Below are 51,664 nucleotides of genomic sequence, written 5' to 3' on the forward strand. Positions count from 1 at the left end.
CTCGCCGCCCACACTGGCCTGATCTCGACCTCGTTCGTCAAAACCCTCGGCAAAACCCTTTGCCTCTGCCTCGCCGCCCTCGCGATGGATCTGATCTGGGGCTACGCAGGCATCCTCTCCCTCGGCCACATGGCGTTTTTCGCCCTCGGCGGTTACATGATCGGCATGTGGCTGATGTATGCCCGCACCGAGGAAATCGTCGTCGCTTCCCTGATGAACTCCGGCCTCCCGGCCACACCCGAGGAAATCCAGCAAGGCATCGCCTCCCAAATCTTCGGCGTCGTCGGCGCGTCGGACCTGCCGATGATCTGGAGCTTTGCCCACAGCCTCCCCCTCCAACTGGCCCTAGTAGTAGCTCTCCCCGGCTTGCTCGCGCTGATCTTCGGCTGGCTCGCCTTCCGCTCTCGCGTCACCGGGGTTTACCTCTCGATCCTGACCCAAGCGATGACCCTCGCCCTCGCCCTTTACCTGTTCCAAAACGACTCTGGCCTACGCGGGAACAACGGCCTTTCCGGCCTGCAGAACCTACCCGGCCTCGATGCCGTCAGCCAAGACAGCATCAGCCTGTGGTTCTTCTGGGCCTCCGCCGCCGCCCTAGGGCTTGCCTACCTGACCCTAAGCTGGATCGTCTCCGGCAAATTCGGCTCGGTGATCCGCGCCATCCGCGATGACGAGGCGCGCGTGCGCTTCCTTGGCTACTCGGTCGAAGGCTACAAGCTGTTCGTCTTCACCCTCACCGCCGTCATCGTCGCCTTGGCAGGCGCGCTCTATTACCCACAAGCCGGCATCATCAACCCCGCCGAACTCGCCCCCATCGCCTCAATCTACCTCGCCGTCTGGGTCGCCATCGGCGGACGCGGCCGCCTTTACGGCGCGGTCATCGGGGCGGCCGTCGTCTCGCTGCTGTCAAGCTGGTTCACCGGAGGCCGCGCGCCTTCAATCCCGCTTGGCTTTATGACGATCAACTGGGTCGATTGGTGGCAAGTCCTGCTCGGAGCCGCCTTCGTCTGCGTCACCCTGTTCGCCCCCAAAGGCATCGGCGGCTTGTTCGATCACTTCGCTGGCCTGCACAGCCCCGACCGCAAAGGCGCACCCCTTGGCCCCGACCAAGGTTCGCTGCAAGAGAAAGAGGCCATCGAATGAGCCAACTTCTCGAAGTCTCCGGCGTCACCGTCAGCTTCGATGGCTTCCGCGCCATCAACAACCTGACCTTCTCCATCGGCCCCGCCGAGTTGCGCGCCATTATCGGCCCCAACGGTGCGGGCAAATCCACCTTCATGGACATTGTGACGGGCAAAACCAAACCCGACTCAGGCTCCGTCACCTTCGGAGAAAAATCCACCTCGCTGCTGAAACTCTCCGAAGCCAAAATCGCCCGCGCAGGCGTTGGTCGCAAATTCCAACGCCCCACGGTGTTTGAAGATCAAACCGTCACCGAAAACCTCACCCTCGCCCTGAAAGCCGCCCGCAGCCCGTGGCGCGTCTTAGGTTGGCGCAGCAAACCCGCCGACCATACCCGCATCGAGGCTCTCGCCGCCCAAGTCGGTCTGTCAGATCACCTGCCGCGCAAGGCAGGCGAACTCAGCCACGGCCAAAAGCAATGGCTGGAAATAGCCATGCTCTTGGCGCAAGAACCCCGCCTGCTGCTGGTCGATGAACCCGCCGCAGGCATGACGCTGGCCGAGCGGGAAAAGACCACCGAACTGCTGGTGGATATCGCCAAAACCCGCGCCGTGGTGGTGGTCGAACACGATATGGAATTCGTCCGCCGCCTGAATTGCCGGGTGACGGTGCTGCACGAAGGCTCGGTTCTGGCCGAAGGCTCGCTCGACCATGTGACGAAAAACCAAGACGTGATCGACGTTTATTTAGGGCGCGGATGATGATCAAAACCCAAGGCCTGACCCTGCACTACGGCGGATCGCAAATCCTGCACGGCATTGATTTCGCAGCCAAAGCAGGCGAAGTCACCTGCATCATGGGCACCAATGGCGTCGGTAAGACATCATTCCTGAAAGCCCTCGCAGGCACCCATATGCGCTCCGCGGGCAGCGTCGAACTTGACGGCGAAATCTTGGGCAAACTCCGCCCACAAGAAATGGCCCAGCGCGGCCTCGCCGTCGTCCCGCAAGGCCGGATGATGTTCCCGCTGCTCACCGTCAAAGAGAATCTGGAGACCGCCTTCGCCCTGCTGCCCAAACCCGAGCATAAAATCCCACAGGAAATCTACGACCTATTCCCGGTGCTGAAAGACATGACCGCCCGCCGCGGTGGCGACCTCTCCGGCGGCCAGCAACAACAACTCGCCATCGCCCGCGCCATGATCATGCGCCCGAAAGTCCTGCTGCTGGACGAGCCGACCGAAGGCATCCAGCCCAACATCATCCAGCAAATTGGCCGCGTCATCGAATATCTGAAAGGCAAAGGCGACATGGCGATCATCTTGGTCGAGCAATACTTCGACTTCGCCTACACCCTCGCCGACCATTTCTATGTCCTGCGCCGCGGGGCCGTCGCCAAATCCGGCGCCCGGGCCGATTTCAGCCGTGAAGACTTGCGCGCCGAAGTTTCGGTCTAACCGGGAACCAATCCCGCCCGCAATCGTTCCCCCAACAGGCTTGACAACATGCCCGCCAGCCGCCCCTCTGGGCTTGGCCAATTCTGTGCAAAGGGGCACATATGTCTGGGGCTGATCTGACGCCACTTCCCTCCCATGCCGGCAGTGCCGCGCGCATCACCATCGGCCAGTTGACCGCCGTCGTGGGCGTCGCTGCGGTGCTGTTCGTCGCCCAAGATGTGTTCGTGCCGCTCGCCATCGCCATGCTGATCACCTTCGCGCTCTCGCCCCTCGTCACCGCGCTGCGCCGTCGCGGCCTGCCGCTGCTGTGGACGGTGCTGCTGGTCGTCGCCTTAGCCTTCAGCCTGATCGCGGTATTCTCCTTCGTCGTGGCCAGCCAACTGGCGCAACTGGCGCAAAATCTGCCAATCTTTCAGGCCAACATCATCCATAAAGTCGAGGGTTTGAAAGCCACGGGCGGCGAGCATGGCCTCGCCTCGCGCCTGTCCGACATGATCACCGCGATCAACACCGAAATCGGCGCAGCCCTGCCCACGGGCGTCGATAAACCTCTGCCGGTCGAGGTCATCCAATCCTCCAACGCCTTGGCGTTTCTCGAAAATCTGGTCATCCCGCTGATTAGCCCCATCGCCACCATCGGCCTTGTCATCGTCGTGGTGATCTTCATGCTGCTGGAACGCGAAGACCTGCGCGACCGCTTCATCCGCTTGGTCGGCACCAACGACCTGTATCGGACCACCCAAGTGCTGGAGGAGGCAGGCGGCCGTGTCGCCAACTACCTGCTGGTGCAACTTCTGGTCAACGTGATCTACGCCATTCCCATCGGTGTCGGCCTGTATTTCATCGGCGTCCCCAACGCCGCCCTCTGGGGCATGCTGACGCTGATCCTGCGCTTCGTGCCCTACATCGGCTCCGTCCTCGCCGCCGCCTTCCCGCTATTTCTCGCCTTCGCCGTATCCCCCGACTGGTCCGCCGTGCTGTGGACGGGTGCGCTGTTCACATCGGTCGAGTTGATCACCTCCAACGTGATCGAGCCTTGGCTTTACGGCTCGCGCACCGGGGTCAGCCCGCTGGCCATCATCGTCGCGGCGATCTTCTGGACCTTCCTCTGGGGCCCGCTCGGCCTGATCCTCTCCACCCCGCTCACCGTCTGCCTTGTCGTGCTAGGTCGCCACATCCCCCAATTTGCCCTCTTTGACATCCTGTTCGGCGATGAGCCCGTGCTCGCCCCCCATGCCAAACTCTACCAACGCATGTTGGCAGGCGATGCGATGGAGGCCACCTTTGGCGCGACCGAAGCCCTCGAAGAACTGGACGTGGTCGATTACCACCAAACCACGATGATCCCCGCCCTGCTGCTGGCGCAAGACGACAGCGAACGTGGCGTTTTGACCGCCGAACAGCAAGATCGCCTCGCCACCGTCGCGCTAGAGGTCGTCGCAGACCTGCAAGCCGAGATGGAGGCCGAGCGCGACGCCCCATCAGACACCGCCCTGCCCGGTCTGGGCCTGCGCTTGCGGGTGATCGGCGGGCGGTCCCCGCTGGATAATGTCGCGGCCGCCGTGCTGGCGCAGGTGCTGCAAACCGAAGGCGCGGCGGCGCAGTTCTCGCCGCATCTTGATCTTGCGCCCTCGCGGCTGGCGGCTTTGGACACCGCCAACGCCGATTGCCTGCTGCTGTGCTATCTTGATCCGCGCCCGGCCCGCGCTTCGCTGCTGCACATCCGCCGCATCAAACGCGCCGCCCCGCATCTGCGCGTCGGGGTGGTGATCCTGCAAATGCCCGCCGATCTGGCCGACAGCGCCTCGGGATTGCGGCATCTGAACGCGGTATCGCCAGCAAAGCTAGTCGAGGCCGAAGACATCGGTGCCGATTTCGCCGTCACCAATCTTGAGGATGCGATGGATGCCGTCTGGCAGCGCGGCACACCCAAACCAGTGCCCGATGCTACAAAGCCCACGCCGCGTGTCGTCGCCCGCCGCCGCAGCCAAACCACAGCCTAAGGAGGACGCAATGTCAAACCCCGATACCGATCAAGACCTTGCCCGGCTCGAATCCCAAATTGCCGCGCTGCGCGACGACATCGCGCATATCGTGACGACCTTGGGCGATCTCAGCCAGACCAGCGCCGAGACCCTGCGTGCCAGCCTCGCCGCCCGCGCCGAGGCGCTGCGGCAAGACGGTGCGGCACGGCTGGCCGATGTGGGGCAGTCCGCCGAGGCGAAACTGGCAGACCTCACCGACCACGCCCGCCGCAATCCGTGGCAAGCTTTGGCGCTGGCAGGCGGTATCGGCCTGCTGCTGGGCCTGCTCTGGGGGCGGCGCTAATGCTGGGCCTGCTCAGCCTCGCCGCGCGGTTGGCGCTGGCCCACGCCGCAAGGCGGATGGCGCAAGCCTCTGCCCTGTTCGCCGCTGCGGGGGTGTTTGCGATCATCGCGCTGATTGGCTTTGCCGCAGCCCTCTGGATATGGCTGGCCCACCTGCTTGGCCCAATAGGCGCGGCCCTGCTGGTCGGTGGTGTAGCCCTTGTGCTGGCGCTGATCTTCGGCCTGCTGGCCCGCGCCAAACTGCGCACCGCCAGCCCGCTGCAATCGCCCGCAGCCCAAGCCCTGCTGGCCGAGTTGAAAGCCCACAACGCCGAGGCCAGCCTGTTCACCCTGCTCGGGCCAGCTTTGGGTGCCGCGCTGCTGGGGATGTTTCTGGGCGGGAAGCCGAAAGAGTAAACGACTTGGCAGAGGACCCCGAACCGAAAACAAACTCTGCGGGGCAGAGTTTGTCGGTTCGTTGCTCATATGGCTGAACGCCGTTGAGCAAGCGGATTCATGCAGCAGACCATGATTATGGAAATCGGGGCGCGCCGGTCTGGGCTGGCGCGGAAACGCGCCTGCCGAGGGCAGGCAAGCGCGGCCCGATTTGTTTTCGAACAAAGCGGGCAAGCCCCCGCTTAAACCGCCACCGAAATCTTGCCCATCGGGTTGGAACAACACGCCAGAATATAGCCGTCGGCAATATCCTCATCGGAAATCCCGCCATTGTGCACCATATGCACATCGCCCGACAGCTTCTTGACCTTACAGGTCCCGCACAGCCCAAAGGTGCAACCGGACGGAATATTCAGCCCCGACCGTTTCGCCACCGCCAACACGGTGTCGGTCTCGCCACAAGCTGCCACCACGCCGCTGTCCGCAAAGGTGATCTCCGCCACCGCCCCATCAACCGGCGAGACATCATCCAGCACTGGCGCTTCAGCCTCGGTCGACACCGCCAGCCCAAAGCTTTCCTGATGATAGTGCGCCATGTCATAGCCAAGGCTCTGCAACATCTCGCGCACCGCCTGCATGAACGGCTCGGGGCCACAGCAGAACACCTCGCGATCCAGATAATCCGGGGCCATCAGGCCTAGCATGATCTGGCTCAAGCGCCCCCGGAACCCCGGCCATGCCCGGAACGGATCGCTTTCTTCCACGGTAAAGCGCAACTGCAACCCCGGCACGCGATTGGAAAACTGCTCCAACCGCTCGCGGAAAATGATCTCAGACGGGCGCTTGGCGGCATGGACGAACACAATGTCCGGCATCTGCCCCGAATCCCACGCCCATGTCGTCATCGACATCATCGGCGTGATGCCCGATCCTGCCGAGATCATCAGATATTTCTGCGCCGGATGGCGGTGAAAGCTGAAAATCCCCGCAGGCCCAAACGCCTTGATCTGCATCCCCGGCTTCAGATGATCCAGCATCCAGCGTGTGCCAATCGAGGTGCTCTGCGCCTTGACCGTGATCGAAATCGACAGGGGGCGCGAAGGCGAAGACGAGATCGTATAGGTCCGCTGCACGTTGCCCTTGGCCCCCTTCTTCGGGTCCACAGGCAGGTCCAACGTGATGAACTGCCCCGGCTGGTAATCAAACCAAGCCCCGTTCGGCGCGCGAAAGGTGAAACTGGCAGTGTCGTCATTCTCGGGCACCACCATGGCGCATTCCAGCATCTGGCTGTCATTCCACGGTGCTGCTTCCCAGTTCAGGCTTTTCTTTGCCATGATCTACTCCGCCGCCATCGCAGGTTTAGGGGCCGTCCGCGCGGTCATCGTGTTGCAATACCAATCAACAAACTGGATCACGCCTTCTTCCTGAATCGTCGAATACGGACCGGGCTCGTAGGCAGGCGAAAGAATACCCTTCTGGTTCTCCTCCACGACCTGACGATCCTCGTCATTGGTGTGCATCCACACATCGGTCAGGCGTTCCAGATCATAATCCACGCCCTCGACCGCATCCTTATGGACCAGCCAAGTCGTCGTCACCTGAGTCTCAGTGGCCGAGATCGGCAGCACCCGGAACGTGATCGCATGATCGCCCAGGAAGTGATTCCAGGTGTTCGGATAGTGGTAAAACAGCAAGCTGCCCGCATCATTGAACGGCATCGTGCCCAAGCGCTTGGCCACAGCCGCCTTGGTGTCCATCGTGTAGCTTTCGGCGTTGTTCAACAACGGCACCCGCGCCAAGCGCCACTGCATCGCTTTGTCGTGGGTAAAGCGCGACGGCAACCCTGCAGCCTCACACCGCGTCCAATGCGCGAGGATCTCATCGCTCGCCTCATTCGGCCCATTCATCGCCCCGATTTTCGGATTGTCCGAGAACGTCCGGCACAAAGACGGATGCGCGCCGCCACAATGATAGCACTCGCGATTGTTCTCAATCACCAGCTTCCAGTTGCCGTTCTCCACAATCGTCGAAGAAAACGCCACCTTGGTATCCTTCAACCCCGACGGGGCCAGATAGGTCATCGCCGTCTTCGCCAGTTCCGCAATCGGCGGCGGCACTTGGGCCAAGCAGATAAACACCATCCCGCCCAGATCGACGCAATGCACCTTCTTCAGACCATGCGCGCTGGGGTCAAACCCCTCCTGCATGTCGCGCGCATATTGCAGCTTGCCGTCGAGATCATAGGTCCACTGGTGATACGGACAGACCAGCTTCGGCCCCGAACCCGTCTCCTTGGCGCACAACCTTTGCCCGCGATGCCGACACACGTTATGAAACGCCCGGATCATCCCGTCATTGCCGCGCGTCAACACCACCGGATAAGCACCAACCTGCAGGGTCAGAAACGCCCCGGCCTTCGGCATCGCAGCAGCAGGCGCCGCAAACAGCCACTCACGGTAAAAGATCTGCGCGAGATCGGCGTTATACACGCCCTCATCGCAATAAAGCGCATGGCTCAGCGCATAATCCTTGCGGCGCGCGCCCAATTCAGCGTGGATTTCGGCGGGGTTCAACATCTGGCACCTCGTAGGTCCACGCCTCCCGCGGGGACAGTTGCATTGGCGGACCGGAGCATTCCGGCCGGGCTGGTCGTCTCAGTGCAAGGCTGGTTTCCGGGCTGCAAAACCGGGCCAAACCGCCCCCGTGTGACACCTTCCCAGAGTATAAACCCCAGTGGCCTCCTGTCACACGTTAAGTTTCATCACCGTTGCGGGGGCAGCGCCGGCACTGCACCGGCTTCCCAATTCTCCATGTTTGCGAATGGCACCTTGCCGCTTCAATAAACACGGCTTCCTGAGTCGCGATAGATCATTTGCGACCAATGCCGATACGCCAAAGACGCCGCCGCTTTTCCCTGCAAATCAAAGCCCACGCGCCCGATTCGCAAGCGCTCAAAACATCACCAAAACCCGGAAATGACAAAGGCCCAACCGTTTCCGGTCGGGCCTTTAGTTGTGGTGGTGAGCCGGACGGGACTCGAACCTGTGACCCGCTGATTAAAAGTCAGCTGCTCTACCAACTGAGCTACCGGCCCACAACTGTGGCGCTGATTAGGGTGCGGGCCGGATAGGGTCAAGAGACAAAACGCGCGCCTCTGGCAAAAAGCTGCGCTGCGGCGTATATGCAGGCGATGGAAAACGCCGCAAACGCCCCGAAAACCCCAAGCGCCATTGCCTTTATGAAGATGCATGGCGCCGGAAATGATTTTGTCATCATCGACTCGCGGGGCCGCGAGGCTATTGTCACGGCCAAACTGGCGCAAGCCTTGGGCGACCGCCACCGCGGCACCGGCTTTGACCAACTGGCCGAGATTCGCGATTCGCAAACCGCCGATTTCGCGTTGGATTTCTGGAACAGCGATGGCAGCCGCGCTGGCGCGTGTGGCAACGCCACCCGCTGCGTGTCCGATTACATGATGCAGGAACTCGGCCGCGACACGCTGACCCTGACCACTGAGCGCGGCCAACTCCACGCCCTCCGCCTGCCCAATGGCCGCATCTCGGTCAACATGGGGCAACCGCAACTGGATTGGTCCGAAATCCCGCTGTCCCACGCAGTTGATACCCTGCACCTCCCTCTCCCTGGCAACCCGGCCGCCATCGGCATGGGCAACCCGCATTGCGTGTTCTTTGTCGCCGATGCCGAGGCGGTCAACCTGACCATCGAAGGCCCGGGCACCGAGCATCACAACCTGTTCCCCCAGCGCACCAATGTCGAATTTGCCAGCGTCATCGCCCCCGACCATCTGCGGATGCGGGTGTGGGAACGTGGCGCAGGCGTCACCCTCGCCTGCGGTTCCGGCACCTGCGCCACCGTAGTTGCCGCCCATCTGCGCGGCCTGACAGGGCGCTCTGTGACGGTCGAGGCTGACGGCGGCACCCTGCACGTCGATTGGCGCGAGGATGGCGTCTGGCTGACCGGCCCCACCACGCATATCTTCAACGGCACCCTTACCCCCGCGTTTCTGGCCGCACTATGAACGCCCCAATCTTCGCCACCCTCGGCTGCCGCCTGAACGCCTATGAGACCGAGGCGATGAAAGAACTCGCCGCCGCCGCAGGCGTGGAAGGTGCGGTAGTGGTCAACACCTGCGCCGTCACCGCCGAAGCCGTCCGCAAGGCCAAACAAGAAATCCGCAAACTCGCCCGCGAAAACCCCGGCGCACAGATCATCGTCACCGGATGCGCCGCACAAACCGAGCCCGAAACCTTCGCCGCCATGGCCGAAGTCACCAAGGTGATCGGCAACACCGAGAAAATGCAGGCCGCCACTTGGGCCAACTTGAAAGCCCCCGACCTGATCGGCATCACCGAAAAGGTCCAAGTCGACGACATCATGTCGGTCAAGGAAACAGCAGGCCACCTAATCGACGGCTTCGGCCGCCACCGCGCCTATGTGCAGGTGCAAAACGGCTGCGACCACCGCTGCACCTTCTGCATCATCCCCTACGGGCGCGGCAATTCCCGGTCCGTCCCCGCCGGGGTCGTCATCGAACAGATCAAACGCCTCGTGGGCAATGGCTTCAACGAGGTCGTACTTACCGGTGTTGATCTCACCTCATGGGGCGCAGACCTCCCCGCCACCCCACGCTTGGGCGATCTGGTGATGCGTATCCTGCGCCTTGTGCCCGACCTGCCCCGCCTGCGGATCTCGTCCATCGACTCCATCGAGGCCGACGATGCCCTGATGGGGGCCATCGCCACCGAGCCCCGCCTGATGCCCCACCTGCACCTGTCGCTGCAAGCAGGCGATGACATGATCCTGAAACGCATGAAACGCCGCCACCTGCGCGACGACGCCGTCCGCTTCTGCGAAGATGCCAAAAAACTCCGCCCCGACATGATCTTCGGTGCTGACATCATCGCAGGCTTCCCCACTGAGTCCGAGGCCATGTTCGAAAACAGCCTGAAACTGGTGACAGACTGCAACCTCACCTTCCTGCACGTCTTCCCGTTCAGCCCCCGCAAAGGCACCCCCGCCGCCCGGATGCCGCAACTGCAAGGCCCTGAGATCAAATCCCGCGCCGCCCGCCTGCGCGCCGCAGGCGATCTGGCCCTATCCCGCCACCTGACCGCCCAGCTTGGCCAGTCCCACCGCATCCTGCTCGAAGGCCCCCGCATGGGCCGCACCGAGCAATTCACCGAAGTCAGCTTCGAGAAAGACCACCCCGAAGGCCAAATCCTCACCGCCACCATCCGTGGGGTGACGGGGGAGCGTTTGTTGGCCTAAGCGCACGGTGGGTTGAAAACCCACCCTACGCCCTTCCTGACAGCTTGCATTGCTTTACGTAGGTCGATGCCTCCGGCGGGGATATTTGAGCACAGAGGATGACCAAGAGCGGAGCCTCTCATGATTTCACATTGGCCTAAGTACTCCCGCCGGAGGCTTCCCCAACCGCCGCAAACGCAGCGCAAAAAGGTAAACGCAAGGTAAACAACCCCCATATAACCCTTTGATTTCATATAAACATACCCTCTGTCCACGTGTGGACACCCTTCAAACCCGAAACCCGTCCGGAATCATATCTCGCCCCTCCAACACCAAATCCACCATTACCTCGGCCACTTTCGGCGCCATCCCGAAGCCAATCTTAAACCCCCCATTGGCCACAAAATGCCCCGCCCGCCCCGGCCAAGCCCCCAGCAACGGGGCGCGAGACTTGGCCCGAGGCCGCACCCCGGCCCATCTCTCCACCACCTCCGCTCCCGCCAGCACCGGCAAAGCCGCCACCGCCCGCGCGTGCAACGCCTCCACCTGATGATCCAGGCCCAAATCCGTCCAGACCGTCTCAGACGTAGACCCCACTGCCACCGTCCCGTCGACATGCGGCACCACATGCAGCCCATCCACAAACAGTTGCGGCACCCCCTCGCCCGGATAGCGCAGCGAAATCGCCTGCCCCTTCACCCCACCGCCAACCACCCGCCCCAAATCCAAACCCAGCGCCTCCAGCCCCGCCACCCCCGTCGCCCAAACCACCGGCCCCACCTCCTCGGCCTCACCCACGACAACCTCGCCCCCCGCAGCCACAATCGCCGCCACCAAAGCCGCACAGCCCATCCGAGGATGCAGCCGCGCGCTCAAGTTATCCTCCACCAGCCACCCCGACGGGCTCCACGGTTCCCACGCGGCCCCGGTCGCAGTCACAACCCGCCAAACCGCCTCGCCCCGCCACAGCCCTTCCGCTGACACACCCCGCGCCCGCGCCAATTCCACTGCAGCCGAATCCGCCAAAGGCTGCAACCGCCCAACCCTTCCATAGCCCGACACCAACCCCGACGCCGCTTCCACCCCGGCCCACCAGCCCGCAGCCATCAGCAAACTGTCCAACTGAAACGCCTTCTTCACATTCCAGCTTTCCGGCACATGCGGGCTCAACGCCCCAACCACCCCGCCCGAAGACCCCGCCCCCACCGCAACCGCCTCAATCACCCGCACCTTCGCGCCCCGACGCGTAGCTTCCCATGCCACCGACAGGCCAAAGATTCCCGCCCCCCGCACCGTCAGATCAACCCTTGCCATTCTGTCCCGCCTTGCCCATGGTCCGCCCGACCAAGGGCATATGACAATGACCACCTCCTCACAATCGGCCCTAAGCTGGCAAGACGGCGTGATCCCTGTCTCGACCCGCTTCGATGACCCGTATTTCTCCAAAAACGATGGCCTGTCCGAAACTCGCCACGTCTTTCTGAGCGGCAACGACCTGCCCGCACGCCTAATCCCCGGCTTTCACGTAGCCGAACTCGGCTTTGGCACCGGGCTGAACCTGCTGGCCCTGTCGCTGATCACCGAAACCCCCACCCGCTTCACCAGCTTTGAGGCCTTTCCGCTGCCCGCCGCCGACATTGCCCGCGCGCTGGACCACTTCCCGCAAGCCCGCGCCGTGGCTGACCCATTTCTGGCGGCATGGAGCCAAGGCCAAACCAAATTCCAGCTCGGCCCCATCGCCGTCGAAATCATACTGGGTGACGCCCGCGACACCCTCACGGCATGGCCCCACAAAGCCGACGCATGGTTCCTCGACGGCTTTTCCCCCGCGAAAAACCCCGAACTCTGGTCGCCCGACATCCTGACCGAAGTCGCCCGCCACACCGCACCCAATGGCAGCTTCGCCACCTACACCGCCGCTGGCCATGTCCGCCGCGCGTTGCAAGACGCGGGCTTTGAAGTCACCCGCCGCCCCGGCCATGGCCGTAAAAAACACATGTCCGCAGGAACCCTTGCATGAACAACCGCAAAGGCATCCTGTTGATGATCGCCGCCATCGCGGCCTTCGCGGTGCAAGACGCTTTATCCCGCCTGCTCGCTGGCAACTACAACACGCTGATGGTGGTGATGATCCGCTATTGGGTGTTTGCAGCTTTCGTGATCACCCTTGCGCTGCGCCGCCCCGAGGGCATCCGCGTCGCGCTGCGCTCTCGCCGCCCCATAGCCCAAGCCCTGCGCGCCACCCTGCTGGTGGTGGAAATCTGCGTCATGGTCTATGCCTATACCCTGATCGGCCTGATCAACGCCCATGCGGTATTCGCCGTCTGCCCGCTGATCGTCGTCGCGCTCTCCGGCCCGATCTTGGGCGAACGCCTCACCTGGCAACGCTGGGCCACCGTCGGCGTTGGCCTGATCGGCGTGCTGATCATCCTGCGCCCCGGCCAAGGCGTGTTCAGCTGGGCCGCCCTGCTGCCGCTGATCACCGCGCTGTTCTTCGCCGCCTACAGCGTGCTGACCCGCCTCACCGCGCGAGACGAGGCGTTTTTCCCCAGCTTTTTCTGGCCCGCCTTTTTGGGGGCCATCATGATGACCGTCCTCGGCCTGCCGCAATGGCAACCGATCCAACCGCAAGACTGGCCGATCTTCGCCACCTATGCCACCATCTCAATTCTGTCGAACTGGCTGTTGCAAAAAACCTATGAGGTGGCCGAGGCCTCTGCCGTCCAGCCCTTCGCCTATCTGCATTTCGTGTTCATCGCGATCTTGGGGCTGACCTTCTTTGACGAGGAACTTGCGCTTCCCGTTATCCTCGGTGCCGCCCTGATCATCGCCGCAGGCATCTATTCGCTGTGGCAAACCCGCGCTGCCCCCAAGGTATCCCCATGAAAACCGAACAAAACCTGAAACTCGGCATCTGGCTGATGGTCGCCAGCACCGTGGTGTTCGCGCTGCAAGACGGCATCTCGCGGCACTTGGGCAGCAATTATAATGTCTACATGGTCGTGATGATCCGGTTCTGGGTGTTCGCCGCTTTCGTGATCACCCTCGCCGCCCGCAGTCCCGGCGGCATCCGCGCCGCCACCCGCACCCGCTTTGCCCCCCAGCAAATCACCCGCGGCGTAATCTTGGTGGCCGAGGTCTGCGCCATGGTCTTCGCCTTCATCAATCTGGGTCTGATCCAAAGCCACGCCGTATTCGCCTGCTATCCCCTGCTGGTAGCCGCCTTGTCCGGCCCGGTGTTGGGCGAGAAAGTCGGCTGGCGGCGCTGGACCGCCATCGCCATCGGCTTTGTCGGCGTGCTGATCATCCTAGAGCCCGGCTTTGCCGTGTTCTCGCCTTGGGCGCTGATCCCGTTCATCAGCGCCTTCATGTTCGCGGTCTACGGCCTGCTCACCCGCTTTGTCGCCCGCAAAGACCCGGCCTCGGTGTCGTTTTTCTGGACAGGCGTGGTCGGTGCCGCCGCGATGACCCCGATTGGCCTGTGGTATTGGCAACCGATGCTGCCCAGCGATTGGCTCTGGATGAGCGCTCTGTGCTGCACCGCGATCATCGGCCACTGGCTGCTGATCAAAGCCTATGCCGTGGCCGAGGCCTCCGCGGTGCAACCCTTCGCCTATCTGCAACTGATGTTCATCGCCCTGCTCGGCGTGTTCCTGTTCGGCGAAACCCTCCGCCCCAACGTCGCCATAGGAGCCTGCGTCGTCGTCGCCGCCGGCCTGTTCACCCTCTGGCGCCAACGCGTGAAACACCAAGAACCGCCGCAGATTTGAAATGCGCAACACAGGGCCGCGCCCTTGATTCCGGGCAAAGGGGGGCGAGGGTTAACGTCTGGCTTGGACCAAATGCAAAGATGTGCTGGAATGGCGGCTGAGCGGACTAAGCCGATGAAATCGGCGTTGATCAGGACAGGTGCGATGAATGGAAAATATACTTAGACATGGAAAAATACTCACAATACTCATGTTTTCGTTTCCCCTGTCTGGCTGTGATTATGGTGTTTATTGGGAAGATGATACTTACATTTCCGCTTGGTTATACACGGGTCAAAATGTCATGGTTTACCGAAAGCTTAGTGATGGCGCTTCAATAGCGCGTATTGCACCTGAAGTTGTGGCTGTTGCCTCTAATACTAGATACCTTACAGCACGGGTTCGCCCGATTGGTACGACCGTTGATGTGTACTACTATCTGGTGAAATCCTTGGACAAGGATTTTCTCAATGGCGATCAAATAGCAACAGGGCCACTAAACGAAATGGAATTTAAATCAAAGAGAGCAGCCCTGAATTTACCAGAACCGATAGATTTTTTGCAATGCGCAATCACGGTTAAGTCGGCTCGACAACATGCTAAAAGCTGCCCGCTCACAAAATGCCCCCACGGCCTGTAAGTGCTGCCAAGCGATGAATGTATCAAAGTATCACTCCCACCACCCCAACAATATGGCCCCATCCCATACCAAAATGGCCGCTTTCTAGGTCATTACCCTTTCGTAAATCAGCCAATGAACAGAGCGTTCTCCAGCACTTAAGACTCCTCCTCACCGCCCCGTCAATTCCGCAGAAATCCGCACCGGCCCCGCCACGCCTTTCAGTTTGGCGCGGTAGATCACCACCCCTTCCGCCACCCGCATCACATAGGTGCGGGTTTCCGAGAACGGGATCATCTCAACCCAATCCACCACATCGACGCTATCCTTGCGCGGGTCGCCAAACTGCTCGATCCACTTACCCGGCCGCCCCGGCCCGGCGTTATAGCCCGACGCGATCAGCGCCACAGAAGGCCCAAATTTCTCAATCATATGGCTCAGATAGATCGACCCCATCCGCACATTGAACGGTGGATCGGAAATCAACCGCCCCGCGCTGGAAGTCTCGCCCAACCCCTTCGCCACATGCTCGGCGGTCGCTGGCATTACCTGCATCAACCCACGCGCCCCGGCTTTACTCTGCGCCGCAGGGTCAAATTCACTCTCCCGCCGCGAAATCGACAAGGCCAAAGCCCGGCTGACCGCCAGCCCATCCGGCACCATCGCAGGCACCGGATAATAAGCGCGCGGCAAGATCACCCCGCGCTCCGCCGCGTGCTTGGCCACCAGCAAAGCAATATACGGCTCATTCATCCGCAGCGCCAAATCTGCCAACTGCTCCAGCCCCTTGGCATCCAAGCCCTCTGCCACCTGCAAGAAAAACCGCTTCGCCAAAGTCCGGTCGCCAGCCTCCACCAACGCCATCCCCGCCGCCAGAACCGAACTTCCCGCAAACCCCGCATTGCGCCACGCGGGCGTAGGTTCCCCCACATTCACCAAGGCTGGATCAAGCGGCAGCCCGATCTTCTCGCTGGCCAGCATCCCATAATACGCCGTCTGATTGCGCGCCGCCCGCGCATAGGCCGCATCCGCCCCCGCCTTGTCGCCCTTGGCCTCCAGCGCCCGACCCATCCAATATTCGGCCCGCGCGACGGAAATCGGAGTCGCCACCGCTTCCTTCAAATGCTTGAAATGCTTGATCGCCACATCCGGCTCGCCCAATTTGCGCAAAGCGATAAACCCGGCCAGAAACTCCAGATCGACATAGTCATTGCCCTTGGTCATCTGATGGTTCGCCGCGACCCGGAACGCCAGCTTCGGCTCGCCCTGCCGCAGCAAAACCCGCGCCAAATCCGCCCGCCGCTTGCCCCAAGCCTCGGGGTCGCCTAGACTGGCCACCGACTTGCTGCGCTCAAGGATCAGCGTCGCTGCATCATCATAGCGATCCGCCCGCATCCGGTAGGTGAAGCGCTCATAGGCCAGCCCCGGATCACCCAGCATGGATTTCGGCACCGCGTCGACCAAATCCACCGCAGCCGCACTATCCGCCCGCAACGCCATCCGCGCCATCGCCAAGGTCCGCCAATCCTTTGAGACCCGCGGCAGCATCCGCTCGGCCTCGGCCTTACGCCCACCCTCCCACAGAATCCGATCCAGCCGCACCTCATGCGCCACCGACAGCGGCGCGCCCATGATGCCCAGCATCGCGACCTCATCAGCCGCCTCAAACTTCAGCGTGGTCCAGGCCCGAAACGCCTCGGCTTCGGCATCCCCCGACCGCCCCAAAGCCACCAAAGCAGAAACCAAGGCCACCGCCCCCGCCCCAGTCTTCGGCTTATCCTTTCCGAAATACGCCACCACCCGCGCAGGGTCGATCGAGCGCGCCACCGCGACCTCGCCCTTTTCGCGCAGCAAAGCCAACCCCGGCCAATCCGGCCTGCGGGCGATAAAGCCTTCGTAGTCGCCCAAGCGGCCCTGACCGTCGCGCAGCCATTGCCATAAGATCACATCGCCGCCGATGGCCCCCGCCCCCTGCGCCGCCGTCAACGCCGCAGGCCAATCCTTGGCCTCCGCCGCTTTCAACGCGACCGAAAACGACGCGGCCTGATCGGCCCGCGCCATAGGAGACACCACCAGTGAAACGCCGAGTATGACCGCTTTTGCGATCTTGCTTATTCTGCTCATCCCCGGATTCTGCCCTACCCCCCGGTTTCCCACAACCCAAAACCCCGTGAACCCGGCAATTCGCCGCCCATACTTGGCAAAACGCCGATCCCCGGTTAGGTAGGCAGCGCTGACATCACGGCGATTCCAGATCGCCCCACAGAGGAGACGCGCACCATGATCACAGGGTCCATTCCCGCACTGGTTACGCCGTTCAAGAACGGTGAACTCGATCTGGTGACGCTGAAGAAACTGGTCGAGTGGCACATCGCCGAAGGCTCGACGGGTCTTGTCCCAGTCGGCACCACCGGCGAAAGCCCGACGCTTTCCCACGAGGAACACCAGAAAGTCATCGAAGTGGTGGTGGAAACCGCCGCTGGCCGGGTGCCGGTGATCGCCGGGGCTGGGTCGAACAACACGTCGGAAGGCATCAGCCTGATCCGCTTTGCCGAGAAGGTCGGCGCCGATGCGGCACTTGTGGTGACGCCCTATTACAACCGCCCGACCCAAGCCGGGCTGGTGGCGCATTTCACCGCCCTGCACGACTGCTGCAATCTGCCGATCATTATCTACAACATCCCGGGCCGCTCGGTGGTGGATATGTTGCCCGACACGATGGGCACCTTGGCGAAACTGCCGCGCATCATCGGGGTGAAAGACGCCACCGGCAAGATTGAGCGCGTCTCGATGCAGCGCGCTACCTGCGGCGCGGATTTCATCCAACTGTCCGGCGAAGACGCCACCGCTCTGGGCTTTAACGCCCACGGCGGTGTTGGCTGTATCTCGGTGACGGCCAACGTAGCGCCGCGCCTGTGTGCCGAGTTCCAAGCCGCCACCCTCGCAGGCGACTACACCAAGGCCCTCGCATACCAAGACAAACTGATGTCGCTGCACGAGGCGATCTTCCTCGAGCCGGGTCTGGTCGGCGCCAAATACGGCCTGTCGCTGCTCGGACTCTGCGCCGAAGACGTCCGCCTGCCGCTGGTCGGCCTGACCGATCCCACCAAAGCCCGCATCAAGGCAGCGATGCAGCACGCGGGCCTGATCTAAGCTTTCATCTTGGCCTAAATATCCCCGCCGGAGGCTCTTTTTGCCAGCCAACGGAGCCTCCGGCGGGAGTATTTCGAAAAGAGCAATTCGGCAGAAAGTCCCGATGACCCCCAACCTGCGCGGCAGCCTTTTCATGACCGCCTCGATGGCGGGCTTTGCGGCAGAGGATGCTTTCCTGAAAGCCGCCAGCCAAGCCATCCCGGTCGGCGAGGCGATTTTGATCATGGGGCTGATCGGCATCGCGGTGTTCGCAGCCCTTGCGATGCGCGCAGGCGATCCGCCGATTCCGCGCGCGATGTTCACTGGCACGATGGCGCTGCGCTCGGGCTTTGAGATCACCGGGCGGCTGTTCTATGCCCTCGCCATTGCGCTGACCCCTATTTCCGTCGCCTCGGCGATCCTGCAAGCCACGCCCTTGGTGGTGGTTCTGGGCGCGGCTGTGATCTTTGGTGAAACCGTCGGGCTGAAACGCTGGCTGCTGATCCTGCTGGGCTTCGTCGGCGTGCTGATCATCCTGCGCCCCGGCCTTGACGGCTTCTCAGCCTTGTCGCTTCTTGCCTTGATCGCCATGCTCGGCTTCGCGGGCCGCGATCTTGCCACCCGTGCCGCGCCCCCGGCGTTGTCGAACGCACAACTCGGCGTCACAGGCTTCATCATGCTGGCACTGTCTGGCATGATTATCACTGTTGTCACCGGAAAAACCGCCCCGCCCAACCCGCAAACCCTTGGCCTGATCGCCGGAGCCGCCACCTTCGGCATCGCCGCCTATGCCGCGCTGACCACCGCGATGCGCAGCGGCGAGATCGCCGTGGTCACCCCATTCCGCTACACCCGCCTGCTGTTTGCCATGATCCTCGGCGTCACCGTGTTCCACGAGCGCCCTGACGCCGCAACCCTGCTGGGCGCTGCGATCATCGTCGCCTGTGGCGTGATCATCCTCGGCCAGAACCGCCGCCGCCGCTAAACACCGCCATCGGCCTTCTGCCCCGCCCTCCGCGTCAGCCGCCCCGCTTCAGCCGATGCTCGATTTGACCCAACCGCACCTGCCGCAGCCCTTCGATCAACAGCGCCGTCAGCAGACCGAAGTTCAAAAGCCCGTTCGCCGCCTCCATGCCCGCCAGCAAACGCCATTCAGCCGCTGGCACCAGATCGCCCAGACCCAGTGTGGAATACGCCACCAGACTGAAATAAACCGCTTCCTCCAAGGTCTTGAACGCCCCCAGCTGTTGATAGGCCAGCGCCCAGACCCAGACGCCCACCGTGACCACGCCCAACACCCAAAGCGAGACGCCGACGAGCAGCAGCACCAACTTGGGCCGATGCGGCGGGCGCAGCAACCAGTGATGCGCCCGCACCAACAATCCTTCCAGCAACATCGCGGCCACCGCCGCCAGCGTGATATTGACCAGCAATAGGCCGGTGCCGATGGCAATCTGAACGAACATCTCAGCCCCGCTTCTGGACTCTGCCGCGCGCAACGCCTATCTCGGGCGCATCATGGCAGAGAAATCCGACCCCAATTCCAAACTGATCGCCGAAAACCGGCGCGCCCGTTTCGATTACCATATAGAATGGGATCTGGAAGCAGGCATCATGCTGCATGGCTCGGAAGTGAAATCCTTGCGCAAGGGCGGCTCGAACATTGCCGAAAGCTATGCGAATGTTGAGGGTGGCGAGCTGTGGTTGATCAACGGCTATATTGCGCCCTATCTGCAAGCCGTGATGTTCCCGCACGATGAGCGCCGCCGCCGTAAGCTACTGGTAAACAAGAAGGAACTGTCTCGCCTGTGGAACGCGGTGGGGCGTGAAGGCATGACCATCGTTCCGTTGAAAATGTATTTCAACGAGCGCGGCATGGTGAAACTGAAGCTCGGCGTCGCCAAAGGTAAAAAACTGGCCGACAAGCGCGCGACCTCGGCCAAGCGCGATTGGGATCGGCAAAAATCACGCATTATGAAAGAAGGCATGAAGGCTAAGCTTTAGCACTCTGCTGAAAACATTGCCTAAATGCCTAGATTCTGGCATAATTCCCCCTATCCGGTCCTAGACCTCCGGGTCCAGAAATGGCCGGGAAATGTCACGCCACAACGGCGGGCATCATGTAGGGAAGGAATGAGTATCATGGATATGAACTTTATCATCCAGCTGATCGCAGGCGCTCTGGGTGGCAACGCGGCAGGTGCGGTGCTGAAAAACCTGAACCTCGGCACTTTGGGCAACTCGATCGTCGGGATTCTCGGCGGCGGTCTGGGCGGCCAGATCCTTGCCATGGTGGGCGGCGCAGGGGCAACTGCGGCGGCCACTGGTGCCACCGATATGACCTCGATCATCACTTCGGTGCTTTCTGGCGGCGTCGGTGGCGGTGTGCTGATGGCGCTTGTCGGCGCGATCAAGAACGCGATGGCGAAAAGCTAATATTCTTGCGCGGGCGTGCCATTGCGCGCCCGCGCTCTCTTGTCTGACAGCGTCCTTGGGTTTAACTGCATCGGCATCCCCGCCGATTTTCGCAGCCCGAGGCCCCAGATGACCCCATCCCCCGCCGATGATCCGAAAACCCTGGTCAGCACCGCTTGGCTCGCCGCGCACCGCGCCGACCCCGATCTGCGGCTGATCGACGCCAGCTGGTATCTGCCCGACACCGGCCGCAACGCAAAGGCCGAGTATCTATCCGCCCATATACCCGGCGCGCGGTTTTTCGACATTGACGAGATCACCGACCAGCGCTCTGCCCTGCCCCACATGGCCCCTCCGCCCGAGAAATTCATCTCGCGTCTGCGCGCCATGGGCATCGGCGATGGGCATCAGGTGGTGATCTATGACGGCTCTGGCCTGTTCTCTGCCGCCCGCGTCTGGTGGACCTTCCGGCTGATGGGCAAGACCGATGTCGCCGTACTGGATGGCGGGCTGCCGAAATGGCGCGCTGAAGGACGAGAGATCGAAGATATGCCCCCCATCGTGCGCGACCGCCACATGACGGTGTCGCGCCAGAACCATCTGGTAAAAGACGTGACGCAAGTCGCCCATGCTGCCAAACTGGGTGAGGCCGAGATTATCGATGCCCGTGGCGCACCCCGCTTCAAGGGTGAGGTGCCAGAGCCCCGCCCCGGCCTGCGCTCCGGCCATATTCCGGGGGCAAAAAACGTGCCCTACAGCACGCTTCTAAATCCCGATGGCACGATGAAATCCCCCGATGCCCTGCGCAGCCTGTTTGAGGCCGCAGGCGTGAACCTGTCAAAACCCGCGATCACCTCTTGCGGCTCGGGCGTGACGGCGGCGATCCTCAGCCTTGCGCTGGAACGCATCGGCCACCGCAACCATGCGCTCTACGATGGCTCTTGGGCCGAATGGGGCATGTATGACGACCTCGCGGTCGAAAAAGGATAAGGTATGCTTGAGACACTGAACCCGCAGCCGCAGGACAAAATCCTGCAACTGATCCAGATGTATAAAGACGATCCGCGCGATAACAAAATCGACCTCGGCGTCGGCGTCTACAAAGACGCCACTGGCCTGACCCCGGTGATGCGCGCCGTGAAAGCCGCCGAGAAAAAGCTGTGGGAGGTGGAAACCACCAAGACCTACACCGGCCTTGCGGGCGAGCCCGCCTATAACGCCGCGATGGTCAAGATGATCCTCGGCGAGGGCTACACCGACCGCGCCGCTTCCGTCGCCACCCCCGGCGGCACGGGCGCGATCCGGCAGGCGCTGGAGCTGATCAAACTGGCCGCACCCAACGCGACCGTCTGGCTCTCCAATCCCACTTGGCCGAACCACCCCTCGATCATCAAATACCTCGGCATGAACATGGCCGACTATCGCTATTTCGACGCTGAAACCCGTGGCATCGACTTTGCTGGGCTGATGGAAGACCTCGCCGGGGTCAAAGCAGGCGATGCCGTTCTGCTGCACGGCTGCTGCCACAACCCCACGGGCGCGAACCTGAACGCTGATCAGTGGGCGCAGGTGGCGAAACTGCTGCTGGCCAAGGGTGCGATCCCCTTCGTTGACCTCGCCTATCAAGGCTTTGGCGATGGGCTGGAACAAGACGCCGCCGCCACAAGGATGATCGCCCAAACCTTCCCCGAAGTCCTCATCGCCGCCTCTTGCAGCAAAAACTTCGGCATCTACCGCGAGCGTACCGGAATCCTGATCGCCCTCGGCGACCCAGCCCGCCGCGCCGTCACCCAAGGCAACCTCGCCTTCCTGAACCGTCAAAACTACAGCTTCCCGCCCGATCACGGCGCACGTCTTGTGACGATGATTCTGGAAGATGACGCCCTGCGCACCGACTGGAAGGCAGAGCTTGAAGAAGTCCGCCTCAACATGCTGACCCTGCGGCAAAGCCTTGCAGATGAATTGCGCCGCGCCACCAACTCGGATCGGTTTGATTTCGTCGCCTTCCATCGCGGCATGTTCAGCCGCCTTGGGCTGACCGAAGCGCAGGTCAACATCCTGCGAGAACAGCACGGCATCTATATGGTCGGCGACAGCCGGATCAACATCGCGGGCCTGAACGCCAAAACCGTGCCAATCCTCGCCAAAGCCATCGCCCAACTCACCGCGTAACCGGAAAATTCAAAATTTTCCGGCACGATTTTCTACTCAGAAAATCGGCTTCAAAATAGAAACGGCCCGCAGGGGGAGGATCCTGCGGGCCGTTCGCTTGTCAACACCCGACGGGGAGGACCACCGGGTGTTGACGTTATCAGCCATGATACGCCGCTTCACCATGCGAAGCCAGATCAAGGCCCTGACGCTCGGTATCCGCATCCACGCGCAGCCCGATGGTCATGTCGATCAGCTTGTAGATGATGAACGAGATCACGCCCGACCACACCAAGGTGATCGCAACCGCTTCGATCTGGATCCAGACCTGTGCGCCGATGGAGTAATCATCGCCTTTGACGCCACCCAGCGAACCCGCCGAGAACACCCCGGTCAGCACTGCACCGATGATCCCGCCGACGCCGTGGATGCCGAACACATCAAGGCTGTCGTCATACTGGAACTTGTTCTTCACCACGGTGACAAAGAAGTAGCAGCCCAGCACCGCAATCACGCCCAGTGCAATCGCACCCATCGGGCCCACTGTGCCACAAGCCGGGGTGATTGCGACCAGACCGGCCACCATACCCGAAGCCGCACCCAGCATCGACGCTTTGCCGCGCTGGATGCCTTCCAACAGCGACCAAGCCAAAGTTGCCGCAGCGGTGGCGACGAAGGTGTTGATCATCGCCAGCGTCGCGCCGCCATTGGCTTCCAAGTTCGAGCCGACGTTGAAGCCAAACCAGCCGAACCACAGCATCGACGCGCCGATCATCGTCATCACCATCGAATGCGGCGCCATGTTTTCTTTGCCATAGCCAACCCGCTTGCCGATCACGAGGCAACCAACCAAAGCCGCGATGCCTGCGTTGATATGCACAACCGTGCCGCCTGCAAAGTCAATCGCACCCATCACGAACAGCAGGCCCGATGCATCCCAAACCATATGCGCGATCGGGAAGTAGACAAACGTCACCCACAAAGCGCAGAACGCCAGAACGGCGGTGAATTTCACACGCTCGGCAAAGGCACCGATGATCAGGCCGGGGGTGATCGCGGCAAAGGTCATCTGGAAGGCGATGAACACGTATTCCGGGATGACATACCCCGCCGAGAACGTCGCCGACATGCTATCCGCCGTCACACCCGACAAGAACAGCTTGCCGAAGCCGCCCCAATAGGGCGAAGTGCCGCCGCCGAAGGTCACCGAATAGCCGTACAGCACCCAGATCACCATCACCATGCAGGCGATCAAAGTGGTCTGCATCAGGATCGACAGCATGTTCTTGCTGCGCACCAAGCCGCCGTAAAACAGCGCAAGGCCGGGGATCGTCATGAACAGCACCAGCGCGGTCGAGGTCATCATCCACGCCACATCGCCCTTGTCCATCACCGGAGCCGCAGCCTCAACCACCGGAGCGGTGGCATCCGTCGCGGTCTGCGCCAAAGCGGGCAAGGCCGCCATGATCGCCGCTGCGCTCAGTCCTAATTTCTTCAGCATGTTCTGTCCCCTCTCACAGCGCATCGTCATCGACATCGCCGGTGCGCACCCGCAGGGCGCTTTCCACATTCAATACGAAAATCTTGCCGTCGCCGATCTTGCCGGTGCGGGCAGTCTTGGTGATCGCCTCCACCACCGCGTCGGCCAGCGCATCGGTGACGACGATCTCCAGCCGCATTTTCGGCACGAAATTCACCGCATATTCTGCACCGCGGTAGATTTCGGTATGGCCCGACTGCATGCCGAAACCCTTGATTTCTGTCACCATCATCCCCTGCACGCCGATCGCGGTCAGCGCTTCGCGGACCTCGTCCAGCTTGTAGGGCTTGATGGCAGCTATGATCATTTTCACGATGCACCCCTTTGTTTCCCAAGGCCCTTGACGACCCCCACTCGTGATCAGGCGGCCTTCGCACCTGCAGCACAAGTTTCAGATGGCGTAAAAATTGGGCGCAGGGGGTCATTGCCCAATATTTAATCACTGCTTCACGCCTGCGATGCAAATTTAAGCGGCAAGGAACCGCGAATCGCCCGCACCGCCGCTTCGCATTTCCCGGTGAACCGAGTAGAGTGGTAAAAACCGCTTAAAAGGGCAAAAACAGGCATGGCGACATCGGGCAAAGGCGGCAAATCGCTGGTGGCAGACCGGCGGTATATCGCGCAAAAAGCGGCTACCACAGGCGGGCGCGGCACCCCGCCGCCGCGTACACCCGCGCCGCGCAAGGCAGCGCCGCGTCGGTCAGGCAATCTGCTCACCCGCTTCATCTCGGGCATCTGGCGGATCATCTGGGGCACGTTCTGGCGCGTTGGCGCGGTGTGCGGCATGGTGCTGGCGGGCATCGTGTTCTATTTCTACCAGCAACTACCCCCAGTGAACGCGCTGCTCGACGGCCGCGCCAAAGGCTCGGTCACCCTCTTAGACCGCAACGACACCGTCTTCGCTTGGCGGGGTGAAACCTTCGGCGGACAGATCACCGCCGACACCGTCTCGCCCTACCTGCTGCACGCCGTCATCGCGACCGAAGACAAACGCTTCTACCAACACTTCGGCGTCAGCCCCCGCGGCATCGCCTCGGCGATCAGCATCAACTTGGCCGCAGGGCGCGGCCCGCTCGAAGGCAACGGCGGCTCGACCATCACCCAACAGGTCGCGAAACTGCTGTGCCTCGGCGTGCCCTATGACCCGAAACAGTGGAAGTCAGAGGCTGATTATGAAGCCGACTGTCGCGGAGGCGGCGTCAAGCGCAAGCTGAAAGAGATCCCCTATGCCATTGCGATGGAAGCGAAATACACCAAGGAAGAAATCCTGACGATCTACTTCAACCGCGCCTATCTCGGTGCCGGTGCGCGCGGGTTTGAAGCCGCAGCCCAGCGCTATTTCGGCACCTCCGCCAATGACCTGACCCCGGCTCAAGCCGCGATGCTGGCAGGCCTGTTGAAAGCCCCGTCGAAATACGCCCCCACCAACAGCCTGAAACGCGCACAAGACCGCGCCGATGTGATCATCGATCTGATGTTGGAACAGGGTTATCTCACCGCCGAAGAAGCCGCCAACGCCCATGCGCATCCGGCCCAGCTGTCCGAAGCCGCGCAAACCAAATCCGGCGGCTTCTTCGCTGACTGGGTGATGGAAACCGCGCCGGATTTCCTGACCTCGACCACAACCGAAGACGTGATCATGCGCACCACGCTGGATCAGAAACTGCAAAAGGATGCTGAAGACGCCCTCGCGTGGGTGTTTGACAACAAGGTCGCCAAAGGCTCGAAAGCCCAAGCCGCGATTGTGGTGATGAGCGCCGACGGCGCCGTGCGTGCCATGGTCGGCGGGCGCAAAACCGAAAACGCGGGCGCGTTCAACCGCGCGACGCAAGCGCTGCGCCAGACCGGATCCTCGTTCAAACCCTTCGTCTACGCCGCAGCGCTAGATCTCGGCTGGTCGCCTTCGGATTATGTCGAGGATGTGCCGCTCACCCTGCATATTCCCGGCTCTGGCGCTTGGACACCGGACAACTACGACAAAAAATTCAAAGGCTTGATCACCCTGACCCAAGCCTTGGAAGAAAGCCGCAACATCCCCGCCGTCCGCGTCTCGGAAGCGGTCGGGCGTGAAGCCGTTGCAAAGGTCGCCAAAGGCTTCGGCATCCTGAACGACATCGCTCCCGGCCCGGCGCTGGCACTCGGGGCCTCGGAATCCACCCTGATTGAGATGACCGGGGCCTATGCCGGCATCCTGAACGGCGGCTCTGCGGTGACGCCCTACGGGCTGGTTGAACTCAAACTCAAGGGCGAGGAAGAAAGCCTGATGGGCGCGGGCGGCGGTATTGGCGAGCGCGTGATTTCAGAAAACGCTGCCAAACTGCTCACATTCATGATGTCCAAGGTTGTTGAGAGTGGCACCGGCACGCGCGCCCGCCTTGATGGCCGCCCGGCTGCAGGCAAAACCGGCACCACAAGTGCGGCGCGCGATGCCTGGTTCATCGGCTTCACCGCCGATTACGTCACCGGCGTCTGGATTGGCTATGATGACAATACGCCGCTAAAAGGTGTCACCGGCGGCGGCCTGCCCGCCGAGATTTGGCACGAGGTGATGACCCGCGTTGAAGACGGCGTGCCTGTCAGCGAACTGCCGTTGATCGTGCCGGAATACCGCGCGCCGCCAAACGCGGGCAATGCGTCAAACCAGCCGATTGATCCGAACGCCGAATTTCCACAAGATCCAGCCTTTCAAGACCCTGCTTATCAGCAACAGCCCGCAGAACCCTCTGTGCCGCTGATGAACCCCAGCGATGATCAGGTTGAGGCTTTGCTGAAAGACATCCTGAAAAGCGGCAACTGAGAGATGGACGCACGGGCTTGATCCCGCGCGCCAAGCTGGCTTATCCTGCCCCTGTCTGAAACAGGTTAGGCGCGGGAAGGTTGGCCCGCCCCCCGGCGACAGCCGGGTCCTTCCGTCACAAACGTGACGGCCCAAGACTATCAAGGCGCGCGCATCCTGCGCGTGCCGATAGGAAGGGTATGAACATGAAACCACGCATTTCCGTTGTCACACTGGGCGTTGCCGATCTTGAACGCGCGCTACGCTTTTATCGCGATGGCCTTGGCCTTTCCACCGAAGGCATCATCGGCCGCGAGTTTGAGCATGGCGCGGTGGCGTTCTTCGATCTGTCTGGCGGGCTGAAACTGGCGATCTGGGCGCAAGACGACATTGCTCATGATACTGGATTACCAAAGCATCCGATCAACCCCACCGCCTTCACCCTTGGTCACAACGTCCTGCAGCGCGAGGAAGTTGACGCAATCCTCGCCGCGGCGCAGCGCGCAGGTGCCGAACTCGTCAAGCCCGCGCAAGATACGTTCTACGGCGGCTATGCTGGTTATTTTCGCGACCCGGACGGACATCTATGGGAAATCGTTTGGAACCCCGAGATGCTGCCGCAAGACTAAGCCAGCGCGAGACGCTCCAACAAAAAAGGCGCATCCCTCACGGGATGCGCCTGATTTTTAGCAGAAAAAGCCCGGCTCAGGCGGTTTTCAAATCGACGATCAGCTTGTCGATATTACCACCGCGCTTGTCCAGCATCGCGCCGATTTCGGTGCGCTCGGACGCCAGCATATTCACGCCTTCAATGATGATGTTGAAGAACAAGTTGCGGCCAGATTTATCCGACACATGCCAGCGCAGATCGAACGGCGCTTGGCCCTTCAGATGCGCCACCGAGATCACCTCGTAATAGCTCTTGATCGGGCGGGCATCGGTGACTTCAATCGAGCCGCCAATAAACTCGCGGAACCGCGCACCATATTTGCGGCTGATATAGCCCTGAAAAGCCTTGGTAAAGCTGGCCATCTGCGCAGAAGACGCCTTCTTGGCAGCAACCCCCAAGGCCGAGCGCGCAATCGTCGGTACATCGGCGTAGCGGCTGAAAATCCGCTCAAAATCGACATACATCGCCGTTTGGCTTTTACCGCTGGCAATCGTGGTGTTGATCTCAGCCACCGCCTTGCCGATCATGTCCTTGGCATCATCCACCGTCAAAGCCAGCGACGGCAGCGGCAAAGCCAGCGCCACCGAGCCCAAAGCAAAGCCAGCCGCAAAGCGGCGACGTGACATCATGGAATGGTTATTGTGCATAGGGGTCCTCAAAGCTTGCATCCGATGGGGCTTCGCCCAGCGTATAGTGTCGGTTTTGCAGATACAGCAGGCGGGCCTGCGCATAGGGGTCTGCGCTATCATATAGGATCGAATCCACCGTATCGCTATGGCGCGCGCGTGATCCAACCTTATCAATCACCTTCGCGCCGGTCACATAGTCACTTTCCGGTGATTTGATCAGGAAACGCAGCGGATTGATCGCATAATCCACCGCGATGCCCACCGTGTCACGCTCGGTCGACGGGCCAAGGATCGGCAACATCTGATAGTTGCCCTCCCCCACGCCCCAGACGTACAGCGTCTCGCCAAAGTCAGTTTCCTGCGCAGGCAACCCCAAAGCGGTCGAGGGGTCAAATAACCCACCGATCCCCGCCGTGGTGTTCACGCCAAAGCGTAGGGTATTGCGCGCCGCGCGCATCAACCGCCCCTGCAACACGTTGTTCACAATATCGCCGGGGGTATCCAAGTTCGCCGCAAAGTTATGCACCCCCGTCAAAATCGGCCCCCGCCCACTGCCCGCCACGCCCGACACCGGCTGCAAAACCGCCTTGTCGACCGCGACGTTGAACGCGAACACTTTGCGGTTAAACCCCTCCGCCGGATCGTTCACCGCATCTGAAACCGGCGCTTTGGCACAACCTGCCACCGCCAGCATTAATGCAATCCCAACACAACCAATGCTAAATCGGCTTATTGTTTCAGAAAGAGATGGAATCACTTGCGCCATACTTCTACATTCCCGCCGAGGTTTACGCGCCTAACATAGATTTTGTCTGTGAAAGACAAGCGATAAGCGGCGCAGCGATCTAAGACAACGGCCAAACGTGGCCAAGGGGTGACGCTGGATGTTTTCCGCCGATCCTTTTGGCTGTAAAAATGGGCTGCGGGACAAAAACAGGCTGCAAAGTGAAGCAGGCTGCGGGCAGGAACGGAGATGGCGATGAGCCAAACAGACAACCGTCGCGGGGAAGCAGAGCTTCGCGCGGCACGGGCCGATCAACGCGGCCTCTTGTGGGCCGTCGCTTTGTTCTCGGTCTTCGCCAACGCCTTGCAACTCACCGGCTCGCTCTACATGCTGCAGGTCTACGACCGCGTGCTGGGTTCGCGCTCCGTGGCCACCCTCGTCGCGCTGTCGGTGCTGGTGACCTTCCTGTTCCTCGCCCTAGGCATCCTCGACAACGTCCGCGCCCGCGTCATGGCCCGCATCGGTGCCAAAATGCAGGATCGCTTGGATCGCCGGGTGTTCTCCGCCGCGATGCGCCGTCTGACCCTGCAACCGAATGAGCCCACCGCCATCGCCGCCCAACGCGACCTTGAAGCGATCCAGCGGCTTTGGGCCTCGCCTGTCCTCCTGGCCCTGTTCGACCTGCCGTTCATGCCGCTGTTCTTCATCGCGATCTACATCTTCCACCCCTATCTGTTCCTGCTCTCGCTCGTCGGCGGCATCATCTTGGTGATCGTCACCATCCTGAACCAACGCCTCACCCTCGCGCCCCTGACCCGCACCAACAACCTTACCCTCGGGGCCGAGCGGATGTCCGACCTGATCAAGGGCGAATCCGAAACCGTGCAGGCCCTCGGCATGACCACCGCCACCTTTGATCGCTGGCAAAAAGCCCGCGGCGCGGCGCTCGCCGCCAGCATCAAGGCGGGCGACCTTGCAGGCAGCTTCGGCGGCATCAGCAAAACCTTCCGCGTCTTCCTGCAATCGGCCATGCTTGGCCTTGGCGCTTACCTTGTGCTGCAAGGCCAACTCTCCTCGGGTGCTATGATCGCAGGCTCCATCCTGATGGGCCGCGCTTTGTCGCCGATCGAGCAAGTCATCGGCCAATGGGCGGTGATAACCCGCGCGCAGGAAGCCAACCGCCGCCTGTCCGACCTGCTGACCAAAATGCCAGAGGAACCGCCCCGCACCGCGCTGCCGCACCCTAAGGCAATTCTCGAAGCACAAAACCTCACCGTCATTCCGCCCGGTGAACAGCAAGCCGTCTTGCGCGCCATCAACTTCCGGCTAGAGCCCGGCCAAGCCCTCGGCGTGATCGGGCCGTCAGGCGCTGGCAAATCCACCCTCGCCCGCGCGCTGATCGGCGTGTGGAAACCCGCAGGCGGCAAAGTCCGCCTCGATGGCGCGACGCTGGATCAATACGACCCCGACATCCTCGGCAGCTATGTCGGCTACCTGCCGCAGCGCATCACTCTGTTCGACGGCACGATTGCCGAGAACATCGCCCGCCTGCAAGACCACGCCGATGCCACCAAGATCGTCGATGCCGCCAAACGCGCCGCCGCGCATGAGATGATCATCAAACTGCCCGAAGGCTACGACACCCGCATCAGCCAGATCGGCGGTCGGCTGTCTGGTGGCCAAATCCAGCGCATCGGCCTCGCCCGTGCCCTCTACAACAACCCGGTGATCCTTGTGCTGGACGAGCCGAACTCCAACCTCGACAATGACGGCACCATTGCGCTGAACACCGCGATCCGCACCACCAAAGAGGCAGGCGGTGCGGTGCTGATCATGGCGCACCGCCCCGCCGCCATTCAGGAATGTGAACTGCTGCTGGTGCTGGAAGACGGCATGCGCCGCGCCTTCGGCCCCCGCGATGCCGTGCTGCGTGAGATGGTGAAAAACCACAGCCAGATCACCCAAGCGACAGCACCCGGAGGCGTATCATGACCCACCTTCCCGCTGAACGCCCGCATGGCACAGAACTGCAAAAAATAGCCGCGAAAAACCCGCCCTCCACCCTTGCCCCGGCTTGGTCGGCCCGCCGCCCAGTGATCATCGGCCTGACCACCGTAGCGCTTCTGGTGTTCGGCTTCGGCGGCTGGTCGCTGACCACCGAAATCGACGGTGCCATCGTCGCCAATGGCCAGCTTGAGGTCGAGCAGAACAAGCAGATCGTCAACCACCCCGATGGCGGCGTTGTCGCCGAAATCGCGGTGAAAGAGGCCCAAGCCGTGAAAGCAGGCGATCTTCTGATCCGCCTCGACGGCAGCCTGCTGCAATCGGAACTCGCCATCGTCGAAGGCCAGTTGTTTGAAATGCTCGCCCGCAAAGCCCGTCTGGAAGCCGAGCGTGACGACAAAGACGCGCCCAGCTTTACGGGTGAAATCTTCGAACTTGCCAAAACCCGCCCCGATGTTGCCGAACAGATTGAAGGCCAGCGCAAGCTGTTCTTCGCCCGCAAGGAAAGCCTCGCGCGGCAAGGCGATCAACTCGTCAAACGCGGCGGCCAAATCGCCTCGCAGATCGAGGGCATCAACGCCCAGATTGACGCGCTGAAACAACAGCTTGCCCTGATCGAACAAGAACTGATCGCGCAGCAAACCCTGCTCGATAAGGGCCTCGCGCAATCCAGCCGCGTATTGGAGCTAGAGCGCAACAAGGCCTCCCTGCAAGGCAGCATGGGTGAGTTGATCGCCTCCAAAGCCCAAGCCGAAGGCCGTGGCACCGAGATTGATCTGGAAGTGTTGCGCCTTGCCGCCGTGCGTCGCGAAGAAGCCAACACTCAGCTGCGCGATCTTGGTCCGCAAGCCTTGGAACTGGTCGAACGCCGCCGCGCTTTGATCGAACGCATCGCCCGGCTGGACATCCGCGCCCCAGTTTCGGGCCTTGTGCTGGGCCTGCAAGTCACCTCGCCGCGCTCGGTTCTGCGCGCAGCGGAACCGGTGCTGTATATCATCCCGCAAGACCGCCCCTTGGTGATCACCGCCCAAATCCAGCCTATCCACATCGACGAAGTCCATGTCGGCCAACGCGTCCGCCTCGCCTTCCCGGCGTTTTCGGCCCGCACCACGCCGGAAATCTTTGGCCATGTCGCCACGATCTCCGCCGATGCTTTGGTCGATCAGCGCACCCAAGCCAGCTATTTCCGCGCCGAGATCCTGCTGGATGATGGCGAGTTGGCCAAACTGAAAACCCAAACCCTGCTGCCCGGTATGCCGGTGGAAGCCTTTATCGAAACCGGCGCGCGCTCACCGATGAGCTACCTTTTGAAGCCGTTCACCGATTACTTCAAACTGGCGTTCCGCGAGGGGTGATTTCTTGCGAGCTGGCGCTCTGCTTGGCCAAAGCCGGGGGTTTCACACCCCCGGACCCCCGTGGGATATTTGCGCACAGAGGATGACCAGAAGAACAGGTTTGTTCTGAATACTGGGTAAATCGTTAAAAATCTCTTAACGGTCATATATCAACACCTTGATAATAAAGACTATAAAAAGGTCCCGAGTTGGGACCAAGCAAGCCTTGCCCCCAGCCTTTGCGCCGGATAGCCTGCCGCCAAACCTGATCAGGAGCCGAAAATGTCCAGCATCGAATCCCGCCTCGCCGAGCTTAACGTCACCCTCCCCGACGCCCCCGCCCCGGCCGCCAATTACGTCCCCTTCGTGCAGGTCGGAAACCTCGTCCACATCTCTGGCCAGATCAGCCAAACCTCCGCTGGCCTGATCAAAGGCAAACTCGGCGCCGATGTGACGGTTGAGGCCGGGGCCGAAGCCGCGAAAGCCTGCGCGATCTCTCTGCTGGCGCAGCTGAAGAAAGCCTGCGGCGGCGATCTCTCCCGCGTGGTCCGCGCCGTCAAACTGGTCGGCTTCGTCAACTCCACCGCCGATTTCACCGACCAACCCAAAGTCATCAACGGCGCGTCAGATTTCCTCGTCGCAGCCCTCGGCGACGCAGGCCGCCACGCCCGCTCCGCCGTCTCCGCCGCCTCGCTCCCCTTCGGCGTCGCGGTGGAAATCGAAGGCATCTTCGAGATCAACTGATGCGCGTCCCCTTGCCTGCGGCGTTCCTAAACGCCCCCCTCGCCCACCGCGCCTATCATGATCGTAGTTTGGGTCGCCCCGAAAACTCTCGGGGGGCGATTACGGCTGCGATTACGGCAGGCTACGGCATCGAGATTGATCTGCAACTGTCCAGCGATGGGGTTGCGATGGTGTTCCATGATGAGGCGCTCGATCGTCTCACCACCCACACCGGCCTGATCAAACACCACACCGCCACAGCCCTCGCCCAGATCAAACTGCGCGACAGCGAGGAAACCATCCCGACCCTAGCCGAAATCCTCACTCTCGTCGCAGGCCGCACCCCGCTGCTGATCGAGATCAAAGACCAGACCGACACCATGTCCGACACCGATGGCCCTCTTGACGCTGCAACCGCCGCGCAGCTGGCAAGCTACCAAGGCCCGGTCGCCGTGATGTCGTTCAACCCGCATTCTATCGCCCACATCGCCCGTCTCGCCCCGCAAATCCCGCGCGGCCTCACCACCTCGGCCTATGACCCCGCCGACTGGGCCCCCCTCTCCCCCACAACCTGCGACCGCCTGCGCGCCATCCCCGATTACGACCGCACCCTCTCCAGCTTCATCAGCCACGAAGCCGCCGACCTCAGCCGCCCCCGCGTGGCTGATCTGAAATGCCAAGGCGCCGCAATTTTGTGCTGGACGATCCGCAGCCCTGCGGCTGAAGCCGAAGCCCGCAAAATTGCGCAGAATATCACCTTTGAAGCCTACGCCGCCGCGCTGCCCGATTGACGAAATCCGCTGCCAACCTATCTTCTCAGCGGCAGCAATACTCTCGGGGGTCTGGGGGCCAAACGGCCCCCAGCCTTACCGCAAACACAGGCGGATGATGCAAGCAGAGCTTCTCAACGGCATGTCTGACCTGACGGCGGCAGAGTGGGATGCGCTCGCCTGCCCCGAACCGGGCCGCCCACTTGACCCCTTCACCACGCATCGGTTTTTATCCGCGCTGGACCGCTCGCATTCCACCGGGAAAGGCACCGGCTGGCAGCCGCACCCGCTGATCCTGCGCGATGAAACCCCCGTCGCCGCCCTGCCGCTTTACGTCAAATCCCACAGTCAGGGCGAGTATATCTTTGACCACGGTTGGGCGCAGGCGTTGGAGCGCGCTGGCGGCAGCTACTACCCGAAACTGCAAGTGGCCGTGCCGTTCACGCCAGCGTCCGGGCGGCGGTTTCTGGGTGATCGCGCCCTACGGGAGACCCTGCTGGAGGCCGCCATTGGCCTCACCGATCAGAACAACCTATCCTCGCTGCACATCACCTTCTGCACCGAAGATGAAGCGGACTCACTGGCGGGCAAGCACGGGTTGCTGCACCGCATAACCCAACAATTTCATTGGGAAAATCGCAGCTACGCGGCGTTTGATGATTTCCTTGCTGACCTCTCCAGCCGCAAACGCAAAATGATCCGTAAGGAGCGCGAAACCGCCCGCGCCTCTGGCCTCACCATCCGCACCCTGACCGGAGATCAAATCGAAGCCGCGCATTGGGATGCGTTCTGGATTTTCTATCAAGACACCGGCAGCCGCAAATGGGGCACACCCTATCTGACCCGCGCCTTCTTCGATGAAATCCAATCCACGATGCGCGACGATGTGCTGCTGGTGCTGGCGTTCAATGGCGAGACCCCGGTGGCGGGCGCGCTGAATTTCATCGGCCGCGACACGCTTTATGGCCGCTATTGGGGCTGCATCGAGGATCACCCCTGCCTGCATTTTGAACTCTGCTACTATCAGGCCATCGACTGGGCGATCAGCCACGGCCTGTCGCGGGTTGAAGCGGGTGCGCAGGGTGAACACAAACTCGCGCGCGGCTATCTGCCGATGCCGGTGCATTCGCTGCACTATGTTGCAGATCGGTCTTTCCGTAACGCCGTGGCGCGGTATCTTGTGGAAGAACGCCGCACGGTGGACGAAGAAATTGAAGTGCTGACCGCTTACGGCCCGTTCCGCCGGGTAGACTCGGAAGATTGAAAGGAAGAACCATGGCTGAGCTGTTAAGCACCGAAGACCGCGCCGCTTTGCCCGCTTTGGGCGAAACCGGATGGGGGGCCGTTCCAGACCGCGATGCGATCCGCAAAGTTTGGAAATTCAAGAATTTTTCCGAAGCCTGGGGCTTTATGGCCCGCGCGGCTTTGGCGGCAGAAAAGCTGAACCATCACCCGGAATGGTCGAACAAATTCAATATCGTCGATGTCACGCTGGTCACCCATGACTGCAAGGGCCTATCGGCCTTGGACATCAGCTTGGCCAAACAAATGGACAAAATCGCAGGCAGCGCCGAGGTAATCCACAACCACTCCGAGCCGATTTCCTGCCTGTGTGAAACCCGCGCAAACCGGATCGCCTAAGATTTGTGACTCTGCATTCACATAGGCATGAATGCAGAGTCGCATTGGTGTCAGATCGCCGCCAGCATCGCTTCGCCACCGGAAATCTCGCAACCGCCACCCGGCAGTTCGACATGCAGTACCTTGACCACACCATCCACAGCATAAAGCGCATAGCGTTTCGAGCGGTCAAAGAACCCAACCGCCGGGGCGGAAAACGCCATACCCACCGCTTTGGTGAAGCTGGCATCGACGTCCGCCGCCATGGTGATCCCGGCCGCATTGGCCCCGGTCGAATCGCCCCAAGCTTTCATCACAAACGCGTCGTTGACCGAAAGACAGATCACCTCATCCACGCCTTTGGCTGCCAATTTTTCGCGGGTGCGGATGAAACTGGGCACATGGGCCGTGGTGCAGGTGCTGGTATACGCGCCGGGAAGCCCGAAGATCACCACGTTGCGCCCGGCGAGCCTTGACGCCAGTGACACCGCCTCCGGCCCATTTCCGCCCATAACCTGCACAGATGCATCCGGCAGTTTGGCCCCAACAGAAATCGTCATAATCTATCCCTCTCGCGTTGCGTTACCTGTCCTGCGGGATATAGGGTCCGCGCAAACATTCGACCAGAGGGAGTGCGCATGACGGACGTGGTTGTAATCGGGGCCGGGCAGGCCGGGGCCGCATTGGTGGCAAAATTGCGCGCATTGGGGCATCAGGGCAGCATCACTTTGATCGGGGAGGAAACCGCACCGCCCTATCAGCGCCCGCCTTTGTCCAAGGCCTATCTGCTGGGCGAGATGGAGGAAGAACGGCTGTGGCTGCGCGGCCCGGATTTCTACACCGAGCACGATATCACCTTGAAACTGGGGCATAAAGTCTCGGCGATTGAACCGATCACCCGCAAGGTGATGATCGGCAATGACGTTATCCCCTATGACGAGCTGGTGCTGACCACTGGATCGTATCCCCGGCGCTTGCCCAGCAATATCGGCGGCGATCTGGCCGGAATTTACACCGTGCGCAGTCTGGCCGACGTGGATGCGATGAAGCCCGAATTCGCAGCCGGACGGCGTTTGGTGGTGATTGGCGGCGGCTATATTGGGCTTGAGGCGGCAGCGGTTGGCGCCAAACTTGGCCTCGATGTAATGGTGGTCGAGATGGCACCGCGAATCCTGCAACGGGTGGCGGCACCTGAAACCAGCGATTATTTCCGCGCCTTGCATACAGCACACGGGGTGAAAATCCTCGAATCGACGGGGCTTGAGAAGATCTTGGGCGAGGGCCGCGTCTCGGGCGTGCGTCTGACCGATGGCACGGAACTGCCCGCCGATTTCATCATCGCGGGTGTTGGGATTTTGCCCGGCACCGGGCTGGCTGAGGCGGCCGGTTTGACGATTGAGAACGGTATCAAAACCGACGAATACGGCCGCACCTCGGACCCGCATATCTGGTCGGCAGGCGATTGCGCCAGCTTTCCTCACAAGGGTGGGCGTTGGCGGCTGGAATCGGTCGGCAATGCGATTGATCAGGCCGAAATCGTTGCCGAAAACATCATGGGCGCGGGCAAGATCTATGAGGCAGCACCGTGGTTCTGGTCGGATCAATACGACTGCAAACTGCAAATCGCCGGGCTGAATGTGGGCTATGATAACATCGTCACGCGCGGCCCCGATGGCGACAGTGTCAGCTTCTGGTATTTCCAGGGAGATACCCTGCTCGCCGTCGATGCGATGAATGATCCGCGCGCCTATATGGTGGGCAAGCGGTTGATTGAAAACGGAAAATCTCCGTCTAAAGCCGCTTTGAAAGACCCCGCGACCGAGATGAAATCGCTGCTGAAAGCATGAGGATCATCGGCGGTAGCGCCCGGGGCCTGCATCTGACCCCGGTGGGGATCGGCGACGCGCAAGCGCATCTGCGCCCCACCTCGGATCGCGTGCGCGAGTCGATTTTCAACCTGCTGATCAACGGCGGTTATGGCAATCCGCTGCGCGATGCCCGCGTGCTCGATGTGTTCGCGGGCACGGGGGCACTGGGTTTGGAGGCTTTGTCGCGGGGGGCATCCTCGGCGGTGTTTCTCGAAAACGGCGTGGCGGCAACCGCCCTGCTAAAGCGCAATATCGCGCTGATGCGGGCGGAAACGCGTGCGGAAATCCTGCGCCGCGATGCAACCAAGCCGGGGCTCAATCCGGGTGCAGCCTTCGAGGTGATTTTCCTCGACCCACCCTATGGCAAAGCGATGGGAGAGGCGGCCTTGCTGGCCTTAGCCCCATGGCTGGCCCCAGAAGCTCTTGTTATCTGGGAGGAAAGCACAAAGCCAATCCCCCCCGCCGGATTTGAACCCCTTGATCAACGCAAATACGGCGACACACTTGTCACCCTGCTGAAAGCGCCTGCATGACTCCCAAAGCTGTGATTTTCGACTGTGATGGCGTGGTCGTCGACAGTGAACCGATGCTGTTTGATCTGCTGGCTGCCGATCTTACGCAGCATGGCCTGCCGATGGCAGTGGAGAGCCTGCACCACATCTTCCTTGGCATGACCCTGCAAGGCCTACGCGACAAAGCCAACACGATGGGCGCGCGCTTGCCCGCCGATTGGTGCGATGATTTCTACGCCCGGCTTTATGCCAAACTGACGCTGGGCACGCCGCTGGTGCCGGGGATTTTGGCCGTGTTGGATGCGCTGGACGCGGCGAGGATTCCCTATGCGATGGGCTCGAACGGTTCGGCGGAAAAGATGCAGATCACCTTGGGGCAGCACGGATTGATCGCGCGCTTTAAGGGGCTTTTTTCAGGGCAAACTTTGGGAAAACCCAAGCCTGCACCCGACCTATACCTGCACGCGGCGGCGGCTTTGGGCGTTGATCCCAGCGACTGCATTGTGATCGAAGACAGCCCAACTGGCGCGCGCGCAGCCCAAGCCGCAGGGATGCGCTGTATGGGCTATGCACCGCAGGGCAGCGCGACACTGGCGGCTGAGGGTGCGGTTCTTTTCAGCGATATGAAAGACTTACCAACGCTGTTGGGGCTTTAGCCCGGCGATCAACCCCAAGTCGGATGGAACTTGCCTGCTGGGGACAAAGTGAAAATCTCGCACCCCGTCGCCGTCACCCCGACCGAATGCTCAAACTGCGCTGACAGCGATTTATCGCGCGTCACCGCCGTCCAGTCATCGGCCAGCACTTTGGTTTCGGGACGGCCCAGATTAACCATCGGCTCGATGGTGAAAATCATGCCTTCCTCCAGAACCGCCCCAGTGCCCGGACGTCCATAATGCAGCACATTCGGCGGCGCGTGGAATACCCGGCCAAGCCCGTGACCGCAGAAATCGCGCACCACTGACATGCGGTTGGCTTCGACATAGCTTTGAATGGCATAGCCAATATCGCCAAAGGTATTGCCCGGCTTCACCGCGGCAATCCCGCGCATCAGCGACTCGTGCGTCACTTCAATCAACCGCTCGGCCTTGCGCGGCACAGCGCCCGCCACATACATCCGCGAGGTATCGCCGAACCAACCGTCGACGATCACCGTGACATCGACGTTCAAAATATCGCCATCCGCCAAGATCTTAGCGCCGGGAATACCGTGGCAGACCACATGGTTGACGCTGATACACGAAGCGTGTTGATAGCCCTTGTAGCCGATCGTCGCCGAAACCACGCCACGCCGCTCAATCTCCTCACGGATGAAATCGTCAATCACTGCTGTGGTCACGCCCGGCTTGATATATTCTGCAACCATATCAAGGATTTCCGCAGCGCATCGCCCGGCCGCGTGCATGCCTGCGAAATCCGCATCTTCATAGATGCGGATGCCATTCTTGGTGACGCGGCCACGGATATCTTCCACGGGTAATCCTCCGGTTTGGCCTTAAATAAGCGATGCGCAGCGGCTTTGCCAGAGGTGGAGTGCGCTGCGATCACGCGAGTGTCTCATCTGTGAAGGTCCCCAATCTGTGAAGACAGCCCTCTGGCCTGTTGCCCCGGCTTTGCCCTATGCTTGGCCGCAAGAGAAGGAGCGTCCAAATGCCCAACCCCACAGCCGCGATGCTGGTAATCGGCGATGAAATCCTGTCGGGCCGCACCCGCGATTCAAACCTGCATTACATTGCCTGTGAGTTGACCAAGCACGGCATCACTTTGGCCGAGGCGCGGGTGGTGGCGGATGATCATGCCGAGATCATAGCTGCGGTGCAGGCTTTGTCGGCCAAGTATGATCACCTGTTCACCTCTGGCGGCATTGGCCCGACACATGACGATATTACCGCTGATGCCATAGCCGCCGCGTTTCAGACCCCGATCACCCACCGCGCCGATGCGATGGCGCTGATGAGCGCGCACTACGAACGCCAAGGCCTGCCGTTCAACGAGGCGCGGCAACGCATGGCGCGGATACCCGATGGCGCGGTGCTGATCGAAAATCCGGTGTCGATTGCGCCGGGGTTTACGCTGGAGAATGTGCATGTGATGGCCGGGGTGCCGAAGATATTCGAGGCGATGCTGGCCTCAGTGCTGCCCACCCTGACAGGCGGTCCGCCACTGCTCAGCCAGAACCTGAGGGTCTTGCGGGGAGAGGGCGAAATTGCCGCCGATTTTGGCGCACTGGCCGCCGAATTTCCCAATCTGTCGATGGGGTCTTATCCGTTCACCCAAAACGGCGCGTATGGCACCAATCTGGTGATCAGGGGCATCGATCCGGGGCAGGTCAGTGCGGCGATGCTGCGGCTGACGGAGTTGTTTGGATGACGCCAGAACAGCTTTTGTCGGTGATGGAAGCCACTTGGGGCCCAGCCTCTGCCACGCGGCAGGGGCCTTGGACCATTCGCAATGGCTTGGGCGGCGGCAAACGTGTGTCAGCAACAACTGCCGAGGGCGATTGGCAAGACACCGATATTCCGCAGGCCGAGGCCGCGATGGTGGCGCTAAATCAGCCCGCGCTGTTTTTAATCCGCGCAGGTGATGGCTTGCTTGATCAGGCCCTGATGGCGCGCGGCTATCGCATTGTTGATCCGGTGGTGGCCTATGCCGCCCCGCTTGCGACACTGCCGCAGGCACCCGATCCTATGACCACTTTCCCGCATTGGCCACCGATGGCGATTGCCGCCGATCTGTGGGCCGAGGGCGGTATCGACCCGGCGCGACTTGTGGTGATGGACCGGGTACAGGGGCCAAAAACCGTCATACTTGGGCGCGCGCAGGACCGTGCGGCGGGCACAGCGTTTGTCGCGATCCATCAAAACATCGCCATGCTACACGCGTTAGAGGTCACACCCAGCCAGCGTCGGCAGGGTTCCGCGCACAATATCTTGCGTGCAGCGGCGGCTTGGGCGCAAGCCAATGGGGCAGATACGCTGTCTTTGGTGGTGACTGTCGCCAATGATCCGGCGCGCAGGCTTTATGCTTCCTTGGGGATGCAGGCTGTGGGACAATATCACTATCGACAGAAATGAGCCCAGCAGAGGCCAGACCCTTGAAAACTTGCCCGTTCCGAGTGGCTACTTACCTCGCAGCCTTCCTGTCAGCCGCTTCTGCACAGGCGGCACCGCAGTTGAAACTGCAATTCCCCAGCCCATCCGAAACAACCTTGCAACGCAGCGAAGCCCTAGCCTCGTTTCGCCTTGCCGTCGGCCCCTACAAGAGTGGTGAGATTGCCACCGAACTGACCGAAGGGGCTTTGGTTCAAACCGCGTGGCGTATCGCGATGCCGGGGTCTTCGACGCTGGAGATGATCCAGACTCTGCGGGCACAAATTGCAGCAGCTGGCTTCAAGGTGATCTTTGAATGTGAGACCGAAGCCTGCGGCGGCTATGATTTTCGCTATGGCACCGAGGTGGTGGCCGAACCCGATATGCATGTCGATCTGGGCGATTTTCGCTATCTGGCGGCAGAACGCATCGGGCCAGACGGCAAAGAATATCTCGGTCTGATGGTCAGCAAATCGCCCGAAAATGGCTTTGTGCAACTGACCCGGATTGGCGGTGCGGCGGCGATGCAACTGGTGGCTTCGACCAAATCGACCGAACCACCGAAGCCTGCCACCTTCGCGCTGAAGCCGACCTCCCCCGTGACTACGCCCGAAGCCAGCACCGATCTGGACAAAACCCTTGATCTTGGTCAGTCGCTGGTGCTGGAAGATCTTGTGTTTGGCTCGGGCTCCTCGGCGCTCAGCGACGGCACTTATGCGTCGCTTACCGCGCTGGCGGGCTGGTTGCAGGCCAATCCGACCAAAGCGGTCACGCTGGTCGGCCATACCGATGGCTCGGGCGGGCTTTCGAGCAACATCGCGCTGTCGAAAAAACGCGCGGACAGCGTGCGGCAAAACCTGATTGCGCAATATGGCGTGACGGCGGGCCAAGTCAGCGCCAATGGCGTCGGCCCGCTCGCACCGCGGTCCAGCAATCTGACCCCCGACGGCCAGCAGCAAAACCGAAGAGTCGAGGTGGTACTCACCTCGACCCCAGAGTAATCATCGCACCATTTACAAACCTGTGTTGGCGCTAAGGGTCTGATCTCACCAGGTATCCGGGCCTTTATCCAGATAGCGGCGCGCCAGGAAGTCGATGAAGGCACGCACTTTCGGCTGAGTGAAACGCCCCGGCGGATAGACCGCATAGATGCCAAGAGTTTCGACTGGCAGGCCGGGAATGGCCTCTTCGACCTGACCGCTTTTCATCGCATCAGCATAAAGGAAGCTGGGCAGATAGGCGATGCCTAGCCCGGAAATCGCCGCATTCAGCAGGCTTTGACCGTCGTTCACCGTCAACCATCCCGCCGTGCGCACTTGCCGCTTTTCGCCCGAAGGGGCCGAGACTTTCCACACATTGCCGTTGGCTTGGTTGGAATAATGCAGCAGCTTGTGATCGTTCAGATCGTCAATTTTCAATGGCCGGCCATATTTCTGGAAATACGACGGGCTGCCGATCATCCGCTTGGTGGTGTCGGTCAGCTTGCGGGCGCGCAGACTGCTGTCCTCTAGGTCGCCAACCCGAATGGCCATATCAAAGCCCTCAGAAATCAGCTCCACATAACGGTTGTTCAGCACCATATTGACGGTGATGTCAGGGTATTCCAGCAGGAAATCCCCCAAGATCGGCGACAGAAGGTTCACCCCAAAATCCGTGGCAACCGAGATCCGCAGCAGGCCCGAAGGCGCCGATTGCATCGAGGTCACCAAGGCATCCGCCTCGCCCGCATCGTTCAAGACCCGCCGGGCGCGGTCGTAATAAGCAAGGCCGATCTCGGTTGGAGAGACGCGGCGGGTGGTGCGGTTCAGAAGCCTCGCACCAAGGCGAGCCTCCAGCGCGGAGACATGTTTCGAAACGGCAGATTTCGAAATCCCCATCTTCTTCGCAGCATCTGTAAAGCCGCCTTGGTCTACGACCGTGGCAAAGGCTTCCATTTCAGTAAGTCGGTCCATTGTTTTCCCCAAGCGAGCAGAGTGGGCAGATGTGACCTTATTGATCGCCAAATCGGGCAGGATCGGGGCGCGCTTGCGTTCTATGCGGGGTATTACTGCGCATCGTTGATGGCACGGAAACACCGGAACAAGGGATTAGCTGCGCGAACCTGCCTTAATTCTCAAACTGCAGTCGCGAAATCGCCCCGCCATCGGGCGCATTGAACAGACTCAACTTGCCCGAAAGCTGCAAGGCAAACTGCCGCGCAATGCTGATCCCTAGGCTTTTCGAGGTTCCCACATCAAAGTCCTCGGGCACACCTTTGCCAGAATCATGCACATCCAGCGTCACCAGATGCCCGCCACCCTCACGCGGCTCCTGCGACAATGAGATCGTGATCACCACCGCAGCGGCTTCCGGGCCCGCGCTGTGCTCGACCGCGTTCATCAGCAATTCGCTGACGATCAGCCCGAGGGGGATCGCCTTTTCATGCGCCACCTGCACCGGGTTCAGCTGAAACTTCAGCGTTACATTGACCCCAGCGCCCGCCGCGTCGATGGTATCCGCTGCCATATCCTGAATGAAATCCGCCACCACGACTGATTGGAGATTCGGCGAGTGCAACCGACGTTGCAGCCGCGAAATTGTGTCAATCCGCACCTGCGCCACCTTTAGCACCTGCTTGGCCTCGGCATCCTTGGTCTGCCCCGCCTGAAGGCGCAAAAGCGCCGCCACGGTCGCCAGATTGTTTGACACCCGATGCTGCAATTCTGAAAACATCAGCGCACTGGATGACGCCAGATCATCACTGCGCTGTTGCGCCGCCCTCAGCCGCAGCAAGGCTTGCTTCACCGCGCTGATCAGCAAAATCTCAGTCAGCACAACCAAGGTGTAAAACCCCATTGCCACCGCAGAAGCGCCGTTCAGGCTAAGGCTTTCCATCGGCGCGATGAAGAAATAGCGCGCGGCCAAACCGCTGGCCACCGCCACCACCACCCCGGCCCGCACCGAAGCGAACGCCGAGGTCAGCAGTACCGCCGGAAAGAATGTCAAAAATGGAAACCCCGGTGGCAGAATAGGGTCACAGAGGAAGCGCGCATACAAAGCCAGCGCGAATCCACTGGCCGCAAAAGCAACCTCATACCACAGGCTCCGTTTGGCCAATGTCATCTCGGTGACCCGCGCCAACATACCCTGCGGCGCATCGCCTTGAGTCGGCCAAACCTGTGAGGGGGTTTCGATCCCGTCCATTGCCCGATTACCTTGTATCTAAAGGCGCTTCACATGCGCGTCCTGCCGCATAAATGGGACAAATCTTGCAACTTGCAAATAACCTACATCTGTTTTTGAAACGGCGCAGATCAACTGTTGGCGGAGTTATGTGCGTAAGCCACACTTCGCTGAAATAGTCTGAAATATCGCAAAAAAAGACCGCAGGGCGAACCTGCGGTCTGAGGTAGCCTTCAGGGAGAAGAAGGCAGGGAAGATCAGAAACCCGGTCAGAGTCGCGATTTGCCGTTCAACAGCCGCGCGATCAGCGAAATCACGAACAGAGCAAGGAAGATGAAGAACAGGATCTTGGCGATGCCGGCAGAGGTGCCGGCGATACCGCCAAAGCCCAAAGCGGCGGCGATCAATGCGATGACAAGGAAGGTCAGGGCCCAGCTCAGCATGGTGTTTCTCCTGTAATATTTGACGGCGGGTTGCGTTGGCTGCCGTGGATATGATGCTGAACTAACCCGCGCCGCAGGCTCTGGTTCCCGGCTATTTTGCAGTCCTGCAAAATGGACAAAGTGCGGAATGTTCATCTGGCCCGATTTTTTCGGGAACCTTCGGGAACCAATTCAAAGCCGACTGCGTTGTTCTGGCAGAGATGCGATGACGGCACAGCTATGGGTTTCGCGCCCAGACTTGAGCCAAGCCGTGTCCCGGTGGCAGGGCTTGGCTTTGCTGCTGACGTTTCAAACCGGATCTGCTGCCTGATCGTCTGGGGCCTCTCCAGACGCCTGGCCGCGCTATGAGACAAAGGACAGATGATGAACGCGAACAGCTTCAAAGACAACGCAACTGACGCAAAGACTGCAGCTGACAATGCCATTGATGATGCGGTGGATAAAGTGGCTCAAATGGGTCGCAAGACGCGCGAAGGTGCCGCCGACGCGTTGGATGACGCGAAAGACATGGGCCAAACCGCCGCGCGCAAGCTGAAAGCGCAGGCCGCCGAGGCTGCCGCTGCTGCCGAAGATCGTCTCGATGATCTGAGCGATGCGGCGCAATCGGGCTTCCGTTCGGCCAAATCCAAGCTTGCGGATGGCAGTGATCGTCTGGCCAAAGCGCTGCATGATGCGGCGGATGGCACGCGGGCGGCTTCGGGCCGGGTGGTTGAGGCTGTGTCGGACGTGGCAGATCATCTGCGCGCAGACTCACTCAGCGATCTTGTCACCAGCACCAAAGCTTATGCGCGCCGTCACCCCGGCACCGTCGCCGCGGGTGCCGCTGTACTTGGGTTTGCCTTTGCGCATTTGATCCAATCGCAGGCCCGCAACCGCAACCGTCGCGGATAAGCCCGCACAGAATAGGCCCAACGAAATAGGAGAGCCTGATGCGAATGGACAATCTTGAACCCGATCTGATCGAGCGCCAGCTCCAGAAAGATCGTGCGGCGCTGAAAGCCTCGCTTACAGCCCTTGGCGACCGTTTTACCCTGCAAGGCCTTGGCGGCGATCTGCTAAGCCATGCTCAAACGCTTGGTAACGTCGCCCGCGCCAATCCGGTGCTGGTCTCGGTGGCAGGGGCCGGTCTGGCGTGGTATCTGCTGCGCCGCAACGCTGCCGCCCCCGAGACCGATGGCCTCAGCGGCACGGCTTACGAGGCACAGGCGCGCTGGGAAGACGAAGGCGGCCCGACGCAACCGCTCGAAGACGATGATTTCGACTGGATCGCAGAGGCCGAAGCCCTACGGGCGCAAGCCAATGCCAGCCTGCACAAGCTAGAGGCGCTGGCGCTGGACGGCCTTGAATACGCCAAACAGCGCGCGGCCGTGTTGGCCGATCTGGCCCGCGATGTGCGCAAAGCCATGCGCCGGGGCTTGGATCAGCTTTCCACCGCCGCACAGGATCGTATTCTGGCGGCGCGCGAAGCGGCCTATGAGGCGCAGCTTTCCTTGCGCGCTTCGACCGCCAAGGCGATCAATGATCACCCGGTTGCCATCACCGGCGCTGCTTTGGCGTTGGGGGCTGCGGTTTCGGCGGCTTTGCTGCGCCGCCCCGCGCATGACCGCAAACTGGCGCAAGAACGTGACCGTTTGCTAGAGGAAACCCGGCGTCTGCTCGCGCATGAACGCCGCCGCGCCAATGAGGCGATGGACATTCTGGCCGGAAGCCGCAGCCTGCGTAACTCCTCGTAGCGCAGACTGCCGGATTTCAGGCCCGGAAAGGCGTCGCTGTCGCAAGACAGCGACGTTGCTTTTTGTCTGCCCCTAGCTCAACGCGGTCTAAGGCTCAAAGCCTTCGCGGATCGGGAAATCCACCGTCACATCCACCGCTTCGGGCGTGTTGGCGACACTGACCGCGCCGCCGATCTGCTGGGCAAAACCGCGCACCAACTGGGTGCCAATCGCAGTAGGCGTCGGTTGATCCGAAGCCGCCGTGCCCAAACTCGCCGGACCTTTGATATGCAGCCGCGCCTTTTGCTGCCCCTCCAACAGCCGCAGCGACACCTCAACCTGCCCCATCTGTGCTTCACTCGCAGGCATCCCCGCCAGCAGTTCAGTCAACAACAGTGCAAGCGGCACCGCCTGATCCGGGATCAGTTGAATCGGCTCAAAATCCGTGGCGATCGGCGTTCTTTTGCTGGTCGGCTTGCCCATGCCGCTGATCTGCCGGATCACCCCCGAAAACAGTGCGTCCATCTTAACGTCTTTCTGCCCCGCGGTCTCATAGAGCCCCATATGCACCGTCGCCAAGGCCATCACCCGATCATGCAGCCCCTCTAGGATATTGCGCACTGCGATTGTTTTTTCCTGCCGGATGTGAATCCGCATGATCGACGCAATCAGCTGCAAGCTGTTGCCGGTGCGGTGATGCACCTCGCGCAAAAGGATTTCTTTTTGTCGCACGATGTTCTCGAGCTCGGCTTCTTCGTGCAGGATGGTCTCTGTCAAAACCGCATAGGACCGCCCGAGTTCGATGATCTCCGCCGGGCTGCCCTTCAGATCCAGCACCACCCGCTTGCGATCCCCGCCGGCAAATGCGGTCATTGCACTGCCCAAATGCCGCATGTGGCGCGCCACCAATGTCTCGGCCCCCAGCAGCGCCACGCACATCGCGGCCAGCCACATCAACAGCGGAAACAGATAGGGGCTGATGTTATAGCCCAGCACAATCACGCTGTCGGCCCGGCTCCATGACCCCAGCACGAATAACCCGTCAGCCATAGGCACCAGCGAGAAAATCCGCTGCTCGCCGCCCACAGTCCGAGCCAGGAATGTCTGCGCCCCGCCTGCGGCCAGATCCTGCAGCGATTTGTCAATCGGCACGCTGAACGGTGCATTCCCCAGACCGACGGAGGAGGTCAGCACCGTGCCGTCGCCATCAAAGGTCAGTAAAGCCAAAGGGTCGCGCGGGCTGGCATCGGCCACAACGATGCCAACATCCTCAAGCGCCTTATGCGGCATCGACGCCGAAATAAACCCGATCCGCGCGCCAGTGGCATCATAGACCGGATGCGACACCCCCAACACCGACACCCCCGAAACCGGCCCCTTCGGGTTGACCGAAAAGCCGGGGTGATCCAGCGTGGCCACCCTCGGAAACAGCGGATTGGTGGAAAAATCAAAGTCTTTCCCGGTCGAGGCGCAGGTCATTTTGCCCGACAGCGGCACAAAAGCGACCAAGGACAGCGCAGGCTCTTGTGCCGCCACCGCCGCCATCAAACGCCGACAGGCGGCAGTATCGGCCAAAACCGGCCCCACGCTCTGCGCCAAAGTCGCTACCATCACCTGCGCCGATTGGATCAACCGGATTTCTGGCGCCGCCGCCCGGGTGGTTTCATCCATGATCGCTAGGTTGGCCCGTTGATCGGATTCGCTGTTGGCGGCTTGCGTTTGCACCAGACCCAGAAACCCCAGCGGCAGCATCGCGACCGCCGCCATCAATGCCAAACGCGCGCCAAGCCGTTGGTAAAACGGCGGGCGCGCATCAGAGAACGGCCGGGGTGGGGCCGGTTCTGTCATCCCATCGCGGCCGCAGCCCGCCCGATCACCGCATCGGTGACGGCATCGACGCCCGAGAACATGCCCTCGCCCTCTGCCAGACCCAGCAGATGCGCCAACCGCTTGCGCGCCCGCGACGCCCGGCTTTTCACCGTGCCCGCCGCCACACCCATCATCGCGGCGGCTTCTTCGGTGGTAAACCCCGAGGCCCCGACAAGAATCAACACCTCGCGGTGTTCATCCGACAAGGTATCAAAAGCGCGCAGAAAATCGGTGAAGGCCATACGCCCGTCGTGATCGGGCTTTACACTCAGGGTGGCGGCATGGGCACCATCCGGGTCGGCAACTTCGCGACGGGATTTGCGCAAGGACGAATAATAGGTGTTGCGCAGAATGGTGAACAACCAGGCCTGCAAATTGCTGCCGCGCTGGAATTTGTCGATACCGGCCCAAGCCTTCAGAATGGTTTCCTGCACCAAATCATCCGCCGCCGTGACATTGCGCGTCAGGCTGATCGCAAAAGCGCGCAGCGGGCGCAGATGCTCGACCAACTGGTCGCGCGGATCAATATCCGAAGCCGCAGCGAGGTTCATTTCTGCACCCCGTTCTGCTGCGCCTCTTTGTCTTTCAACTGCTGCAACAACAGCTTAAAGCGGTCTGGCACCTCCTCGACCAGCGCCGACTGGTACACCCGCTTGAGGTTTTCTTCGATTTGAGCCTTGATCTGATCCGCTTGACCATCCTGCTCCGGTTTCGATCCCTGATTATGCATTTTCACAATTTCCCGTCCTACTCAGGGAACCAAACGCACGCCCATGCGTTTGGTTCCCAAGAAAATCTATGAGGGAGTAAAAAAATGAGCAATGACGCTACCGCAAATCTTTCCGATCTGGTCGCCCTGCATTTGCCCAGCCTGCGCCGTTATGCGCGCGCTTTAACAGGCAATCAAACCAGCGGCGATCAGTATGCGCTGGCCGCTTTGGAAACGGTTTTGGCGGATCCTGCGTTGATTGCGGATGCAAGCGATGCCAAAGTGGCGCTGTTCAACGTGTTCCACATGGTTTGGGCCAGTTCTGGCGCCCCTGTAGCGCAAGCCGACAGCCGCCTGTCTGCCGCGGCCCAAGCACATATGGCCGAATTGACCCCGAACAGCCGCGAGGCGTTGTTGCTGCATTTCATTGAAGGCTTCAGCTTGGACCAAATCAGCGCGATCATGCAGATCGACACCGAAGAAGCCCAAGGCCTGATCACGCGCGCCCTACATGAGATGACCGGCACCGTCAGTGGCCGCGTCATGGTGATCGAGGATGAAGCCATTATCGCAATGGACATCATCGCCATCGTTGAGGCCATGGGTCACCAGATCACCGGCGTCGCCCGCACGCGCAAAGAAGCGGTGGCGCTGGCCAAGGCGGATATGCCCGATCTGATTTTGGCCGATATTCATCTGGCCGATGCCTCCTCTGGCATCGACGCGGTGAACGAAATCCTTGGTGGCTTTGAGCAGATCCCAGTGATCTTCATCACCGCTTTCCCCGAACGCCTGCTGACCGGGCACCGTCCCGAGCCTGCCTTCCTGATCAACAAGCCCTACACCGAAGAACAGGTGCGCTCGTCGGTCAGTCAGGCGATGTTCTTCGCCTCGACCGAAACCCTGATGACCAAAGAAAACGCCTGATCCTCAACAACTTAATGGCCGCCGCGCATCGTCGTGGCGGCCTTATGGCTACGCCAATGGTCCCAGCAACACATTGCGGTTCATCTTGAAGGACCGCCCCTCGACCAGCACGCCGTAACCCTGCCCCGCCGCCCAAGCCATCAGCGCGTCACTGTTCTTGTGATCGACCTCAAGGAAGATCGGTGGCCGTGACGCCGCGATGCTCTGCTCAAAGCCGCGCAACACCTCCAACTCCATCCCCTCGACATCCACCTTCAGAAAATCAATCGGCGCGCCATCCAGCAGCGCATCGCCCGAGCCCATGCTGATCTGCCCCTCGTCCGAGGCCACCAGCCGCGTCGCCCCCAGATTTTTCTCGCGCGCCTCAAGACTCATCGACGGCGCATCGCTGCGGTCCGACAGCCCATAGCCCAGCGTCGACAGGTTCACCCGGTCCAGCACCCCATTCAGGATCATATTCGACAAGAACAACTCATAAGCCGCCGGGTTCGGCTCAAACGGAATGCTCACCGAGGCCCCCAGCAGCTTCAGCGCATAGATCGAATGATTGCCAATATTCGCCCCGGCATCGCAAAACACCCCACCGCGTGGGAAATACTGCGCGATCAGCTTCAACTCCTCCGGCTCATAAAACCGCCCCTTGGCGTGGCGCGCCTGAATCCGGTCTTTGCGATCGGCCACCGTGAAGAATATCGGCACGCCGTCATAGACCGAGCGCGTGACCTGCGTGCGGCGCGGATTGGTGAAGATATCCGGGCTTGCGATCATCGCCAAAGCCGTCGCAGACAGATGAGCGGGCGGGCGGGTCATATCCATCGGCAAGGGTCCATTCGGTCAAAGCGGGCAATCGTTGCGGTCAACATCACCCGCTGGCGTGCTGGGGTCAACGGCCCGCGACGCCACAGTAGATTTGCTGTTCCCTTTCGCAGCCCTTTACCCTATAGGCCTGCGATACATGCGTGTGAGCCCGCTCTAGGCAGAATCATCCCTTCATCCCTGAGGGGGCCTTGGGGCTTTTGCGCGACATATTTGAGTTGACCCCAAGGATACCATACCGATGGCAAACACTGCCCAGTCCAAAAAACGCGCACGCCAAGCTGATGCTCGTCAAGACATCAACAAAGCCCGCCGCTCGCGCATCCGCACCTTCCTGCGCAAAGTTGAAGAGGCTCTGGCTTCCGGCAACCAAGACGCCGCCGCTCTGGCGCTGAAAAACGCTCAGCCTGAACTGGCCCGTGGCGTTTCCAAAGGTGTCATGCACAAAAACACCGTATCGCGCAAAATCTCGCGTCTGGCTTCGCGCGTCAAAGCGCTGGCAACCCCGGCTGCCTAAGGCGCTCGGCTGACCAGCCAAGTTGACCTCACGTCACGATAGGGCGCGCGCCGAAAGGCCGCGCCCTATCGCATTTCCGCACAGAAACCCTGCCGCAGAATCGGTCACGTCCGCTGTCCTGATTTCCGAAAACGCAAGCAGCTTGCCGATTCCAACTTCTGATTTTCGTGGCTTTTCGCCCGCAGCGTTGCCGAATTGCACGGTCCGGGGGATTCGCGAAAGCAAACTCCTGTCAAGCAACAAGATCGGTTGCAGGGCCCCGCGGCGGCTTGCTAACTTGCCCAAGCGATTCACTTCGTCTGGGGGACATGACGCCGTCAAAGTAGAAAAATCAGGAGCGCAGCTGCCAAGCCAAGCGTAAAACAACCTGATATTATCCTTTGCCGTCCGAATGTTACACTGCTTGCGCCGAGATTCGGCCAACAGAGGCATAAAACACAGCCACCGGGTCACCCGGTTGCGGTTGTCATAATTTTGTCCCCGCCACCGGGCAGGGACGCTCAAGCAGGCGTGGTGGTTTCACCTGCCGAACCTGAGTGTTTTTCCGGTGGAAACAGTCGTGCTGAACCGCGTGGGAACGTGGGACAACTAGAAAGCGCCATCGGTCTCCGAAAGGCGCTTGGGGAAGACGAGACA

General features: G+C 61.1%; 54 protein-coding genes, 1 tRNA gene and 1 riboswitch (1 of these 56 running past the window's edge). Of the genes, 36 read left to right on the forward strand and 19 right to left on the reverse strand.

The features are described 5' to 3' along the window. From urtC to ACS5RD_RS23915, 6 genes are all read left to right on the forward strand, one after another. Window positions 1-1,143 carry the 3' portion of an urea ABC transporter permease subunit UrtC gene (gene urtC, locus ACS5RD_RS23890; protein ID WP_489929411.1) on the forward strand. Its footprint begins 81 nt before the window's first position, so 1,143 of the gene's 1,224 nt are visible here — the last part of the coding sequence; the start codon falls outside the window, past its left edge; it ends in the stop codon at window positions 1,141-1,143. Continuing rightward, the gene (urtD, locus tag ACS5RD_RS23895; RefSeq protein ID WP_489929412.1) at window positions 1,140-1,883 is read left to right on the forward strand and encodes an urea ABC transporter ATP-binding protein UrtD; all 744 of its coding nucleotides are present in this window, start codon (window positions 1,140-1,142) and stop codon (window positions 1,881-1,883) included. The genes urtC and urtD overlap by 4 nt, the downstream gene beginning before the upstream one ends. Then, complete coding sequence (gene urtE / locus ACS5RD_RS23900; RefSeq protein WP_489929413.1) at window positions 1,880-2,578, forward strand: urea ABC transporter ATP-binding subunit UrtE; 699 nt, start codon at window positions 1,880-1,882, stop codon at window positions 2,576-2,578. The genes urtD and urtE overlap by 4 nt, the downstream gene beginning before the upstream one ends. Window positions 2,579-2,679: 101 nt before the next feature. Further along, a complete protein-coding gene (locus tag ACS5RD_RS23905) occupies window positions 2,680-4,581 on the forward strand; it encodes an AI-2E family transporter (protein WP_489929414.1) in 1,902 nt (633 codons plus the stop codon). A 10-nt stretch (window positions 4,582-4,591) separates the two neighbouring features. Next, entirely contained in the window at window positions 4,592-4,906 is a 315-nt protein-coding gene (locus ACS5RD_RS23910; RefSeq protein WP_489929415.1) for a glycine zipper domain-containing protein, read from the forward strand. Next, on the forward strand, window positions 4,906-5,301 hold the full coding sequence (locus ACS5RD_RS23915; RefSeq protein ID WP_054008197.1) for a phage holin family protein: 396 nt from the start codon (window positions 4,906-4,908) through the stop codon (window positions 5,299-5,301). The genes ACS5RD_RS23910 and ACS5RD_RS23915 overlap by 1 nt, the downstream gene beginning before the upstream one ends. A gap of 221 nt (window positions 5,302-5,522) precedes the next feature. Here the strand turns inward: ACS5RD_RS23915 and ACS5RD_RS23920 are convergent, their stop codons facing one another. From ACS5RD_RS23920 to ACS5RD_RS23930, 3 genes are all read right to left on the reverse strand, one after another. Further along, window positions 5,523-6,614 carry an FAD-binding oxidoreductase gene (locus ACS5RD_RS23920; RefSeq protein WP_489929416.1) on the reverse strand — a complete coding sequence of 364 codons (1,092 nt, stop codon included), beginning with the start codon at window positions 6,612-6,614 and terminating at the stop codon, window positions 5,523-5,525. Between the two features lie 3 nt (window positions 6,615-6,617). Continuing rightward, the gene (locus ACS5RD_RS23925; RefSeq protein ID WP_489929417.1) at window positions 6,618-7,856 is read right to left on the reverse strand and encodes an aromatic ring-hydroxylating oxygenase subunit alpha; all 1,239 of its coding nucleotides are present in this window, start codon (window positions 7,854-7,856) and stop codon (window positions 6,618-6,620) included. Between the two features lie 70 nt (window positions 7,857-7,926). After that, a riboswitch (cobalamin riboswitch) is annotated at window positions 7,927-8,126 on the reverse strand. 172 nt (window positions 8,127-8,298) lie between these two features. Further along, window positions 8,299-8,374: transfer RNA gene (locus ACS5RD_RS23930), tRNA-Lys, on the reverse strand. 87 nt (window positions 8,375-8,461) lie between these two features. Between ACS5RD_RS23930 and dapF the strand changes: the two genes are divergently transcribed. Together dapF and mtaB are read left to right on the forward strand one after the other, a co-directional pair. Next, complete coding sequence (gene dapF / locus ACS5RD_RS23935) at window positions 8,462-9,319, forward strand: diaminopimelate epimerase (RefSeq protein ID WP_489929418.1); 858 nt, start codon at window positions 8,462-8,464, stop codon at window positions 9,317-9,319. Further along, window positions 9,316-10,569, forward strand: a complete 1,254-nt coding sequence (gene mtaB, locus ACS5RD_RS23940; protein ID WP_489929419.1) for a tRNA (N(6)-L-threonylcarbamoyladenosine(37)-C(2))-methylthiotransferase MtaB — start codon at window positions 9,316-9,318, stop codon at window positions 10,567-10,569. The genes dapF and mtaB overlap by 4 nt, the downstream gene beginning before the upstream one ends. A 267-nt stretch (window positions 10,570-10,836) precedes the next feature. On the opposite strand, the gene ACS5RD_RS23945 is transcribed toward mtaB, so the two are convergent. Next, window positions 10,837-11,862: an NAD(P)/FAD-dependent oxidoreductase gene (locus ACS5RD_RS23945; protein ID WP_489929420.1), complete on the reverse strand. Its 1,026-nt coding sequence runs from the start codon at window positions 11,860-11,862 to the stop codon at window positions 10,837-10,839. Between the two features lie 40 nt (window positions 11,863-11,902). Between ACS5RD_RS23945 and mnmC2 the strand changes: the two genes are divergently transcribed. From mnmC2 to ACS5RD_RS23965, 4 genes are all read left to right on the forward strand, one after another. Then, the gene (gene mnmC2 / locus ACS5RD_RS23950) at window positions 11,903-12,568 is read left to right on the forward strand and encodes a tRNA (5-methylaminomethyl-2-thiouridine)(34)-methyltransferase MnmC2 (protein WP_489929421.1); all 666 of its coding nucleotides are present in this window, start codon (window positions 11,903-11,905) and stop codon (window positions 12,566-12,568) included. Beyond that, window positions 12,565-13,434 carry a DMT family transporter gene (locus ACS5RD_RS23955; protein WP_054008203.1) on the forward strand — a complete coding sequence of 290 codons (870 nt, stop codon included), beginning with the start codon at window positions 12,565-12,567 and terminating at the stop codon, window positions 13,432-13,434. The genes mnmC2 and ACS5RD_RS23955 overlap by 4 nt, the downstream gene beginning before the upstream one ends. Next, window positions 13,431-14,318: a DMT family transporter gene (locus tag ACS5RD_RS23960; RefSeq protein WP_489929422.1), complete on the forward strand. Its 888-nt coding sequence runs from the start codon at window positions 13,431-13,433 to the stop codon at window positions 14,316-14,318. Before ACS5RD_RS23955 ends, ACS5RD_RS23960 begins: the two co-directional genes overlap by 4 nt. Before the next feature lie 148 nt (window positions 14,319-14,466). Beyond that, window positions 14,467-14,937, forward strand: a complete 471-nt coding sequence (locus ACS5RD_RS23965; RefSeq protein WP_489929423.1) for a hypothetical protein — start codon at window positions 14,467-14,469, stop codon at window positions 14,935-14,937. Between the two features lie 150 nt (window positions 14,938-15,087). Here ACS5RD_RS23965 and ACS5RD_RS23970 read toward each other — a convergent pair whose 3' ends face one another. Next, window positions 15,088-17,040, reverse strand: coding sequence for a lytic transglycosylase domain-containing protein (locus ACS5RD_RS23970; RefSeq protein WP_489929424.1), 1,953 nt, complete (start codon window positions 17,038-17,040; stop codon window positions 15,088-15,090). 156 nt (window positions 17,041-17,196) lie between these two features. On the opposite strand from ACS5RD_RS23970, the gene dapA reads away from it, so the two are divergent. Beyond that, the gene (gene dapA, locus ACS5RD_RS23975; protein WP_489929425.1) at window positions 17,197-18,069 is read left to right on the forward strand and encodes a 4-hydroxy-tetrahydrodipicolinate synthase; all 873 of its coding nucleotides are present in this window, start codon (window positions 17,197-17,199) and stop codon (window positions 18,067-18,069) included. 103 nt (window positions 18,070-18,172) lie between these two features. Continuing rightward, window positions 18,173-19,033, forward strand: coding sequence for a DMT family transporter (locus tag ACS5RD_RS23980; protein WP_489929426.1), 861 nt, complete (start codon window positions 18,173-18,175; stop codon window positions 19,031-19,033). A gap of 34 nt (window positions 19,034-19,067) precedes the next feature. Here the strand turns inward: ACS5RD_RS23980 and ACS5RD_RS23985 are convergent, their stop codons facing one another. Continuing rightward, window positions 19,068-19,514, reverse strand: coding sequence for a potassium channel family protein (locus ACS5RD_RS23985; protein WP_054008208.1), 447 nt, complete (start codon window positions 19,512-19,514; stop codon window positions 19,068-19,070). A gap of 52 nt (window positions 19,515-19,566) precedes the next feature. Between ACS5RD_RS23985 and smpB the strand changes: the two genes are divergently transcribed. From smpB to ACS5RD_RS24005, 4 genes are all read left to right on the forward strand, one after another. Continuing rightward, a complete protein-coding gene (gene smpB / locus ACS5RD_RS23990; RefSeq protein ID WP_054008209.1) occupies window positions 19,567-20,052 on the forward strand; it encodes an SsrA-binding protein SmpB in 486 nt (161 codons plus the stop codon). A 138-nt stretch (window positions 20,053-20,190) separates the two neighbouring features. After that, complete coding sequence (locus ACS5RD_RS23995; RefSeq protein ID WP_489929427.1) at window positions 20,191-20,484, forward strand: hypothetical protein; 294 nt, start codon at window positions 20,191-20,193, stop codon at window positions 20,482-20,484. Between the two features lie 108 nt (window positions 20,485-20,592). After that, the gene (gene sseA, locus ACS5RD_RS24000) at window positions 20,593-21,453 is read left to right on the forward strand and encodes a 3-mercaptopyruvate sulfurtransferase (RefSeq protein ID WP_489929428.1); all 861 of its coding nucleotides are present in this window, start codon (window positions 20,593-20,595) and stop codon (window positions 21,451-21,453) included. Between the two features lie 3 nt (window positions 21,454-21,456). Next, entirely contained in the window at window positions 21,457-22,635 is a 1,179-nt protein-coding gene (locus ACS5RD_RS24005; protein ID WP_489929429.1) for an amino acid aminotransferase, read from the forward strand. A gap of 139 nt (window positions 22,636-22,774) precedes the next feature. On the opposite strand, the gene ACS5RD_RS24010 is transcribed toward ACS5RD_RS24005, so the two are convergent. Together ACS5RD_RS24010 and ACS5RD_RS24015 are read right to left on the reverse strand one after the other, a co-directional pair. Then, on the reverse strand, window positions 22,775-24,115 hold the full coding sequence (locus ACS5RD_RS24010) for an ammonium transporter (RefSeq protein ID WP_202905662.1): 1,341 nt from the start codon (window positions 24,113-24,115) through the stop codon (window positions 22,775-22,777). A gap of 13 nt (window positions 24,116-24,128) precedes the next feature. Then, window positions 24,129-24,467 (reverse strand): P-II family nitrogen regulator, encoded by a 339-nt coding sequence (locus ACS5RD_RS24015; protein WP_054008213.1) that lies wholly within the window; start codon window positions 24,465-24,467, stop codon window positions 24,129-24,131. A gap of 252 nt (window positions 24,468-24,719) precedes the next feature. Here ACS5RD_RS24015 and ACS5RD_RS24020 point away from each other — a divergent pair, with 252 nt between their 5' ends. Further along, the gene (locus ACS5RD_RS24020) at window positions 24,720-26,951 is read left to right on the forward strand and encodes a transglycosylase domain-containing protein (protein WP_054008214.1); all 2,232 of its coding nucleotides are present in this window, start codon (window positions 24,720-24,722) and stop codon (window positions 26,949-26,951) included. 185 nt (window positions 26,952-27,136) lie between these two features. Next, window positions 27,137-27,559, forward strand: coding sequence for a VOC family protein (locus ACS5RD_RS24025; RefSeq protein ID WP_489929430.1), 423 nt, complete (start codon window positions 27,137-27,139; stop codon window positions 27,557-27,559). A gap of 76 nt (window positions 27,560-27,635) precedes the next feature. Here the strand turns inward: ACS5RD_RS24025 and ACS5RD_RS24030 are convergent, their stop codons facing one another. After that, the gene (locus ACS5RD_RS24030) at window positions 27,636-28,247 is read right to left on the reverse strand and encodes an MlaC/ttg2D family ABC transporter substrate-binding protein (protein WP_489929431.1); all 612 of its coding nucleotides are present in this window, start codon (window positions 28,245-28,247) and stop codon (window positions 27,636-27,638) included. Further along, on the reverse strand, window positions 28,237-28,923 hold the full coding sequence (locus ACS5RD_RS24035) for an MlaA family lipoprotein (RefSeq protein ID WP_489929432.1): 687 nt from the start codon (window positions 28,921-28,923) through the stop codon (window positions 28,237-28,239). Before ACS5RD_RS24035 ends, ACS5RD_RS24030 begins: the two co-directional genes overlap by 11 nt. Window positions 28,924-29,208: 285 nt before the next feature. Between ACS5RD_RS24035 and ACS5RD_RS24040 the strand changes: the two genes are divergently transcribed. The 6 genes from ACS5RD_RS24040 to ACS5RD_RS24065 all read left to right on the forward strand — a co-directional run bounded on the left by ACS5RD_RS24040 (window position 29,209) and on the right by ACS5RD_RS24065 (window position 35,425). Then, window positions 29,209-30,945, forward strand: coding sequence for a type I secretion system permease/ATPase (locus tag ACS5RD_RS24040; RefSeq protein WP_489929433.1), 1,737 nt, complete (start codon window positions 29,209-29,211; stop codon window positions 30,943-30,945). Beyond that, complete coding sequence (locus ACS5RD_RS24045) at window positions 30,942-32,312, forward strand: HlyD family type I secretion periplasmic adaptor subunit (RefSeq protein ID WP_489929434.1); 1,371 nt, start codon at window positions 30,942-30,944, stop codon at window positions 32,310-32,312. The genes ACS5RD_RS24040 and ACS5RD_RS24045 overlap by 4 nt, the downstream gene beginning before the upstream one ends. A gap of 261 nt (window positions 32,313-32,573) precedes the next feature. Continuing rightward, window positions 32,574-33,035, forward strand: coding sequence for a RidA family protein (locus tag ACS5RD_RS24050; protein WP_304926524.1), 462 nt, complete (start codon window positions 32,574-32,576; stop codon window positions 33,033-33,035). Next, the gene (locus ACS5RD_RS24055) at window positions 33,035-33,805 is read left to right on the forward strand and encodes a glycerophosphodiester phosphodiesterase family protein (RefSeq protein ID WP_489929435.1); all 771 of its coding nucleotides are present in this window, start codon (window positions 33,035-33,037) and stop codon (window positions 33,803-33,805) included. Before ACS5RD_RS24050 ends, ACS5RD_RS24055 begins: the two co-directional genes overlap by 1 nt. 94 nt (window positions 33,806-33,899) lie before the next feature. After that, window positions 33,900-35,048 carry a GNAT family N-acetyltransferase gene (locus ACS5RD_RS24060; RefSeq protein ID WP_489929436.1) on the forward strand — a complete coding sequence of 383 codons (1,149 nt, stop codon included), beginning with the start codon at window positions 33,900-33,902 and terminating at the stop codon, window positions 35,046-35,048. A gap of 11 nt (window positions 35,049-35,059) precedes the next feature. After that, window positions 35,060-35,425 carry a 4a-hydroxytetrahydrobiopterin dehydratase gene (locus ACS5RD_RS24065; RefSeq protein ID WP_489929437.1) on the forward strand — a complete coding sequence of 122 codons (366 nt, stop codon included), beginning with the start codon at window positions 35,060-35,062 and terminating at the stop codon, window positions 35,423-35,425. Between the two features lie 50 nt (window positions 35,426-35,475). Here ACS5RD_RS24065 and ACS5RD_RS24070 read toward each other — a convergent pair whose 3' ends face one another. After that, window positions 35,476-35,964: a peroxiredoxin gene (locus ACS5RD_RS24070; RefSeq protein ID WP_489929438.1), complete on the reverse strand. Its 489-nt coding sequence runs from the start codon at window positions 35,962-35,964 to the stop codon at window positions 35,476-35,478. A gap of 78 nt (window positions 35,965-36,042) precedes the next feature. Between ACS5RD_RS24070 and ACS5RD_RS24075 the strand changes: the two genes are divergently transcribed. Genes ACS5RD_RS24075 through ACS5RD_RS24085 form a run of 3 tightly spaced genes read left to right on the forward strand, consistent with a single transcriptional unit; the run spans window position 36,043 to window position 38,440 of the window. Further along, window positions 36,043-37,251 carry an NAD(P)/FAD-dependent oxidoreductase gene (locus ACS5RD_RS24075; RefSeq protein ID WP_489929439.1) on the forward strand — a complete coding sequence of 403 codons (1,209 nt, stop codon included), beginning with the start codon at window positions 36,043-36,045 and terminating at the stop codon, window positions 37,249-37,251. Continuing rightward, window positions 37,248-37,805, forward strand: a complete 558-nt coding sequence (gene rsmD / locus ACS5RD_RS24080) for a 16S rRNA (guanine(966)-N(2))-methyltransferase RsmD (protein ID WP_054008222.1) — start codon at window positions 37,248-37,250, stop codon at window positions 37,803-37,805. The genes ACS5RD_RS24075 and rsmD overlap by 4 nt, the downstream gene beginning before the upstream one ends. Next, window positions 37,802-38,440, forward strand: a complete 639-nt coding sequence (locus tag ACS5RD_RS24085; protein ID WP_489929440.1) for an HAD family hydrolase — start codon at window positions 37,802-37,804, stop codon at window positions 38,438-38,440. The genes rsmD and ACS5RD_RS24085 overlap by 4 nt, the downstream gene beginning before the upstream one ends. A gap of 8 nt (window positions 38,441-38,448) precedes the next feature. Here ACS5RD_RS24085 and map read toward each other — a convergent pair whose 3' ends face one another. Then, window positions 38,449-39,258 carry a type I methionyl aminopeptidase gene (gene map, locus ACS5RD_RS24090; RefSeq protein ID WP_054008224.1) on the reverse strand — a complete coding sequence of 270 codons (810 nt, stop codon included), beginning with the start codon at window positions 39,256-39,258 and terminating at the stop codon, window positions 38,449-38,451. 176 nt (window positions 39,259-39,434) lie between these two features. On the opposite strand from map, the gene ACS5RD_RS24095 reads away from it, so the two are divergent. The 3 genes from ACS5RD_RS24095 to ACS5RD_RS24105 are packed head-to-tail and all read left to right on the forward strand — an operon-like array spanning window position 39,435 to window position 41,874. Continuing rightward, window positions 39,435-40,154, forward strand: a complete 720-nt coding sequence (locus ACS5RD_RS24095) for a competence/damage-inducible protein A (protein ID WP_054008225.1) — start codon at window positions 39,435-39,437, stop codon at window positions 40,152-40,154. Next, window positions 40,151-40,858 (forward strand): GNAT family N-acetyltransferase, encoded by a 708-nt coding sequence (locus ACS5RD_RS24100; RefSeq protein WP_489929441.1) that lies wholly within the window; start codon window positions 40,151-40,153, stop codon window positions 40,856-40,858. Before ACS5RD_RS24095 ends, ACS5RD_RS24100 begins: the two co-directional genes overlap by 4 nt. 20 nt (window positions 40,859-40,878) lie before the next feature. After that, complete coding sequence (locus ACS5RD_RS24105; RefSeq protein ID WP_489929442.1) at window positions 40,879-41,874, forward strand: OmpA family protein; 996 nt, start codon at window positions 40,879-40,881, stop codon at window positions 41,872-41,874. Window positions 41,875-41,919: 45 nt separating this feature from the next. Here ACS5RD_RS24105 and ACS5RD_RS24110 read toward each other — a convergent pair whose 3' ends face one another. The 3 genes from ACS5RD_RS24110 to ACS5RD_RS24120 all read right to left on the reverse strand — a co-directional run bounded on the left by ACS5RD_RS24110 (window position 41,920) and on the right by ACS5RD_RS24120 (window position 44,478). Beyond that, entirely contained in the window at window positions 41,920-42,825 is a 906-nt protein-coding gene (locus ACS5RD_RS24110; protein WP_054008228.1) for a LysR family transcriptional regulator, read from the reverse strand. A gap of 154 nt (window positions 42,826-42,979) precedes the next feature. After that, window positions 42,980-44,056, reverse strand: coding sequence for a sensor histidine kinase (locus ACS5RD_RS24115; RefSeq protein WP_489929443.1), 1,077 nt, complete (start codon window positions 44,054-44,056; stop codon window positions 42,980-42,982). Between the two features lie 248 nt (window positions 44,057-44,304). Beyond that, window positions 44,305-44,478 carry a DUF1328 domain-containing protein gene (locus ACS5RD_RS24120; RefSeq protein ID WP_426036330.1) on the reverse strand — a complete coding sequence of 58 codons (174 nt, stop codon included), beginning with the start codon at window positions 44,476-44,478 and terminating at the stop codon, window positions 44,305-44,307. A gap of 363 nt (window positions 44,479-44,841) precedes the next feature. Between ACS5RD_RS24120 and ACS5RD_RS24125 the strand changes: the two genes are divergently transcribed. Together ACS5RD_RS24125 and ACS5RD_RS24130 are read left to right on the forward strand one after the other, a co-directional pair. Continuing rightward, on the forward strand, window positions 44,842-45,369 hold the full coding sequence (locus tag ACS5RD_RS24125; protein WP_489929444.1) for a hypothetical protein: 528 nt from the start codon (window positions 44,842-44,844) through the stop codon (window positions 45,367-45,369). Window positions 45,370-45,407: 38 nt separating this feature from the next. Beyond that, window positions 45,408-46,211: a hypothetical protein gene (locus ACS5RD_RS24130; RefSeq protein WP_489929445.1), complete on the forward strand. Its 804-nt coding sequence runs from the start codon at window positions 45,408-45,410 to the stop codon at window positions 46,209-46,211. Window positions 46,212-46,298: 87 nt separating this feature from the next. On the opposite strand, the gene ACS5RD_RS24135 is transcribed toward ACS5RD_RS24130, so the two are convergent. Genes ACS5RD_RS24135 through ACS5RD_RS24145 form a run of 3 tightly spaced genes read right to left on the reverse strand, consistent with a single transcriptional unit; the run spans window position 46,299 to window position 48,789 of the window. Continuing rightward, window positions 46,299-48,038 (reverse strand): sensor histidine kinase, encoded by a 1,740-nt coding sequence (locus ACS5RD_RS24135; protein WP_489929446.1) that lies wholly within the window; start codon window positions 48,036-48,038, stop codon window positions 46,299-46,301. Continuing rightward, complete coding sequence (locus tag ACS5RD_RS24140) at window positions 48,035-48,610, reverse strand: RNA polymerase sigma factor (protein ID WP_054008234.1); 576 nt, start codon at window positions 48,608-48,610, stop codon at window positions 48,035-48,037. Before ACS5RD_RS24140 ends, ACS5RD_RS24135 begins: the two co-directional genes overlap by 4 nt. Then, a complete protein-coding gene (locus ACS5RD_RS24145; RefSeq protein ID WP_489929447.1) occupies window positions 48,607-48,789 on the reverse strand; it encodes a NepR family anti-sigma factor in 183 nt (60 codons plus the stop codon). The genes ACS5RD_RS24140 and ACS5RD_RS24145 overlap by 4 nt, the downstream gene beginning before the upstream one ends. An 84-nt stretch (window positions 48,790-48,873) precedes the next feature. Here ACS5RD_RS24145 and ACS5RD_RS24150 point away from each other — a divergent pair, with 84 nt between their 5' ends. Continuing rightward, the gene (locus ACS5RD_RS24150) at window positions 48,874-49,695 is read left to right on the forward strand and encodes a response regulator (RefSeq protein WP_054008236.1); all 822 of its coding nucleotides are present in this window, start codon (window positions 48,874-48,876) and stop codon (window positions 49,693-49,695) included. 48 nt (window positions 49,696-49,743) lie between these two features. On the opposite strand, the gene ACS5RD_RS24155 is transcribed toward ACS5RD_RS24150, so the two are convergent. Then, window positions 49,744-50,511, reverse strand: a complete 768-nt coding sequence (locus tag ACS5RD_RS24155) for an FkbM family methyltransferase (protein ID WP_489929448.1) — start codon at window positions 50,509-50,511, stop codon at window positions 49,744-49,746. 241 nt (window positions 50,512-50,752) lie between these two features. Here ACS5RD_RS24155 and rpsT point away from each other — a divergent pair, with 241 nt between their 5' ends. Next, a complete protein-coding gene (gene rpsT / locus ACS5RD_RS24160; protein ID WP_054008238.1) occupies window positions 50,753-51,028 on the forward strand; it encodes a 30S ribosomal protein S20 in 276 nt (91 codons plus the stop codon). The last annotated feature ends 636 nt before the right edge of the window (window positions 51,029-51,664 follow it).

Source organism: Cypionkella sp. PAMC25878, from assembly GCF_058135695.1.

Excerpts from the sequence above, each read along its gene's own strand:
- urtD (WP_489929412.1), top strand. The coding sequence starts at position 1,140 with ATGAGCCAACTTCTCGAAGTCTCCGGCGTCACCGTCAGCTTCGATGGC.
- urtE (WP_489929413.1), top strand. The coding sequence starts at position 1,880 with ATGATGATCAAAACCCAAGGCCTGACCCTGCACTACGGCGGATCGCAA.
- ACS5RD_RS23905 (WP_489929414.1), top strand. The coding sequence starts at position 2,680 with ATGTCTGGGGCTGATCTGACGCCACTTCCCTCCCATGCCGGCAGTGCC.
- ACS5RD_RS23910 (WP_489929415.1), top strand. The coding sequence starts at position 4,592 with ATGTCAAACCCCGATACCGATCAAGACCTTGCCCGGCTCGAATCCCAA.
- ACS5RD_RS23915 (WP_054008197.1), top strand. The coding sequence starts at position 4,906 with ATGCTGGGCCTGCTCAGCCTCGCCGCGCGGTTGGCGCTGGCCCACGCC.
- ACS5RD_RS23920 (WP_489929416.1), bottom strand. The coding sequence starts at position 6,614 with ATGGCAAAGAAAAGCCTGAACTGGGAAGCAGCACCGTGGAATGACAGC.
- ACS5RD_RS23925 (WP_489929417.1), bottom strand. The coding sequence starts at position 7,856 with ATGTTGAACCCCGCCGAAATCCACGCTGAATTGGGCGCGCGCCGCAAG.
- dapF (WP_489929418.1), top strand. The coding sequence starts at position 8,462 with ATGCAGGCGATGGAAAACGCCGCAAACGCCCCGAAAACCCCAAGCGCC.
- mtaB (WP_489929419.1), top strand. The coding sequence starts at position 9,316 with ATGAACGCCCCAATCTTCGCCACCCTCGGCTGCCGCCTGAACGCCTAT.
- ACS5RD_RS23945 (WP_489929420.1), bottom strand. The coding sequence starts at position 11,862 with ATGGCAAGGGTTGATCTGACGGTGCGGGGGGCGGGAATCTTTGGCCTG.
- mnmC2 (WP_489929421.1), top strand. The coding sequence starts at position 11,903 with ATGACAATGACCACCTCCTCACAATCGGCCCTAAGCTGGCAAGACGGC.
- ACS5RD_RS23955 (WP_054008203.1), top strand. The coding sequence starts at position 12,565 with ATGAACAACCGCAAAGGCATCCTGTTGATGATCGCCGCCATCGCGGCC.
- ACS5RD_RS23960 (WP_489929422.1), top strand. The coding sequence starts at position 13,431 with ATGAAAACCGAACAAAACCTGAAACTCGGCATCTGGCTGATGGTCGCC.
- ACS5RD_RS23965 (WP_489929423.1), top strand. The coding sequence starts at position 14,467 with ATGGAAAATATACTTAGACATGGAAAAATACTCACAATACTCATGTTT.
- ACS5RD_RS23970 (WP_489929424.1), bottom strand. The coding sequence starts at position 17,040 with ATGAGCAGAATAAGCAAGATCGCAAAAGCGGTCATACTCGGCGTTTCA.
- dapA (WP_489929425.1), top strand. The coding sequence starts at position 17,197 with ATGATCACAGGGTCCATTCCCGCACTGGTTACGCCGTTCAAGAACGGT.
- ACS5RD_RS23980 (WP_489929426.1), top strand. The coding sequence starts at position 18,173 with ATGACCCCCAACCTGCGCGGCAGCCTTTTCATGACCGCCTCGATGGCG.
- ACS5RD_RS23985 (WP_054008208.1), bottom strand. The coding sequence starts at position 19,514 with ATGTTCGTTCAGATTGCCATCGGCACCGGCCTATTGCTGGTCAATATC.
- smpB (WP_054008209.1), top strand. The coding sequence starts at position 19,567 with ATGGCAGAGAAATCCGACCCCAATTCCAAACTGATCGCCGAAAACCGG.
- ACS5RD_RS23995 (WP_489929427.1), top strand. The coding sequence starts at position 20,191 with ATGGATATGAACTTTATCATCCAGCTGATCGCAGGCGCTCTGGGTGGC.
- sseA (WP_489929428.1), top strand. The coding sequence starts at position 20,593 with ATGACCCCATCCCCCGCCGATGATCCGAAAACCCTGGTCAGCACCGCT.
- ACS5RD_RS24005 (WP_489929429.1), top strand. The coding sequence starts at position 21,457 with ATGCTTGAGACACTGAACCCGCAGCCGCAGGACAAAATCCTGCAACTG.
- ACS5RD_RS24010 (WP_202905662.1), bottom strand. The coding sequence starts at position 24,115 with ATGCTGAAGAAATTAGGACTGAGCGCAGCGGCGATCATGGCGGCCTTG.
- ACS5RD_RS24020 (WP_054008214.1), top strand. The coding sequence starts at position 24,720 with ATGGCGACATCGGGCAAAGGCGGCAAATCGCTGGTGGCAGACCGGCGG.
- ACS5RD_RS24025 (WP_489929430.1), top strand. The coding sequence starts at position 27,137 with ATGAAACCACGCATTTCCGTTGTCACACTGGGCGTTGCCGATCTTGAA.
- ACS5RD_RS24030 (WP_489929431.1), bottom strand. The coding sequence starts at position 28,247 with ATGCACAATAACCATTCCATGATGTCACGTCGCCGCTTTGCGGCTGGC.
- ACS5RD_RS24035 (WP_489929432.1), bottom strand. The coding sequence starts at position 28,923 with ATGCTGGCGGTGGCAGGTTGTGCCAAAGCGCCGGTTTCAGATGCGGTG.
- ACS5RD_RS24040 (WP_489929433.1), top strand. The coding sequence starts at position 29,209 with ATGAGCCAAACAGACAACCGTCGCGGGGAAGCAGAGCTTCGCGCGGCA.
- ACS5RD_RS24045 (WP_489929434.1), top strand. The coding sequence starts at position 30,942 with ATGACCCACCTTCCCGCTGAACGCCCGCATGGCACAGAACTGCAAAAA.
- ACS5RD_RS24050 (WP_304926524.1), top strand. The coding sequence starts at position 32,574 with ATGTCCAGCATCGAATCCCGCCTCGCCGAGCTTAACGTCACCCTCCCC.
- ACS5RD_RS24055 (WP_489929435.1), top strand. The coding sequence starts at position 33,035 with ATGCGCGTCCCCTTGCCTGCGGCGTTCCTAAACGCCCCCCTCGCCCAC.
- ACS5RD_RS24060 (WP_489929436.1), top strand. The coding sequence starts at position 33,900 with ATGATGCAAGCAGAGCTTCTCAACGGCATGTCTGACCTGACGGCGGCA.
- ACS5RD_RS24065 (WP_489929437.1), top strand. The coding sequence starts at position 35,060 with ATGGCTGAGCTGTTAAGCACCGAAGACCGCGCCGCTTTGCCCGCTTTG.
- ACS5RD_RS24070 (WP_489929438.1), bottom strand. The coding sequence starts at position 35,964 with ATGACGATTTCTGTTGGGGCCAAACTGCCGGATGCATCTGTGCAGGTT.
- ACS5RD_RS24075 (WP_489929439.1), top strand. The coding sequence starts at position 36,043 with ATGACGGACGTGGTTGTAATCGGGGCCGGGCAGGCCGGGGCCGCATTG.
- rsmD (WP_054008222.1), top strand. The coding sequence starts at position 37,248 with ATGAGGATCATCGGCGGTAGCGCCCGGGGCCTGCATCTGACCCCGGTG.
- ACS5RD_RS24085 (WP_489929440.1), top strand. The coding sequence starts at position 37,802 with ATGACTCCCAAAGCTGTGATTTTCGACTGTGATGGCGTGGTCGTCGAC.
- ACS5RD_RS24095 (WP_054008225.1), top strand. The coding sequence starts at position 39,435 with ATGCCCAACCCCACAGCCGCGATGCTGGTAATCGGCGATGAAATCCTG.
- ACS5RD_RS24100 (WP_489929441.1), top strand. The coding sequence starts at position 40,151 with ATGACGCCAGAACAGCTTTTGTCGGTGATGGAAGCCACTTGGGGCCCA.
- ACS5RD_RS24110 (WP_054008228.1), bottom strand. The coding sequence starts at position 42,825 with ATGGACCGACTTACTGAAATGGAAGCCTTTGCCACGGTCGTAGACCAA.
- ACS5RD_RS24115 (WP_489929443.1), bottom strand. The coding sequence starts at position 44,056 with ATGGACGGGATCGAAACCCCCTCACAGGTTTGGCCGACTCAAGGCGAT.
- ACS5RD_RS24120 (WP_426036330.1), bottom strand. The coding sequence starts at position 44,478 with ATGCTGAGCTGGGCCCTGACCTTCCTTGTCATCGCATTGATCGCCGCC.
- ACS5RD_RS24125 (WP_489929444.1), top strand. The coding sequence starts at position 44,842 with ATGAACGCGAACAGCTTCAAAGACAACGCAACTGACGCAAAGACTGCA.
- ACS5RD_RS24130 (WP_489929445.1), top strand. The coding sequence starts at position 45,408 with ATGCGAATGGACAATCTTGAACCCGATCTGATCGAGCGCCAGCTCCAG.
- ACS5RD_RS24135 (WP_489929446.1), bottom strand. The coding sequence starts at position 48,038 with ATGACAGAACCGGCCCCACCCCGGCCGTTCTCTGATGCGCGCCCGCCG.
- ACS5RD_RS24140 (WP_054008234.1), bottom strand. The coding sequence starts at position 48,610 with ATGAACCTCGCTGCGGCTTCGGATATTGATCCGCGCGACCAGTTGGTC.
- ACS5RD_RS24145 (WP_489929447.1), bottom strand. The coding sequence starts at position 48,789 with ATGCATAATCAGGGATCGAAACCGGAGCAGGATGGTCAAGCGGATCAG.
- ACS5RD_RS24150 (WP_054008236.1), top strand. The coding sequence starts at position 48,874 with ATGAGCAATGACGCTACCGCAAATCTTTCCGATCTGGTCGCCCTGCAT.
- ACS5RD_RS24155 (WP_489929448.1), bottom strand. The coding sequence starts at position 50,511 with ATGGATATGACCCGCCCGCCCGCTCATCTGTCTGCGACGGCTTTGGCG.
- rpsT (WP_054008238.1), top strand. The coding sequence starts at position 50,753 with ATGGCAAACACTGCCCAGTCCAAAAAACGCGCACGCCAAGCTGATGCT.